Source organism: Parageobacillus sp. NEAU-HV-2, assembly GCF_059115485.1.
Window position 1 is genome coordinate 1 of sequence record NZ_JBXUJJ010000016.1, and the last position, 53,577, is coordinate 53,577.

The 53,577-nt window shown below is 45.4% G+C and carries 50 protein-coding genes; 16 read left to right on the plus strand and 34 right to left on the minus strand.

Features of this window, described 5'->3' with window-relative positions; translation table 11 throughout:
- Positions 1–545: 545 nt before the first annotated feature.
- The 5 genes from AC1WMD_RS17200 to AC1WMD_RS17220 form a co-directional block, all read right to left on the minus strand.
- Positions 546–953: an RDD family protein gene (locus AC1WMD_RS17200; RefSeq protein WP_043903488.1), complete on the minus strand. Its 408-nt coding sequence runs from the start codon at positions 951–953 to the stop codon at positions 546–548.
- A gap of 121 nt (positions 954–1,074) precedes the next feature.
- The gene (locus AC1WMD_RS17205) at positions 1,075–2,598 is read right to left on the minus strand and encodes a SpoIIE family protein phosphatase (RefSeq protein ID WP_494258074.1); all 1,524 of its coding nucleotides are present in this window, start codon (positions 2,596–2,598) and stop codon (positions 1,075–1,077) included.
- A gap of 6 nt (positions 2,599–2,604) precedes the next feature.
- Positions 2,605–2,937 (minus strand): STAS domain-containing protein, encoded by a 333-nt coding sequence (locus AC1WMD_RS17210; protein WP_043903486.1) that lies wholly within the window; start codon positions 2,935–2,937, stop codon positions 2,605–2,607.
- 3 nt (positions 2,938–2,940) lie between these two features.
- The gene (locus AC1WMD_RS17215; protein WP_494258075.1) at positions 2,941–3,360 is read right to left on the minus strand and encodes an ATP-binding protein; all 420 of its coding nucleotides are present in this window, start codon (positions 3,358–3,360) and stop codon (positions 2,941–2,943) included.
- 223 nt (positions 3,361–3,583) lie between these two features.
- Positions 3,584–5,269 carry a response regulator transcription factor gene (locus AC1WMD_RS17220; protein WP_494258076.1) on the minus strand — a complete coding sequence of 562 codons (1,686 nt, stop codon included), beginning with the start codon at positions 5,267–5,269 and terminating at the stop codon, positions 3,584–3,586.
- 201 nt (positions 5,270–5,470) lie between these two features.
- On the opposite strand from AC1WMD_RS17220, the gene AC1WMD_RS17225 reads away from it, so the two are divergent.
- Positions 5,471–5,650, plus strand: coding sequence for a hypothetical protein (locus AC1WMD_RS17225; RefSeq protein WP_494258077.1), 180 nt, complete (start codon positions 5,471–5,473; stop codon positions 5,648–5,650).
- Positions 5,651–5,835: 185 nt separating this feature from the next.
- Here AC1WMD_RS17225 and AC1WMD_RS17230 read toward each other — a convergent pair whose 3' ends face one another.
- The 3 genes from AC1WMD_RS17230 to AC1WMD_RS17240 form a co-directional block, all read right to left on the minus strand.
- Positions 5,836–7,365, minus strand: a complete 1,530-nt coding sequence (locus AC1WMD_RS17230; protein WP_494258078.1) for an NCS1 family nucleobase:cation symporter-1 — start codon at positions 7,363–7,365, stop codon at positions 5,836–5,838.
- Positions 7,366–7,881: 516 nt separating this feature from the next.
- Positions 7,882–8,265 (minus strand): DUF3147 family protein, encoded by a 384-nt coding sequence (locus tag AC1WMD_RS17235; protein ID WP_494258079.1) that lies wholly within the window; start codon positions 8,263–8,265, stop codon positions 7,882–7,884.
- Between the two features lie 15 nt (positions 8,266–8,280).
- Positions 8,281–8,628: a DUF3147 family protein gene (locus AC1WMD_RS17240; RefSeq protein WP_494258080.1), complete on the minus strand. Its 348-nt coding sequence runs from the start codon at positions 8,626–8,628 to the stop codon at positions 8,281–8,283.
- A gap of 319 nt (positions 8,629–8,947) precedes the next feature.
- Here AC1WMD_RS17240 and AC1WMD_RS17245 point away from each other — a divergent pair, with 319 nt between their 5' ends.
- The 3 genes from AC1WMD_RS17245 to AC1WMD_RS17255 all read left to right on the plus strand — a co-directional run bounded on the left by AC1WMD_RS17245 (position 8,948) and on the right by AC1WMD_RS17255 (position 12,144).
- Positions 8,948–9,916, plus strand: coding sequence for a BC_2427 family protein (locus AC1WMD_RS17245; protein WP_494258081.1), 969 nt, complete (start codon positions 8,948–8,950; stop codon positions 9,914–9,916).
- A gap of 157 nt (positions 9,917–10,073) precedes the next feature.
- Entirely contained in the window at positions 10,074–10,844 is a 771-nt protein-coding gene (locus AC1WMD_RS17250; RefSeq protein WP_494258082.1) for a CsxC family protein, read from the plus strand.
- Positions 10,845–11,484: 640 nt separating this feature from the next.
- Positions 11,485–12,144 carry an exosporium glycoprotein BclB-related protein gene (locus tag AC1WMD_RS17255; protein ID WP_494258083.1) on the plus strand — a complete coding sequence of 220 codons (660 nt, stop codon included), beginning with the start codon at positions 11,485–11,487 and terminating at the stop codon, positions 12,142–12,144.
- A gap of 388 nt (positions 12,145–12,532) precedes the next feature.
- Here the strand turns inward: AC1WMD_RS17255 and AC1WMD_RS17260 are convergent, their stop codons facing one another.
- The 4 genes from AC1WMD_RS17260 to AC1WMD_RS17275 are packed head-to-tail and all read right to left on the minus strand — an operon-like array spanning position 12,533 to position 17,282.
- The gene (locus AC1WMD_RS17260) at positions 12,533–13,957 is read right to left on the minus strand and encodes a phosphomannomutase/phosphoglucomutase (RefSeq protein WP_494258084.1); all 1,425 of its coding nucleotides are present in this window, start codon (positions 13,955–13,957) and stop codon (positions 12,533–12,535) included.
- Positions 13,908–15,044 carry a glycoside hydrolase family protein gene (locus AC1WMD_RS17265; RefSeq protein WP_494258085.1) on the minus strand — a complete coding sequence of 379 codons (1,137 nt, stop codon included), beginning with the start codon at positions 15,042–15,044 and terminating at the stop codon, positions 13,908–13,910. Before AC1WMD_RS17265 ends, AC1WMD_RS17260 begins: the two co-directional genes overlap by 50 nt.
- Positions 15,025–16,242 (minus strand): glycosyltransferase family 4 protein, encoded by a 1,218-nt coding sequence (locus AC1WMD_RS17270; RefSeq protein ID WP_494258086.1) that lies wholly within the window; start codon positions 16,240–16,242, stop codon positions 15,025–15,027. The genes AC1WMD_RS17265 and AC1WMD_RS17270 overlap by 20 nt, the downstream gene beginning before the upstream one ends.
- A complete protein-coding gene (locus AC1WMD_RS17275; RefSeq protein WP_494258087.1) occupies positions 16,239–17,282 on the minus strand; it encodes a nucleotidyltransferase family protein in 1,044 nt (347 codons plus the stop codon). The genes AC1WMD_RS17270 and AC1WMD_RS17275 overlap by 4 nt, the downstream gene beginning before the upstream one ends.
- Before the next feature lie 414 nt (positions 17,283–17,696).
- Between AC1WMD_RS17275 and AC1WMD_RS17280 the strand changes: the two genes are divergently transcribed.
- Complete coding sequence (locus AC1WMD_RS17280) at positions 17,697–18,986, plus strand: Gfo/Idh/MocA family protein (RefSeq protein WP_494258088.1); 1,290 nt, start codon at positions 17,697–17,699, stop codon at positions 18,984–18,986.
- Positions 18,987–19,411: 425 nt separating this feature from the next.
- Complete coding sequence (locus tag AC1WMD_RS17285) at positions 19,412–19,495, plus strand: YjcZ family sporulation protein (protein ID WP_196219158.1); 84 nt, start codon at positions 19,412–19,414, stop codon at positions 19,493–19,495.
- Between the two features lie 216 nt (positions 19,496–19,711).
- Here the strand turns inward: AC1WMD_RS17285 and AC1WMD_RS17290 are convergent, their stop codons facing one another.
- The 4 genes from AC1WMD_RS17290 to AC1WMD_RS17305 all read right to left on the minus strand — a co-directional run bounded on the left by AC1WMD_RS17290 (position 19,712) and on the right by AC1WMD_RS17305 (position 25,713).
- The gene (locus AC1WMD_RS17290) at positions 19,712–21,289 is read right to left on the minus strand and encodes a SagB family peptide dehydrogenase (protein WP_494258089.1); all 1,578 of its coding nucleotides are present in this window, start codon (positions 21,287–21,289) and stop codon (positions 19,712–19,714) included.
- Positions 21,290–21,300: 11 nt separating this feature from the next.
- A complete protein-coding gene (locus AC1WMD_RS17295) occupies positions 21,301–23,244 on the minus strand; it encodes a TOMM precursor leader peptide-binding protein (RefSeq protein ID WP_494258090.1) in 1,944 nt (647 codons plus the stop codon).
- Positions 23,244–25,214, minus strand: a complete 1,971-nt coding sequence (locus AC1WMD_RS17300; RefSeq protein ID WP_494258091.1) for a putative thiazole-containing bacteriocin maturation protein — start codon at positions 25,212–25,214, stop codon at positions 23,244–23,246. The genes AC1WMD_RS17295 and AC1WMD_RS17300 overlap by 1 nt, the downstream gene beginning before the upstream one ends.
- A gap of 157 nt (positions 25,215–25,371) precedes the next feature.
- Entirely contained in the window at positions 25,372–25,713 is a 342-nt protein-coding gene (locus AC1WMD_RS17305; protein ID WP_088124097.1) for a heterocycloanthracin/sonorensin family bacteriocin, read from the minus strand.
- Positions 25,714–26,299: 586 nt separating this feature from the next.
- On the opposite strand from AC1WMD_RS17305, the gene AC1WMD_RS17310 reads away from it, so the two are divergent.
- Positions 26,300–27,535 (plus strand): hypothetical protein, encoded by a 1,236-nt coding sequence (locus AC1WMD_RS17310; protein WP_494258092.1) that lies wholly within the window; start codon positions 26,300–26,302, stop codon positions 27,533–27,535.
- 68 nt (positions 27,536–27,603) lie between these two features.
- Here the strand turns inward: AC1WMD_RS17310 and AC1WMD_RS17315 are convergent, their stop codons facing one another.
- On the minus strand, positions 27,604–28,095 hold the full coding sequence (locus tag AC1WMD_RS17315) for a BclA C-terminal domain-containing protein (protein WP_494258106.1): 492 nt from the start codon (positions 28,093–28,095) through the stop codon (positions 27,604–27,606).
- A gap of 305 nt (positions 28,096–28,400) precedes the next feature.
- Here AC1WMD_RS17315 and AC1WMD_RS17320 point away from each other — a divergent pair, with 305 nt between their 5' ends.
- Entirely contained in the window at positions 28,401–28,697 is a 297-nt protein-coding gene (locus tag AC1WMD_RS17320; RefSeq protein WP_494258093.1) for a hypothetical protein, read from the plus strand.
- Between the two features lie 7 nt (positions 28,698–28,704).
- Here AC1WMD_RS17320 and rlmD read toward each other — a convergent pair whose 3' ends face one another.
- The 6 genes from rlmD to AC1WMD_RS17350 form a co-directional block, all read right to left on the minus strand.
- Positions 28,705–30,084 carry a 23S rRNA (uracil(1939)-C(5))-methyltransferase RlmD gene (gene rlmD, locus AC1WMD_RS17325; RefSeq protein ID WP_494258094.1) on the minus strand — a complete coding sequence of 460 codons (1,380 nt, stop codon included), beginning with the start codon at positions 30,082–30,084 and terminating at the stop codon, positions 28,705–28,707.
- A gap of 285 nt (positions 30,085–30,369) precedes the next feature.
- A complete protein-coding gene (locus tag AC1WMD_RS17330; RefSeq protein ID WP_043903467.1) occupies positions 30,370–31,290 on the minus strand; it encodes a diacylglycerol kinase in 921 nt (306 codons plus the stop codon).
- Positions 31,291–31,412: 122 nt separating this feature from the next.
- Entirely contained in the window at positions 31,413–32,936 is a 1,524-nt protein-coding gene (gene floT, locus AC1WMD_RS17335; RefSeq protein ID WP_494258095.1) for a flotillin lipid rafts scaffold protein FloT, read from the minus strand.
- Complete coding sequence (locus AC1WMD_RS17340) at positions 32,933–33,493, minus strand: NfeD family membrane protein (protein ID WP_494258096.1); 561 nt, start codon at positions 33,491–33,493, stop codon at positions 32,933–32,935. The genes floT and AC1WMD_RS17340 overlap by 4 nt, the downstream gene beginning before the upstream one ends.
- A 355-nt stretch (positions 33,494–33,848) precedes the next feature.
- Positions 33,849–35,054 carry a S1C family serine protease gene (locus AC1WMD_RS17345; protein ID WP_494258107.1) on the minus strand — a complete coding sequence of 402 codons (1,206 nt, stop codon included), beginning with the start codon at positions 35,052–35,054 and terminating at the stop codon, positions 33,849–33,851.
- A 54-nt stretch (positions 35,055–35,108) separates the two neighbouring features.
- Positions 35,109–35,510, minus strand: a complete 402-nt coding sequence (locus AC1WMD_RS17350) for a PepSY-associated TM helix domain-containing protein (protein WP_494258108.1) — start codon at positions 35,508–35,510, stop codon at positions 35,109–35,111.
- 178 nt (positions 35,511–35,688) lie between these two features.
- On the opposite strand from AC1WMD_RS17350, the gene AC1WMD_RS17355 reads away from it, so the two are divergent.
- The 4 genes from AC1WMD_RS17355 to AC1WMD_RS17370 all read left to right on the plus strand — a co-directional run bounded on the left by AC1WMD_RS17355 (position 35,689) and on the right by AC1WMD_RS17370 (position 39,086).
- A complete protein-coding gene (locus tag AC1WMD_RS17355; protein WP_043903462.1) occupies positions 35,689–36,351 on the plus strand; it encodes a response regulator transcription factor in 663 nt (220 codons plus the stop codon).
- Positions 36,341–37,714, plus strand: a complete 1,374-nt coding sequence (locus tag AC1WMD_RS17360) for a sensor histidine kinase (protein ID WP_494258097.1) — start codon at positions 36,341–36,343, stop codon at positions 37,712–37,714. Before AC1WMD_RS17355 ends, AC1WMD_RS17360 begins: the two co-directional genes overlap by 11 nt.
- Positions 37,715–37,936: 222 nt before the next feature.
- Positions 37,937–38,428: a hypothetical protein gene (locus AC1WMD_RS17365; protein WP_494258098.1), complete on the plus strand. Its 492-nt coding sequence runs from the start codon at positions 37,937–37,939 to the stop codon at positions 38,426–38,428.
- A gap of 1 nt (position 38,429) precedes the next feature.
- Positions 38,430–39,086 (plus strand): PspA/IM30 family protein, encoded by a 657-nt coding sequence (locus AC1WMD_RS17370; protein ID WP_494258099.1) that lies wholly within the window; start codon positions 38,430–38,432, stop codon positions 39,084–39,086.
- 154 nt (positions 39,087–39,240) lie between these two features.
- Here the strand turns inward: AC1WMD_RS17370 and AC1WMD_RS17375 are convergent, their stop codons facing one another.
- The 7 genes from AC1WMD_RS17375 to AC1WMD_RS17405 all read right to left on the minus strand — a co-directional run bounded on the left by AC1WMD_RS17375 (position 39,241) and on the right by AC1WMD_RS17405 (position 45,930).
- The gene (locus tag AC1WMD_RS17375; protein ID WP_043903458.1) at positions 39,241–40,314 is read right to left on the minus strand and encodes an ABC transporter substrate-binding protein; all 1,074 of its coding nucleotides are present in this window, start codon (positions 40,312–40,314) and stop codon (positions 39,241–39,243) included.
- Positions 40,311–41,114, minus strand: coding sequence for an ABC transporter permease (locus AC1WMD_RS17380; RefSeq protein WP_043903457.1), 804 nt, complete (start codon positions 41,112–41,114; stop codon positions 40,311–40,313). Before AC1WMD_RS17380 ends, AC1WMD_RS17375 begins: the two co-directional genes overlap by 4 nt.
- A 4-nt stretch (positions 41,115–41,118) precedes the next feature.
- On the minus strand, positions 41,119–41,916 hold the full coding sequence (locus tag AC1WMD_RS17385) for an ABC transporter permease (protein ID WP_043903456.1): 798 nt from the start codon (positions 41,914–41,916) through the stop codon (positions 41,119–41,121).
- Positions 41,906–42,979 carry an ABC transporter ATP-binding protein gene (locus tag AC1WMD_RS17390; protein WP_043903455.1) on the minus strand — a complete coding sequence of 358 codons (1,074 nt, stop codon included), beginning with the start codon at positions 42,977–42,979 and terminating at the stop codon, positions 41,906–41,908. The genes AC1WMD_RS17385 and AC1WMD_RS17390 overlap by 11 nt, the downstream gene beginning before the upstream one ends.
- A gap of 325 nt (positions 42,980–43,304) precedes the next feature.
- A complete protein-coding gene (locus tag AC1WMD_RS17395; RefSeq protein WP_043903454.1) occupies positions 43,305–43,511 on the minus strand; it encodes a hypothetical protein in 207 nt (68 codons plus the stop codon).
- Positions 43,512–43,936: 425 nt separating this feature from the next.
- Positions 43,937–44,686, minus strand: coding sequence for a CRISPR-associated endoribonuclease Cas6 (cas6, locus tag AC1WMD_RS17400; protein ID WP_494258100.1), 750 nt, complete (start codon positions 44,684–44,686; stop codon positions 43,937–43,939).
- Positions 44,687–44,880: 194 nt separating this feature from the next.
- A complete protein-coding gene (locus AC1WMD_RS17405) occupies positions 44,881–45,930 on the minus strand; it encodes a DmpA family aminopeptidase (protein ID WP_043903452.1) in 1,050 nt (349 codons plus the stop codon).
- A 449-nt stretch (positions 45,931–46,379) separates the two neighbouring features.
- Here AC1WMD_RS17405 and AC1WMD_RS17410 point away from each other — a divergent pair, with 449 nt between their 5' ends.
- The 4 genes from AC1WMD_RS17410 to AC1WMD_RS17425 all read left to right on the plus strand — a co-directional run bounded on the left by AC1WMD_RS17410 (position 46,380) and on the right by AC1WMD_RS17425 (position 50,104).
- The gene (locus AC1WMD_RS17410) at positions 46,380–46,946 is read left to right on the plus strand and encodes a hypothetical protein (RefSeq protein WP_494258101.1); all 567 of its coding nucleotides are present in this window, start codon (positions 46,380–46,382) and stop codon (positions 46,944–46,946) included.
- A gap of 484 nt (positions 46,947–47,430) precedes the next feature.
- Positions 47,431–48,297, plus strand: coding sequence for a glycine betaine ABC transporter substrate-binding protein (locus AC1WMD_RS17415; RefSeq protein ID WP_494258109.1), 867 nt, complete (start codon positions 47,431–47,433; stop codon positions 48,295–48,297).
- Positions 48,298–48,326: 29 nt separating this feature from the next.
- The gene (locus AC1WMD_RS17420) at positions 48,327–49,454 is read left to right on the plus strand and encodes an ABC transporter ATP-binding protein (RefSeq protein WP_494258102.1); all 1,128 of its coding nucleotides are present in this window, start codon (positions 48,327–48,329) and stop codon (positions 49,452–49,454) included.
- Between the two features lie 14 nt (positions 49,455–49,468).
- Positions 49,469–50,104 carry an ABC transporter permease gene (locus AC1WMD_RS17425; protein WP_494258103.1) on the plus strand — a complete coding sequence of 212 codons (636 nt, stop codon included), beginning with the start codon at positions 49,469–49,471 and terminating at the stop codon, positions 50,102–50,104.
- A gap of 105 nt (positions 50,105–50,209) precedes the next feature.
- On the opposite strand, the gene AC1WMD_RS17430 is transcribed toward AC1WMD_RS17425, so the two are convergent.
- From AC1WMD_RS17430 to AC1WMD_RS17445, 4 genes are all read right to left on the minus strand, one after another.
- Positions 50,210–50,770 (minus strand): imm11 family protein, encoded by a 561-nt coding sequence (locus AC1WMD_RS17430; RefSeq protein ID WP_043903447.1) that lies wholly within the window; start codon positions 50,768–50,770, stop codon positions 50,210–50,212.
- Positions 50,770–51,867, minus strand: a complete 1,098-nt coding sequence (locus AC1WMD_RS17435; protein WP_494258104.1) for an AHH domain-containing protein — start codon at positions 51,865–51,867, stop codon at positions 50,770–50,772. The genes AC1WMD_RS17430 and AC1WMD_RS17435 overlap by 1 nt, the downstream gene beginning before the upstream one ends.
- A gap of 194 nt (positions 51,868–52,061) precedes the next feature.
- Positions 52,062–52,406: a hypothetical protein gene (locus tag AC1WMD_RS17440; RefSeq protein ID WP_043903446.1), complete on the minus strand. Its 345-nt coding sequence runs from the start codon at positions 52,404–52,406 to the stop codon at positions 52,062–52,064.
- Between the two features lie 28 nt (positions 52,407–52,434).
- A partial coding sequence (locus AC1WMD_RS17445; RefSeq protein ID WP_494258105.1) for a pre-toxin TG domain-containing protein occupies positions 52,435–53,577 on the minus strand: 1,143 nt, incomplete at its 5' end.

Here is a 53,577-nt window from a genome sequence, read left to right on the forward strand (position 1 = left end):
AAATTCGGTATACTTTTAGACATAGGTAGGGTTCTCCTTTCTCTAAGATTTTTGGCCAAATCAGAGAATACCCTACCTTTTTCTTTTGGTCTAGCCAAATGCTTGACACAAAATTTTATACATCATCTTCATAAAAGTATATTTACAATATTTATTAACTTATGTATATATAATTTTCAAAACATAAAAATAGACATAAGCAACTTATTTGAAAAACTTGTTGCCTATGTCTGATTCGATCATGCGCATTGACCTTCCTTAATTATTTGCGCAAACAATTGGTGGAATTTTTCCCAGCGCTCTCGGAAAATAGGACGAAATCGCTCATCTCTCGATAAATATAACCACCCTTCAATCTGGAATAAGATTTGCTGTTTGACATCCTCCGTAAGCTGACTGGCCGAGAATCGATCAGATCTGTCAATTTTTTCTCCGCTGTTATAAAAGATAACCAGTCATTTTTTTACAATTATATCCTGTGTAATAAAAAATGAGTGTCTATTGTCTTAGACACCCATTCTTATTACAATATATATCCAGTCCAATTATATCGGCTTCTCTGTCGTCACATACGTTCCGGCAATAAAGTCATGAATCGATCGTTTATCTTCGCGCGCCGCTACCATAATTGCGCTAATAATCAACCCGATGCCAAGCGTGATGACATAAACGAGGCTGCCGACAACGGAACGTAAAAACATCGTCCCGATTCCGACCTTCCCGCCATTGACTTTGGCGATGCGAATGCCTAACAGCTTTTTCCCTACTGTATATCCAGACCAAACCGCTGGCACTACTAAAGCGTAAACAATGTTTGCCAATGAAGTAAACCAGTTTTCCTCCCAGCTGTGCGTAATCAAATACCCGATCAACGTAATAGGAATACCGACAATGATACCATCTAATAAATTAGCCGCTAACCGCTTCCAAAAGCCCGCTGGGTTTCTCACCATAATATGTCATCCCCCTGTCTTTATGTTCATTACTATAATGTATTCATTCCCAACTAATCCGATTCATGGAAGTGGGCTTTTCTCCATCATACTTAATCATCGTCTTATTGGCAACAGTGATTTACCATAATTTTGCCACCACCACCGAAAGATCATCCGGAAACGCCCTTTTTTCTTTAAACTGGTTATGAATGTATTTTATCATTGTTTTGCCGTCTAAATGAATATGTGGCTTTAGTTGTTCGCGAAACTTTTCGATATTTGTACAAACCGAACGATCGGCTCCTTCGATCGCTCCGTCTGAATACAGCACTAGTGTTGCTCCCGGTTCGTAATAGAGCTTGCCGGTTTCGACGTAAAGATGCGGCAATAGTCCAATCGGCGCACACCCCTGATCCAGTTTCTCCACCAAACCGTTTCGTTGAAATAAAAACCCAGGAGGGTGCCCTGCCGAAGCGTACTCAATAAATCTTTCCTTCGTATTTACGAGCACATAAATAGCTGTAAAGTAATACATCATTCGTCCATTTTCATGATACAGCCGCCGCATATGTTTATTTAATTCCTGAAATACTTCTTGCGGATCAATACCTTTGCGAATCACTCCGTTTAGCAAAGAGCGGACCGACATACAAATAAGCGATGCGGCTGTTCCTTGTCCCATGACATCCATTAAAAAAATTCCATATCGCTCTTCATCAATTCGGTACCAGGCGTACATATCGCCACCTAATTCCCGCGAAGGAATATACGTCCCATAAATATTAATACGGTTAGCCGTCAACGGTTTGCTTAGCACACGTTTTTGCACTTCCCGCGCCAGCTTTAAATCTTCCTTTACAGTGACTGCCGCTTTTTTATTCTTCCACATGTTGGTAAGCAAAAAAAGATAAAAAATAATCTTTCCTTCGCGGTTGCGAATGGCTGTAACGGTCGTTTGCTGAACATAGGCCTTTCCGTTTTTCCGCCGCCACCGCATCTTTCCTGCCCACTTTCCTTTTTCGGTTATCGTTTTCTTCATGGTGCTGTAAAACCGCTCATCATAATAGCCGGCACACAACACATGAAACGACTCACCGATGATATCCGTTCCATATCCTGTCATGTTCGTAAAAGCGGGATTAATCAATTGAATCACTAACTGTGCGTCAGTAATCAATAGCGCCTGATACGTATATTCGTATACTTTTTCCGCCAGCAACAGTTGCTCGTCCATTTTTTTTATTTTAGTAATATCGGTAATAATCCCGCTTATCATCGCTACATTCCCGTCTTCATCGAAAACGGGAAACGTTTGCTCGAGAACCCAGCGGACCGTCCGGTCTTGCTGATGGATAATGCGGTATTCCTGCTCAACGCTCCCCCCATTCCAAAGAACGGACTGCGTTTTCTCCTGCTTTTCCTTGTCTTCCGGGTGAACTACTTTTTTCCATAGCTCTTCATCTTGATAGAAAGCTTCAGGCGGAAGCCCGCACATCTTTTCACAGGATGCGGAAATAAAAATAAACCGCCTTTCTGTCAAAGTCGCGAGCCAATACACTTGATCCGCCTTATTGCAAAGCACGTTTCGCTCTTCGAGAAGCTGCAGTAATTCCTTTAATGTAAAATCTTTTTCCTTCATTTTTTCTCGAAACTTGCCAATCATATATCGTCATTCTCCGCGAAAATAATGTATTGCCTCTTTTTCTGTTTTAAACAGTTTAATAAAAGAAGAAAATTTAACAATATGGAAAATTTCCTGAAGGGACCCTTGAACACCAGCAACGACCAGCTCTTTTTGCCGCTTTCTCGCCGTCATCACCCCATCGGCAATAATGCCGAGGCCCGCGCTATTAATATATTTCACTTGCTCCATATTTAATATAAGATAGTCGGCTGGCTCTTCGATCAGCTCTGCCATCGCTTTGCGAAACTGTTCAGTATTGTTTAATGTAATGTCTTCGTTCCAAGTGAAAACATGAATGGTTCCATGTTTCGTTCTCATATTCTATTCCTCCAACCGTCGCTCATTTTTCTTGCATTTGCACATATAAAACAAAACGTGATTCCCTTTTTGCTTGACGTAAACGTGGTCAACAATATGAGTAATCAACTGTAATCCTCTGCCGCGCGAGCTTTTATTGACTTCATCCTCTCTTTTGATAGCAAATTTCTTCCCGCGTTGTTTCACAACAATAATTAAATGTTGCCTTTCCCTTTTCCAAATTACTTTAAAAGGCAATTGATTAGTTTTTTGACAATATTCATACGCATTGGTGCATGCTTCCTCGGTCGCCAATCGGAGAAATAGGCAATCATGCGGGGAAAAACCCATGCCGCTTGCTATCTGTTCCGTAATGTCCATCGCCTTCATAATGTCGGCATCTTTCGTGACCGAAATATTTTTGATCACTACTCCATTTTTCATCTTCATTCCTCTTATTTTTGTATGCTAAATGATACATTTGTCTACAAAAATATAGCATGTTTCATCCTAGAGAAAAACAGCTTGAAATATTATTTCTCCGTATTATTTACGCATTATAACAACGAAAGATGTAGTTCTTATGTACTATAACCATTATAATATAAACTTTATTCCATTCCAATTTCCTGTATAGAAAAACTTTTCCATATAAAAAAAAGGAACATCATTTCATCGAACTTGTACTGAATGATGTTCCTAGTTGATTTTCTTTCCGATGGTTTAGCTGATAAACGAGAGCAATGAGCTGCGAGCGATCGTTCACTCCAATTTTTTGGAAAATATTTGTAATATGGTTTTTCACGGTATGAATGCTAATAAATAGCCGATCGGCGATTTCACGGTTGCTGCACCCTTGAACCAATAAACTTAGTACATCCATCTCCCGAGCGGTTAAATGTTCCGTAAGCACGTCGATATTCAATTCCTGCTTTGGCATATGATCGTAGCTTTGTTTCATCATCATCGTACCCATGCCTATGAGGGCAGTTACATACGCTTCTGCTTCTTTTGTATCTTCTAAATGTTTCATATGTACAGACATTACTCCATGCAGCTGTTCGTGAACAAAAAACGGAATCTCCATTATTATTCCTAGTTTTGTTTCCCGCAATGTCGGTATATAATTGTTCGCCCACTTACCCTCTGTCTCGAAGTAGCGATGACAAACATCTTGGTAATATTCTGTAATTTGCCTTTCAGGAACCGTCCCATTGTGAACTTTAATGTTTCTTTTCTGATCCTTTAGCACCGTAAATACAAAATTACCATAAGCCAGTTCTGCTACAAAATCGGTCATCATCCGCAAAATTTCCTCATTGTTTTTCACTACATTCATCGCACGGCCTATTTCTATGAGCATCGATAGCCTCATGAAATGGCGGTCCATTTTGATATAAGTCGACTCACATGTTGTATATAAGCTCCAATACTTGACCATGATGGAACCAATCGAAACTACGGCTTTTGGCAACGAACTGGTTGTTTCGCTGCCAATCACAATCCATCCTTCTATTGCCTCATCCCGTAAAATCGGGTAAGCCAAAACAACTTTAGGTCTAATTCCGTGTGTGACAAAAAAGGAAAAGCGCGGATCAAGTGCCGCATTTTCAAAACAAGCGACACTAGGCAGATATGGAGAGTCTGACAGCGGTGGGAAAGCAGCTTTAATTGGTTTTCCACACATCTGCTCTGCTTTCTCACCGACGGCGTTGGCAATCATCCACTCGCGGTCCCGTTGCTGTATGTACAACAAAAAGTCGATATGATCGTCTATTCTTTGCAACAGATGTAAAAAATCGCCTACATTTAGAGAAGACTGCTGTGCGCGTTCGGCTGCCGAATCCAGCAAACGAAAATAGCGTTCGTATTGTTGTTTTTGCCTGTCGCTGTGAATTAACTCGCTGCATACTAATGACATTTTTTCAATATCATGAAGCTTTTGTTCCACCGCCGATATTGGTTGCTCTGTCGCACGTTCAATCACCGGAATCCATGCTTCAGAATTAGAAAGCTCTCTGACGACCAGCTTCGTCTTTTCCTCAATAAACGCTCCTGCCCAAATCCAATACTCCACTTTCTGTTGCACAAACACCGGGGCAATGATCGCTTTAACTCCCCAATATCCTGTCTGAACAATCATCGGACGCTGCCATTGCGCACCGTCATCTGGAACGTAGATGAAAGGATACGGTTTTTCCGATTCCCCCGGAGAAAACAACAGAAGCTCTGCCAATTCTGTAACATTAGAAACTTTCGTGACCGGCCGACGCTGCAAATCAAACATAATGATGCTTAGCCCGGTCAGCGCTGCATACGCATCTTGAACGCATTGCAAAATGTTTATGTTCAATTCCCCCTCAACTCGCTTACGTTTTTATCTTTATATCCTTATTTATTATTGACGGACAAGCATAAATAAGTCAAGTTTAGGAAATAGAAGATAAGTTTTACATACGATGAATCCGAAAACGTCAAGATGAGATTACCACGAAAGATTCATCTAGCAATTTTTCTTTTTTAGTCATCCTAGCGAAACATGGGTAACGCAAACATGGCAACAAAAGACGATGTCACTGATCTTCCGGCCATAAAACTGGCGATGCTGGAAGCCTCGGAAAAAATCAATGAAATCGTTAGCGGACAAGAACGGCGAGATAAAATTTTAGAAACCCTTTCCCTTCGCTCGTTGGAGCAAGAAAGCGAACTGCGTGCGCTTAAGCGGATGAAGTAGTACAGGGATAGAACTCTCCAAAAACTACCATAAAATAACAAAGCAGGCGCCTTATGCGGTGCCTGCTTCCTCTTTTTGTACGAGTTTTTCTACACACTCCACATGCGTAGACTGCTAATTATAGAAAAGAACATTTTAAAGCCAACGAAAGCTAACTTTCTATATTTCCTAGCTATCATGCTTTACTATTTTGTAAGTTCTGTTTCTATCGGTTTCGTTTTGACGTCATGAGGAAGGTTTTCCATAATAATAGTAATTTTCTCGTATTCACCTTCTCTTAGAACGCTTTTGTCGCCTTTCATTAAATAGGTGTAGACACCAATAGCAATAAATAATCCGAAAGTCCAAGCATTATCCCAGAGAAAGCGAAGGCCTGGAATTAATAAGCCTAGTACAGGGATGGCTACACCGATCACAAGAGCATAAACTCCGTTTTTATTAAAACCGGTAGTGTAATTGTAACGACCGTTAGGTTCATATAACTCTTTAAGATCCAATTGTTTCCGGCGAACAAGCCAGTAGTCTGCGATAGCAATGCCATCAATCGGACCTAGTAAAGCAGCATATGTTCCGAGCCAACCAAATATATAATTCCCAAAATTAGACATAATATACCATGGCTGCAACAAAATAGCAAACAGCCCGGTAATAAGAACACCAATTCCAAACGTAATTCGTTTCGGGTATAAATTCTCAACAGCACGGGCAGGAGCTACAATGTTAGCCCCAATGTTAATAGTTAGGGAAGAAATAACAATTACAATTGTTCCTAAAAGAATAACAAATGGCGGGAACTTGGCAAGTAGTTGTACAGGATCCCAAATCGCTTGGCCGAAAATTACGACAGTCGCTGATGTAACTGCTATTCCAATGAAAGAAAAGATGGTCATCGTGATTGGGAGAGAGAAGCTTTGAGCAACCATTTGCGATTTCTGACTTTTAGCGTAACGACAAAAGTCAGGAATATTCAAAGCAAGTGTAGCCCAGAAACCGATAACACCTGTTAAGGCTGGAAAAAATACTTTTAAAAATTCCCCAGTGGTTTTGAATTTAGATGGCTGCTCTAAAATAGGTCCCCAACCTCCCGCGTGAGTGAACGCCCAGATGAGGAGAATAATGGAAGAGATGCCCACTACAGGAGCAGCAATGGAGCTTAGTCTTTTAATTGCTTCGGGGCCTTTATAAGCAACCCCTACATTCAGAGCCCAAAAGAAAGCAAATACGATGGCCGTATGTCCGGGCAAGTTTCTCCAAGCAGGGAATGAGGCTGCTAACAATGTATCAATCGCACCTGTTCCAATCCACGTATTAATCCCGAACCATCCAGCGGCTACAATCGCGCGGGCCAAAGCCGGAATATGCGCTCCTTTATCTCCGAACCAAAGCCGTGCAAAAACAGGATACGGAATTCCGAATTTTGTGCCAGCATGTGAATTTAATAAAATCGGGATGAGGACAATAACATTGCCGAGAAAAATAGTTCCAACTGCTTGCCACCAGTTCATGCCTAGAGCAATCATGCCGCTGGCCATGGTGTAGGAAGGGATGCATAAACACATACCAATCCACAAAGTAGCAAAGTTTAGTCCTTTCCACGAATGTTCCTCGAGGGTTGTCGGTCGCAAATCATCATTCCACAACTCACTTCCACTCAACTTTTTAGTCACTTCTTCTGTTAGAATTACAATGCCATTTTGCTCAATCTGCGTTTTCATCAAGAACCCCCCTTTTTTATGGGCTTAACATTTGAAGTTTCATGTATGCTTCAGGACGACAATCTCGATAACTTACCGTGCATTGCACACTTCTCAAATGACTCGCTTATCCATTTCTCCGATGATAACTACGCTTTGGCGTTATGAATACTAACTTTATTGTATAGAATCAAAAAACCTCATTCATTGGACAAAATGTAAAATTATTTATATACTTTTTTATATATTTTGTATATTCAAAAGATTCTTATGTTAAAATCATAATTATTGAACGAGAGAACACTCTCTAAAATATTGTTTTTCTTTGAATTTCTTCGATTTTCACAAGGATACATCCAGAATGGACTCAGAAATCAGTATAGATCTTGAATATATTTAAGCTCCATCGCCCCCTATCACTCCAATTTTTTTAAAAGAAAAGAACGATTTTTTTCCTGGCACACAAAAAACCTGGCACGTTCGTATCGTGCCAGGTTTCTATATTCGCTACTCATGGTTCCATTGGCTTTTTCTTTATCAATGTTGCGATTTGATGCTTGATACTCTGCTTTCCTTTTTATGATCTCGCATGTATACAAGGAATAACGAACTTGCAAACCATATAATTAGACCAAAAATAAAACTCCCCCACCAATTGTGTGTAAATTGTAGGGAAAATAACACCGCTAATACACAAATGAAACAACCGATCATTCCATAAACAGATCCTTGCGCTGTTTTTGCTGCTTCTTTAGATCCGTTCTTCGTGCCAACCATCATCACGGCAACGACCATAACAGCTGGGAATGCCGCGAAAATCCCCCCGATAACTTTCCATGGCAACAGTTTTGCCGTTACATAACTTAGTACAACTGCAGAGCCGCCAAATAAAAAACGGAAAAATAAATCACGTCCGTCCATAAAAATCACCTTAACTTAGAAATATCTTGAAATAAAAGCATAAGCAATGGAAACAAGAAACCATCCAGCTAGCGATTGTGCAAGCCCGCGTTTCCAACCTTGCTTAGTACAAAGATAAACGACCGCTATTGCACACATAATATTCATGAACATCCCGACAACTGCCCCTTGGGATAGAACAAGCGACTTTTCCACTAGCTCACCGCCTTTTACATCTAAGCGAAGTGTCAATAATGCCGCGAAAAATACAGCAGGAAAGGCCGCAAAAATTCCTCCGATTTTTGATCCTAATTTTCTTGAGATAATGGTAGAAGCGACGACCGCGCCTCCGCCTAATAAAAATCGAATAACAATTCCATTCATCGATAATATCTCCAAGATAGATTCATCCTTTCTTTGGCGACCAATCTAGTGGAATAAATATTATTTTTGTATATTTGTTTGTGAATATTTTCACGTATATATTGTAAACGATGATAGTACAAACATTTGTGAACTTTTATTTAATTTTTTGATTGTAACGCTTACACTTCCAAAGCTGTAACAAATATTTGAATAAAACCACTCACTATGTAAAAGAGTGCCGTACTTTCGAAATTTCCGGAATCGTACAGGGACAAAAGCGGAAATAAAACATAAATAAATAATACAGTGACGATAATTTGATCGGGAGTGAAATGTAATGAAAAGGATTGACCATGAGAAAATGAAGAAGATACGTGCTAAATTTAAGCATGATCTTCAAACTTGCCATGTCGATAAAACAAATGATAAGCCGCAAATCGATTCTGCTTTTGAACCTGTGCATACTTCTGAATCTAGTTTTGCGGATGAAATAAGTCATATGCTTGCCAAAGAGGATATTGATGAAACCAATCGTACTGATGATACGGACCAATACGGAAAAATATGTTCTATGACTATAAAAAGCCCATTCTCCACGTTTGTAGAAATTGACGATTTTCTTCATCCTCCTGTCTTTGGCGGTACAGTTCAACATACATCTGAATTTCTTGACCTAAACAATAGACAAATTCCCCAATTAGACACAAAACTGTTTTATACGACAACTTATTATCCTGAACAGCCTTATTGTTGTTTAGTTTCCTCTAAAATTCACGAAATTATATTTTTCACTGACACTGTTCACACTTATGGCACGAAGAACAAAAAAAATCATTATAAATCCATAGTGGTTCCTGTACATGACTCGCTATTTACAAAAACAAAAGAAACAAATAATCGATCTTGTACTTCTCACGATTTCATACAAATTAGAGTTCCAGTCGTAGTCGGGGAGTACGAAATAGAAATATGTTTAGAAGAAGATGTTGTGTTTGAAGAAGAGATTATGAAAGTGAACGAAATCTCTAAGGAGGTCGTACTGACAAATTGCAAATTCGTACCTACTCAATTTTCGCCATCATTCGATAATGGGACATGTACAGCATTAAAGGGAAATTTATTTATAGAAGGATATATACATCAAAATATTAAGTATACTGCAATTTACAATAGAAATGAGGGTTCTACACAAAAAGAACCAGTAGCTCATTTACGCCAATTACGCCAAAAAATTGTATTGGATTTAATCATTCATTTACTACAAGTACAACAAGTTCGAGTCAGTTATGATGGCAAAGGGATCTAGAAGATCATCGAATATATTTAAAAAAAATCCTCTCCTTTTTTAAAAATGGGAAAAATAGCTATTATATACACCCTTACTTTAAAATGAATGTTGAATATTGTATTAGCGTAGAGCTTGAGAAAAGCTCAAAAAAATAATAATAAGGAGAGGATTTTTGATGAGTAATGGGCAATTTTGCAATAAATCGAATAAACAACCGATTTCCCCTGCTTGTCCAGTAGAAGCGGCACAACAATCACGTTTTGCCGATGAAGCTACTCCGCTAGTCACTACACCAGGTCTTACACCAACTCTTAAAGTTCCGGTTGTACTAGCAGAGAGAACCATTCAAGTTGTTTTAGAGGCAGATATTCCGCTTAATCCGCCAGCAACTGAAATTAAGAGAGTGACAAAGAATGTATTTCTAGAACAAGTGAAACTGATACCTGTTAGATTTGTGCGCATTGGCAACACGGACTTCTTTAGAGTCACAAGAGCTAAATTATTTGTATCAGGATTCATTCGCAAAGATATTGAATATGCTTCCACTGCATGTAATGGAGCACTTGTAGATAGAATTGCGGATATTGCGTTTTCTGGTTTTACAGAACTTGAAGAGGGTGATTTCCTCACTTTCCCAATTATAGGTATTTCAGCAGACAGCAAAGCTTTCTTCCTCAACGAGAAAAACGACTTAGTTCCTCGCTTAGATAAATATTTCTTCCAAAATCTTGTCAAATATAATGAACAACCATACGGCGAGTTAATAGGCGCGAATTTCTACGAACTTGATTTTTCGCCAATTCATGTAAGCCCTGAGGGAGAGTTTAGCACGTTGCGCGAAAAAATCGTAATGGACCTTACTGTAAAAGTATTACAAGTCCAACAAATGCAAGTTGCAGCTACACAAGTCACTCCTGCTTTCCCTGAAGGTACTGTTGATTGCTAACAAGCCTTTTACTAGCTAGCCATTTCGATTTTTGCAAAATCTGAACAACTCTTCGAAATAAGGCCAAAAATCGCAAAAACATCCTGTGAAGTAGAGTGTAGCGCAGGAAGACGTTCCATGCAGCTTGCGTTAATATGCTAAGCTATTCGTGAGACAAGGAAGCTTCTTTCTATTGGTACATCTATTCTATCGAAGGAATGCTTCCTTGTCTCTTTTTCTATCGATTCTATTTTTCTTTTAATAATTCGTTTCGAGTGTATGTGGCAATGCATGAGATGCTGGCGAGACATTTTACAAACTAAAAAATTAAAACAAATGACAATGAATACGATCTATCCGTCCAAAATGAAGAAACAAAAAAATATATACTATTCAACGATCGCCCCCCAACCGTTCAAGAATACAAATAGTTAGGTTTCTTATATCTTTTGCACCCGTGCTCGTTAGCATGGCTAGCTGGAACATCAATGAACATGATGAATACTAAAATATCTTTTTTCGGCTATCTCATTCTCCGAATATTCAATCGCCTAATTTTGGAAATTCAAACACTTAATCTACAACTCTTGTCTAATCAAACTTATTATCCTGCTCATATACTTTATACTGAAATCAAAAAAATTAAAAGAGGTGAAATATATTGTCAAAACATTGGGAAGAAAAATGTAATGATAACAATAAGCCAAGAGTAAGATGTAATTGTACTAATGGGCAAGCGGTGACGGTACATGGACCTGCAATACAAGGACCTCCGGGACCTCCAGGACCTCCAGGGGCCGGTGCTATCATTCCATATGCATCTGGAGTAACTCCTGTTGTACTGTCTACAACTGCTGTTGCAGGTGTAATAGTTAGTACTGGAGCTATCGTTGGATTCGGAAGTTCTGCGCCAACTACTGATATTAATACAGGAGCACTAACTCTAGGTGTCGGTGTCGGGAACATTCCTGACTTCGCATTTGTGGTTCCTCGTACCGGAACAGTCACATCCATATCTGCATTCTTTAGCGCTACAGTGGGTATAACTTTAGCTGCAGCTGGAACAGTTAGAGCAGAATTATGGAGGGCATCTGCACTAAGCAACACCTTTACTCCAACAGGCGTTTTTGTAGATTTAGCACCAGCCTTCGGCCCTGTAGTTACCGTTGGCAATACTGCAGCTAATACTGCTTCGGCGTCATTACCGGTAGCTGCCGGTGACAAACTACTACTAGTTTTTTCCTTAAGAACATCTGGACCTACTCCAATTAATATCGGTGCTCTTACAGGTTTTGCAAGTGCGGGTGTTGGAATCAGTTAATTTAAATAGCTCGCGACCTAGTCGACACAAAAGGAAAAGTGTCCCAAAAGCGAACGCTATGCGAACACTTTTGGGACATCCTCGACTAACCCCTCCTAAATGCTTCGCATTCTAGAAGGGGAATGCGTCGTGGTTTTTTGTTCAAACAGCCGTTCTAACTAATCCACATCCACCGCCTATATTTCCTCCGCTAGCTCTTTCGCCGGCAGCTGTTTCATCACCGCATCGTATATTTCTTTCGCCTTTTATGCGCAACGATAAACTATATTGTATAGTGGACACAATATAACTCCCAAAAAAGAAAAACGGCGCTTACAGCCCGAACAGTGTAAACTGTTCGGGTCAGCGCCGATATGAATCGGTGATCCGATTTCAATCGTGACCTGCCTCACCATGGGATTGTCAAGTTAAGCGGCGGCTCGCCGAGTGCGTCAGCCAGCTGCTGTTTGATATCTGCTAATGCCTCCGGTGACGCGGCTTCGGCACGCAGAACAAGGATTGGTTGCGTGTTCGACGGACGCACCAGCCCCCAACCGTCTTTGAACTGAATGCGGGCACCGTCCACGTCCACGACCTCGTGACTGCTCGCAAACCGCTGTTTGACCGCGGCGATGGCTTCCGCCTTCTGCTCCTCCGGGCAAGGCACGCGCGTCTCCGGAGTGGCGTGATACCGCGGGACATCTGCAAATAGCTGCGACAGCTTGCGGTCATCGTTGGAAAGTATGCGCAATAGCCGTCCCGCCGCGTACAAGGCGTCATCATAGCCGTAAAACTCGTCATTGAAGAACAGATGTCCGGACATTTCGCCTGCAAACGGAATCTCTGGCCGGCTGCGCAGCGTTGCCTTAATGTGTGAATGGCCAGTGCGATGGAAGAACGGTTTGCCGCCGAGCCGATCGATTTCCTCGACCAACGCCTGCGAACACTTAACCTCTACCGGCGCTTCGGCCCCCGGATAGCGACGGAGAATCTCGCGCCAGAATAAAATCATCAGTTGGTCGCCCCAGAGGATGTTTCCCTCTTCGTCGACGACACCCAATCGGTCACCGTCACCATCGAATGCCACACCGAGATCCGCCTTTTCCCGTCGCACCACGTCAATCAAATCCTTCAGATTCTCTGGCACCACCGGATCTGGATGGTGATTAGGGAATGTCGGGTCGGATTCGCAATACAAAGGGATGACCTCGCACCCCCATGCCTCCAAGGCTTTCGGCGCAATCGTCGAAGCGGTTCCGTTACCGCAATCGACCACTACCTTGAGCTTGCGCGACCCCAGCTGGATCTTGTTTTGCAGCATTTGCAGATAGGCCGGCTCGATGTCGAGCGTCTCCACACATCCTTCCTTCCACCAGTCACTGCGATTGATCCCTTGTGAGTGGAGAATCCGTTCCATCGTCCGCCGCAGCTCCTGGATGCGCTCGCCATAAATAGTAGTCTTATTCATCGCAATCTTAAAACCGTTTTCGTTGCCCGGGTTGTGGCTGGCGGTGACAATGATGCCGCACGGCACATTGGTGTGCTCGAGGCTGTAGTAGAACATCGGGGTTGTCACCTGACCGATGTCGATCACCCGGCACGACGCCTGGCTGAGCCCTGCAATCAGCGCACGGTGTAATGCCGGCGAAGAGATGCGGTTGTCGTGACCAACCACCACCTTCTGCTCACCGGCTTGCCGGACCATTTCCGCAAACGCCGTTCCTAGCAAGTAAGCAAAATTTTCGTCCAGTTCCTCCCCTGCACGTCCGCGAATGTCGTACTCCTTAAACACGTGCGGCGGTAGGACGGATTGTTGGGACATCGAAAGGCCCATCAAAAACCACCTCCAATTGCAAGGATTGTGCCATGGCTTCCGTCAATAGATAGGAAAGTGTCGACTCAGCACCCCGATTCAGATTCGGCCCGTCCGGGGCAAGACCGTCACAGCAACTCCCGTCGCTCGGATCGGCGAGGGGAATGCCGAGGTCGTTTTCTCCGTAAAACCAATCGCGACAGCGGCGAACGACCTCGCGGTAGGCATCATCGTCCAACACCCGATAGGCCTCACGCGCAGCCAAGGCCAGTTTCATCACGTCGATAGGCTGTTGGTCCCAGTCGGCACGCCGATCACCTTCACACCAACCGCGATTGCCGATAGGACGGATGACGCCGTCGTGTCTGCTCATCTTATCCACCAAAAAGTCGAGGCTCTCTTTGGCCACCCGTAACGTCTCAGCGCGTCCGTGGTACCGATAAGCCACAAACAGTGCCCACGGCAATAGTCCATTAGCGTAGGTAATTTGCGGCTCATACCAACGCCAACCATCTGTCCTATGCGTGTGGTAAGCGTCGAGCAAGCGCCGCTCGAACATGTCCGCCAGATTTGTGAGGTCGGCCTCGGTCACACCGGAAGGCAAAGCCGAGCCGTTATCCCACTCGGACAACAGCAGGCAGCAAGTCGCGAGCCCCCAGGCCTGGCCGCGCAAAAACCGCAACTCGCCGCTGGCCGAAAGCGCCCGGCGCAGGATCTCGGCGGCCGCGCAGCACCGGGCATCGTCTTCAAGATTCACGTACGCCACTGCCGCCGCCCAGAGGGATCGGCCCAGACAGTCATCCGAGCGCAATTCCGATTCCGGCGCCCGGTCAAAATGAAAGTTGTTCTGAAACCAACCGTCCTCCCTCTGTGCCCAGAGCAAGAAAGCCAGGTACCGATCCAGCAGCCGGTATAGCCTCCGGCGCTCCTCGGACTCATCATCTCCCAATAGATCGAACCACTCCATGCACGCCCAGATGGCACGCGCATTGTCATCGGTCGAGTATCCCTCGCGTCGGCGCGGGATGCGCCCCAGACAATGCTCGAGCAACCCCGTGTCGTCAGTCATGCGTTCCAGATGATCAAACTTAACGACTGACGGGGACAACGGGCTTCACCTCGCCTTCACTCCGCTCTATAGCCTTTGCATCACCGCACGTCTCGCCGCAGAGCTTTGCAAACAGCTGCAGGTATTGCTCGCCGACTCGTGGCCAGTGCGTCGCTGCACCGATTTGTCTGATCTTCTCCTCCCATTGCCGCATAGCTGCTTCATCAGCTAGCAGCTGCCGCAGTTGCCGCTCCCAGGCGGCGGTGTCGCCGTACGGCAGCAGCAGTTCCTCGCACCCGCGCAGCAGGTCGCGGGCATGTTCATATGGCGTCGAGAGGACCGGACGGCCCACGCCGACCGCGTAGGCCAAAGTGCCGCTGGTAATTTGCTGCATCCCCGGATACGGGGTGACGTAAAGGTCACATGCCGTCAAGTAGTCAACCAGTTCCTCCTCACTGAAATAGCGATCAATCATCCGTACGTTCGCCTCCAGCCCAAGGCGACGGATCATCTCCTGTAACTCCTCGCGGTACGCTTCCCCTTCACGCTTTTTCACTTCAGGGTGTGTCTGTCCGGCAATGACGTATAGCGTCTCCGGCACTTCGCGGACGACTCCCGGTAAGGCGGCGATCACCGACTCGATGCCCTTGCCGCGATTGAGTAATCCAAAGGTAAACATGACCTTGCGCCCTTCGAATCCTAAGCGGCGGCGGAGGCGATCCCGTTCCTCGCCGCTTGGCTCCGGTGCACCGTGCGGAATGTAGAAGATTTTATGCTCCGGCAAGTTAAACGCTCTAGTTAGGTATGGGATCGCCTGACGGTTCATGACCACGATAGCGTCGCTCACATCGGCGATTTGTTGCTGAATACGGCGATAAGGCGGTTGAGGATCGGCAAAGATGGTGTGAAACGTCGTGACGAGCGGCTTCTTCAGGGCATGGACGAAGTCCAGTATGTATTCACCCGCTTCGCCTCCGAAGATGCCGAACTCGTGCTGCAGGACCACCACCGAGACATCGCTACGGTTGACCTGTTCCGCCATCTGCGTGTAAGCGGTCCGGTCCTGCGCCGGTAAAGGCCAGAACTTCGGATCGTTTCGATAGGCCGAGTCGCCATCGGTTTCGTTATAGAGCACAATCACCGGATCAACATCGCGCCGTTTGCCGGCGACGCACACGCTCTTAAGAAGATGCTCGGTGAACGTGGCGATGCCGCAACGACGCGGTGGATATGTACTGACGTATGCGATCCGCTTCATGCCTGCATCACCTCTTTCGGTTGGTTGATAATGGAATCTTTGAACACCTCGCCGGCAGGCGCCACGGTCCGATACCCGAAAATGCTGTTGCTGAGGCGGCTGCCGTCGCGCACGACTGAACGATCCCAAAGGATGGAGTTCGAACAATGCACACGGGCACCGATGTGGCAGTTATCACCAATCACCGCATATGGACCAATCACCGCCTGGTCGCCTACCTTCACCTTATTACCAATCAAAACCGGCGGCACCAAGAAGACGCCAGGGCCGAACTCGACGTCTTCCCCTGCCCACACACCTGACTGAATCTGACGTCCATGCATAGGCAAAGGAAACCGTCGGTCGAGCACATCCCAATGAACCTGACGATAACGGACTGGAGTCCCCATGTCGCGCCAGTAGCCATGGCTTACCATACCGTAGACGCCAGCGCTTTCCCGAATCAGGCGCGGGAACGTTTCACGTTCAATCGAGACCTCGCGCTGCGCTGGAATATAACGCATGACCTCCGGCTCGAGTATGTACAAACCGGCGTTGATTCGGTTTGACGGCGCCTCTTCAGGGCGAGGCTTCTCAATAAAACGCAAGATCCGTCCTACAGCATCCTGTTCAACGACTCCGTATGAAGAAGGGTCTTCTACTTCTGTCAGTGCAATGGTGGCGATTCCGCCGTGCTGGCGGTGAAACTCAAGGAGAGGAATCAGCTGTGGCAAGTGAACGATGTCGGCGTTGACGACCAGGAACCGCTCATCGAGCAATCGCTCCGCGTTCTTGATGGCTCCTGCCGTCCCCATCGGAAACGGTTCGAGAGCGTACTCAATCTTCACTCCCCAGCGCCGTCCGTCTCCGAAGTAACGGCGAATCACATCCGAACAGTGGTGCGCGGCTATAACAAACTGATCGACGCCTTGTTCACGCAGATGAGTGATGAGGTGTTCCAACCATGGGCGATTCGCAATGGGCGCCATCGGTTTTGGAAGGTTTTCAGTTAATGGACGTAGACGTGTACCCAAACCTCCAGCTAGCAGCAATGCTTTCATTTTGCCATCCCTCCATTAGTTTCGAACTTCGTAGGGTTCACTTCATTATTATGAAGACCGAAACAGATGGATGATGAGAAAATGAAAAAATGAAAGATTAAGAGGTTAGTTGTTAGCACTCAATATCTCTGGTTGCTAATAATAGTATACATAATATTCCATAATGATGGCAAGTAAAACGCTTTTTGGTATAATCGTCGTGGCATCGATGTCGTTTGGGTAGATCACACCGAGTTTGCACTGAGATCCCCGTGCAGCTGCGGAACGATCCTGCTGGCCTGCGACTTCACGTGCACCCAGTGCTGAGGCGGACGCAAAATGAAGAGCGTCAGAGACCAGCTTTGCGGTATAATACAATTGTCAACATAATATGGATAATATGGATTCATTCGTGATAAAGGAGGAGAAGACGCCATGTCTTATCCGCTCCCACCATACCGCGTGGGTATTGCCGGCGCTGGCGCTTTCGCTGCATTCTTGGCCGGCGCGCTTGCGCGGTTGCCCGAATTTCAGTTGACGGCCGTTGCCGGCCGTACTGACGAAAAGCGCCAGCGCGTGCTGAACGCCTATCGCCATCGTCGATCCGATGCCGTTCTCCCGCGCGAATATCGGGAAGCAACCGAACTTATCCGCGATCCGGACATCGACGTGGTGATCTTGACGACACCGCCCCACCTTCACACACCGCTCGGCGAGCTGGCATTGACGCAAGGCAAGCACCTGTTGCTGGAAAAACCAGGGGCACTGACTTCAGCGGCGCTGAAGAGCACTGCCCAGCTCGCAACGAAACAACGGCGCGCATTCGCCGTCAACTTGGTCTTGCGCTACAACCCGTTGGTGGAAGCGGTCGAATGGATGCTCCGCCACCACCTATTGGGTCGTGTGTACCACGCCAGTCTCCACAACGCCGCACACCGTGTCGCATCCGGACATTGGTTCTGGAACCGCGAACGGAGCGGAGGCATTTTCATCGAACATGGCGTTCACTTCTTCGAAGTCGGCCGGCACTGGTTTGGCGAACCTGAAGATGCGCATGGTTTCGCCGTAACCGAAGCGAACGGCGAACAGTCGCGCGTGTGGGCGAGCGTGATTCACCGCGGCTGCACACGTCAGGGCCATGGACAGGAAGCGCGAGTGGCGCCAAAAGAAGCAGGCTCCGAACTCCTGCACGAATACGTACCGGTTCAGTATTACCACGGATTCACAATGGAGGCGGACGCTCCCGAGTCGACGCAGTGGGAAGTCCACTGTGCTCAAGGGCGGATTGTGCTCGAAGGCTGGATTCCCCAACAGCTGTACGTCGAGGGCGTGCTCTCGGCAGAACAGGCGGAACTAATCGACGCCCTGCTCGACACGGTGCCTACGCAACCAGTGGCGGACGCTGGCGAACAGGTACGGGCATGGGCCGCATCGCGGTTGTCTTCCGATATATCGGCGCCCGATCGTACATCCTCGTTTTTCGTTTCCCGCCTACCATATCGGCGGACGTTGTCATTGGTGGATCGACAAGCATGGTATGAGGCGATGGCCCAGGCCCGCTTCCTAGACTTTTGTCGGATGATCCAAGATCCGAACTGGAGCGGACTGGTGACGCCAGACGACGCCGTAGCCGACCTAGCCCTGGCCGAAGCCTGCACAGCTTCCGAAGCCTGGCAGGAGGGCCGGATGCGGGATTCTACATCCAATCAGACGAGATCGCTTTAGCTGGGATTTACATACCTGACCACCTCCTCTCTGGACATCATCCAAGAAATTCCGCCTGTTGGGCGTACGAAAAAAACCGCCAATCAGGGAAACTCCTGGTTGGCGGTTTCAGCTTTTTATGGTTCTGACGTTGGAAATCAAAACCACGCTATCATTTTCCTTTGCACAACGCCATTATACTTGCAGGAACTTTTTTCACTCTCATCTCTTTTGTCTTAAACATCATTTACACAAACTTTTATACATCATCGATAACGATAACATCAAAATCTTTTTGTACAAAGAATGCTGAAACTGATTCATCGTTTTTTCATTAGCTGTATTTAATTTCGCAAAATTAAATGTTTGCCTTATACAGACTCGTTATGTTTTACATAAGATGTACTATCCATGCAAAACAGGAGGTGTACAAAATGTCAGGTGGCTTGCGGTCAAACTTTGCTTTAATTGTTGTGCTGTTTATCCTTTTAATTATTGTTGGATGCAGTTGTTTTTTCGGTCGTTACTAATCTAGAATCCTTTTCAAAGCTTTACCGGATGGATCATATAGATCTGTCCTTTTTTTATTCATTTATTTTTCTTTACTTTGGCAACGCAATTACTCTTTTGTTTCCCTTACTGCTCCAAAAACTCATAAATATTTGTTTGCTATTAATAATGGGAAATAGCTATAAAACAATTATATGTTTACTTGCAACAAAATTAGAGCTTTACTCATGTCTCTCCTAACTGCGCAAACTCCCTTTTAACCAAGCGCGAGGACGACAAGGTCCGATAGGGATTTGGATTAAGCTTGTTTTTCCTCGCGAATCGATCTTGTAAAGTTTATCGCATAAGTTCACATCAAATCCGAGAAGCGGGTGCCCGCCCATCCCCATGGCAGACGCCACCAAGAGCAGTCGTTGCACGAGCATCCCCGCCTCCATTTGTTGAATGCGATACCCTCTGTACCCTAATTCCATTTGAAGGTGATCCCTGTCTCCTACCACGTGTAGACAAAGCGGTACTTGGAACAGATTGACATTGTCCATTGACATTCCGTATTGCAGGTAGTGCCGATAATCTCCGAAACGTATCCGTCCTAACGCATGAGCAGCACTGTCATAGTAGTAAGCACCATTTGGAACATCTTCAACGTTATAAAAACAGCCATACAGGGAGACACGGGACGGCGGCTTCTCATGTTCTCCATCTAAATCATTTCGATACGTGAAAGAAAGCGTCGCCTCTCGCAACAAAGTGGCCAAATGTTCTTGACTTACCTTTCCCAAAACAAAATCCATACCTGGTGAATATCGCTTCTCGCAGACTGACGCCAGATCATACGATAACCGCTTCACGCAAGGCAGAACTACCGCTTGCACCTCACAGGCACCTTTCTCCTCTACCTTAATCTGCCGAAATGATCGTGGTGATTCCAACATCGACGCTTCATTCATTTTTCTCAGCATCGGATAGTCAATGATCCTCTGCGACCGAATATAGTAATGATGCTGAACTGCTGGCAATTCTCTGCACAATTCAGTGGCAGAAACACTTTCTTCTAAATTATCGTTATCAAACCAAGTGATGGAAGACTCCACAGATAATGCAATAACCGCATATACACTCTCTTCCTGTTCGGATAGTCCAAGCAGATGGTTGATCGCCCTATCAAGAAATTGAAAATACACTGCCGATGCGAAGCCGAACTGTTTCGCCACTTCCAACAGCTGCCCGATTAGCACGCCAGCATCCAGCCCTTGCAGACGGTAAGCAAAATTATTGTATTTAAAGAAATTTTTCCAAAACATTGTCGATACAAAAACAATACCGAAACAAGCCGACACGTCACAGCGATTGCCCAAGGCCCTAGCTAGATAGGAATCGAAATTGCCTTCCCGCAACAATACCAAACGATGGTGTGCCACATCGTAATGGTACACTCCTTCTGGAACATCCTCCATTTTCAAATACACGTATAATTCGTTTGGATACAGTGCCCCTCCGGAAGGAACAAAACGCCGGTACAAGTACATTAGGTTTGCCGCTTGTTCCGTCGGACCCATGGAAAAGGATAGCTGGCAAAATTGAGTAAGGCCGAAAACGTACCAAAGAAAATGACCTATTTCTTCTAGGTCGAGCTTTCCAGACGCTTCCCTTCCCTCGAACGTTAACGGTACTTCTGAAGAAAGCGGAATCACTGGCAAATTGCGGTACAGCTTATACGCAAGCGGCGCATCTTCCCAATCCACCTTCCAATCTGGCGGCATAATCTTATCGATGTCAAAATGAAGATGGTGTAAAAATGTCTCTAGCTTCATCCTCCTGCCTCCTATGGGAACGGATGGGGATGTGGATTAAGCTGTTCAAGCGTGAGCGGTTGTTTCGTATACCCGAGTTCCATTGGTACCCGAAGCACCCTCTCCAGACCTGTCACGCGGGTAAGGTGATGCCCAAATGTCATCGGTAACATTCCCGGAATCAGTACTTTCACGCAATATAATCCGTTTCGTTTGATTACCGGTGTTGTCTGGTCCACCACAATTACCTCGAGGTTCAATCGCCGGAACTTCTGAAGAATGTCCCGCAGGTCATCTGTCAAGTCCGCACTCTTCGTTTGCTGCTTGAATTCCTCTTCAAACGTTCGCAACGGACGATGAACATCCAACAAAAATTGCAGGCGCTCCTCTGCTTCCGGCAAACCGTACAGCATGCCATGATCCTCCATCTGCTGTACTAATAACGGATCGTGTAACATTTTCTCATATTTCTTTCGGTTTGCCTCAAATTTCTCGTCAAGCACAAGCATCATGCCTGCTAACTCGTGAATCGCGCTTTTCACCGCCCGTAGGGGGTCCGGATGAGCTCCAGCGGCACAGATGAGATTCAACCCCTTTTGTTTCCTGTTTTTCGCCACTGCCCAGACGCTTGGAATCCCGTGTTCCATCGTTGAGTTGAAAAAATACAGATCATATCCCGCCACCGCACGTACACGGTCAACCATCAACTGTAATTCTTTATCGTTAGCGGAACGAAGGTCAAGACGCGGAAGAGGCAGCTGCGCATACCAAGTCATCAAGAATGAATCGCGCTCCACCACCTCCAAAATGGCATGGAAAATCGCTTCCTCTAAACTCCCGCCTAATGCACATCCGTTGGAAGTTTCATAGACAAAGCCATCCCCACCTCCTAAACTGTAATATGCAAGCAGCTCTGGGACCAAAATCGGACGCTCTTGTAAAAACGAATAGCCCCATACCCAATTCATTGGACGATCGGGATGGAACGGTTTGAACGGAAAATCGGGTCGCGCATACTGTTCCTCCGCATGCACTCCTACCTTTAATGGGTTGAGTGCTTGATCTTTTAGGTTTCGGTAACTGTCATAAACCACCGTTCGTTTGCCACGAGGTTCGATGCCGCAATATCTCTCCAATCCCTCCAAAATGGCGGTTAACTCACTAATCTCATAGGAATGAGTCCGGCCTGCCACTCCCTCGTCGCCTATAAACATTGGCATATTGACAACGACATCCGCAAACGGCAGCACGAAATGATGCATTTTACCATTCAATAATCCAGTTCGGTAATCTAGATAGTCTTTGACCAGTACTTCTTTCAACTCCTCTATCGGACGACAGCGGTAGCTGTCAGCGCTGATCTTCGGACTTGGTTGCAGCGATATTTGGGCTGCTGTCGGTGAATCGTCGGGTAATTGGCCACATACCGTACATAACGGGTCGGGCAGAAAGAAGTGACATGAGTTCTTTAATGTTTTCAGGTTGATTAGGAACACCTTTTCTTCTAAGTGGGCACGACTGCCTTCTAACACCCTCTGCGTTTCCGCGGCGATTAGGTAGGCCATCTGCAAAAGTCCGGTTCGTGATGCCCATGCATCACGTTGTATTCCTCCTTGCACTGCCATCATCTGTTGCAGCTCCCACATTTCCTTACGGTCGTACCCCGCTATAAGGCGTCGCATGTCAGCACACTGGGAACATCCCGGTGTATTAGGGCGAACTAGCGGACCGATCACGCCCTCACCAAATGAAACGAAGCCCCGAAGCCATGGAATGCCTAACGGTCGTAACACCTCTTCCGCCTTGTGATGAACGGAGGGATGCCAAGCATCGTGCAACACTAGAGCCAAACCCGTTTCTTCCGGAACTCCTTTCTCGAAATCAAATTGCCGAACTACCTGATATTGAACGGACAATTTTTCATACACAAAATCTGCCAATACCCCTTCTCCAACCATCAATACGCAAGCACCCATCAGAAATTCTCCTTTCTTAACAGCACGCCAAACACCCCTGCTAGTTCCTCTTTCAAAAAAGGTTCTATCGCTAAATCAAAGACGAAAAGCCGCATCCCGTTCTGTTTCAAGACCTGCATGGCGGACCGCAAGAGCTCCAATTGTGCCGTTTCTTCACAAGCAGGGATCTCAAGTCTTAATGGCTCCTCTTCGTTAAGAAGAATGGAGGAATCCTCCAGCGCTTGTATTCGGAGTGAAGCCGCTTGAGCTTGATTTTGTGCATCCATAAGCGCCTGCTCTAGCGCTTTCCGCAACGCCATTGTTATATTCAAGCCGGCACTGCCATACCAGCGGCCACCCGTGCCAACCCATACCACAGGAAAGCCTAACACCTTCTCTCCCAAACCGATCGTCGGCGGTCCATGCATCGTCGTCAGTGCCTGCAAATAAAAACGGCAACGATCATCCTCCACCGTACCCAACCATGCCCGAAAAATAGGTTCCCTTCGATTAACCTGCCGTTTGCTCAGCTCCTCGTCCAAGCACTTTTGCAATCCCCGGCAAATGCCTTCCGCAATCGTTTCCCCTGCCCCGACACCAATAAATTCCTGTGGTGTGATCACACCAACCTCTTTTTCGCGGTTTAAAGATGACGTAACAAGTAAATCTATCATTGGTGATACATACGATTCAATCCCAGCCAACCCCGCTTCCCGCCGCGCCTCCTCATGTGTTAGACCTGCACAGACAACTTCTGGAAGCAGCTCAGCCGGTCCCTCCGATAGTGGGTTAACAGCTTGAACGCAGCACTGGGCCAACGGAAGCTGCTTCAAGCCGCCTTCCTCCCATATATGGAAAATTCCTGATTCTGCGGATGTCAATTGATTGAAATAATGAAACAATCTACTCGGATCATTGCGGCTCGAATTCTGATTAAGCCTCAAATCAAGATCTTGAATCAATTCAGCCGCCACACATTCATTCGTCACCAGTGGATGTTGTATGAACGAATGCCAGTCACCTTCCAATGTTTCCAGGTCGAGAAGGAAAAACTGATTTCTCTGTTCCGATTTAGTCACTCCTGTAACTTTTTTAAATAATTCAAATACAATTACATTCGCCAACATTGCTCCCGCTGTTGAAGAAAAAGTTTGCAACGGTCGGTCTTCGCGAAGCGCGGATCGGTGTATGCGACGCCATGCGGATTCCCAGCATCCCTCAGAGTCCGGATGCACTAATGGACCCGCTAAACCCACTTGCTGCAAAGATATGGCGGGGAGAAACCCCTTCTTCTCCTCCCTGCAAACGGCATGAAGAGCCCGTAGTTCCCCTACATTGCCTTCCTGCGAGACATATAAAATCCACTCAAATGGCTGCACCACTTCTCGCCAAGAACTCCCACCCGCTCCCTTCTGTAGAGTTATCTCCTCTATTGCTACTTCGGAGTCCGTTTTACGGGCATTCTCCGCCAGTTCCTTCAACCGCATCCGATTAGTAGGCATCGAATCTGTAATCAGAACATGGAACTTAGGCAATCCAGATTCGATCAACGCAGAAACCAATGAGACCAAAAATGGGCCAGAGCCGATTGCCAATACTTTAGATTGACGATATACTTGAAAACGAAACGCACCGGAATCAACGAAACTTTCTATAAATTCAATTTGTGAAGCATACTTTTGGAGGATCTTGCTGTCCAATTGATGCGGACGGTCTTGGCTCACATCCCGAACAAAGCCGTTTTTGTACAGAATTTCTGCAATTTCATATACCCTGTTCCGATATGGGGCCGATAATCCTTCTGTCAATTCTCCCAATGTGTGCTCTCCGTTGAACATGGGCATCAGTTTTTCAATCCACTGGTAGATTGTATTGCCTTTCATACGAAATGAGCTGAAGTTATTCCTAAAATACACACCACCGTTTGGATCAGGGAGAAAAAACGTGTCTCTTTTCACCTTCAGACGCGAGGAAGCGTTCAGATTTTTCATTCTACCCCTCCGTATCCGTAAGTTGTTCTAAATGCGTAGTATCATTTTATGTACTTCTATTTGTCCTTTATGTTTATTTCATAAAGAGGGACCCCTGCAGAGAATTATGCAGGGGCAGTCCATTCCTCTTAGGTAATCACCTTTTTGCGCTAAGGGACTAGAAAGTTCCGCCAAAACCTCCCCCAAAACCGCCCCCCCAGCAATGGAAGCAGCTAAAGCAGTTGAAACAACGGCCAAAACACTGTCCACCGCAACGGCCAAAGCACTGTCCTCCACAACGGCCAAAGCACTGTCCTCCACAACGACCAAAGCACTGTCCTCCACAACGGCCAAAACACTGTCCACCACAGCGTCCTCCGCAACGTCCACCACAACGCCCGCCAAATTGACGAGCATCCTCAATAATATAGGACTGAGTTTGAGGATCCCAAACCATCACCTCATCCGCCACGAAATCATCCAAACCTAACATTTGAAGTTCATTTTGAAAATTATACATTTTACACCATCCTTATCGTTATAAATTTTTTGGTTTCTGGCGACTCAACCAGAGACAGGGGTGAGAGTAGAACGAAAGTAATCAGAAAGATATCTGTAATTCAGATACATCCCCGACTACTTCGAGTACTCTCATCAACAAGCTATGTGCTCTGTTGGGTGGTTGTTACTGATTGAAGTGCCTATTTTACTGATTGAAGTGCCTATTTTCATTGAGGCTTCGTAAAACCGTACGAACCTCTCCCACCCTCATTCTATGAAGAGGCGGTTACCATCTCCATCGAAGAAGCTGCTGCTAAGAAGAAGGCGGCCTTCTTCCACTCGATGCCTGCGTCGGAAGTCTTCTCAATAGATTCCGTTCTTTCCTTTCCTGATTGGATAGTTTGGTCATAAAACATACGTTTGTTTTTATGGATCAAAAAATTTCCGAATCATATCCCTCCTTCCTTCGTGTAGAGGAAGGAGATGATTCGGGAAAAATGGTTAAATCGCTTAATTTTGATAATATAAACCTTAGTCTACAGCATTTTATGATTCTACTCATATACTGAAATAGCTTAATAAAAGTTGAAAGTAGGTGAAACACATTGCTAGAACATAAAAAAAGAAAAAATGTGCAGCAGGTGAGGGTGACATGTGGTTGTACCAATACGCAAATCGTGCAAGTGCATGAACCTACACCAGCAGACATTGCATTAGCTGCTGTCAATGCCGCAACAACTGTTCCGGAGATGAGAGCCGCCATCGAAAATCCTCTGCTTGGATTGGATCTTACAGAATATAACGCGTTATCAGAAGCAGCTAAAAATGATGTTGCCCAGCAATTGCTCGATAATCGGCCTGCTTTAGGTTACCCTTCCGTTGCTAGTGTCCAAGCTGCTCTTGACCAAGCCGTAAATCAAGTTGTCGGTTTAGCTGCTGTCAATGCTGCAACAACTGTTCCGGAGATGAGAACCGCCATCGAAAATCCTTTGCTTGGATTAAACCTTACAGAATATAACGCGTTATCAGAAGCAGCTAAAAATGATGTTGCCCAGCAATTGCTAGATAATCGGCCTGCTTTAGGTTACCCTTCCGTTGCTAGTGTCCAAGCTGCTCTTGACCAAGCCGTAAATCAGGTCGTTGATTTGGATAATATTTATGTTCAAGCTGGTGCTGTTGGTGGAAATGGCAGTAGAGCAAATCCTTTTGGAACGATTCCTCAAGGAATTGCTGCGGTGAATCCAGGTGGAACTGTTCATATTCTAAGCGGAACGTATCCAATTACATCGCAAATTGTAGTCAATAAGCCTGGAATTACTTTAAAAGGAGAACCAGGTACCCTTCTATTCTTGCAAGCAGACATTATTGCAATGTTAATTACTGCTCCGAATACGACAATCGATGGTTTAACGATGACAAGCGATATTCCTTATCAAAAAGAATTTATCCAAATTGCCGGGAATAACACGACGATCATCAATAATACCATTTACGGGCCACCACAAGCATTGCCTATGAGCAGCTGGGTTGTTAACAGAGCGATTGTGCCTCAAGGAGGCATTGCTATTTCGGTGATGAATAATACTTTCCATTCTTTAAGGACAGGAATGTATATTAATCCGAATGTGACAGGTCCTATTAACAATAATGTGGTTTACAATACAAAAGGGGGATTTTTAGTAGACGGTGCATTCACAACCTTCTTAGGAAACTCATGGGGAACCCCACCGAATGAATTTGATATTGTTTTGCTTGCAGGTACAACATTTGGTCCTCCATATGATAATCTTGCTCTATTAAGTGCGCTTAATAATAACGCAACCATTTCGGATCAAAGATAAAAGGTTAAAGGCAAAGGCTTGAGGGATAATATTTTTTTCCCTCAAGCCTTTTTCCTTCCATACCCATACTAATTTAATTTTTTTATAACAATAGAAGCGTTTACGTTTGCTTGTGTGCCTCCTACCACAGACGCAAGGCCAACCGCTGCAGCAGAAGAATGATTATGAAGGGTAAGAACATCGCCGGCTGCTATGGCGATTATAGCCTGACCGTTGTTTTGCTGAGTGCCGGCACCTGAACCGTAGACTGTTTCCGGAACCGGCACGCCATTTAAAAATAGTGCGAATTGGTTGGATTCTGTACCCGACACGGAGAAAGTAACCTCGTAGTCTCCCGGAGTGTTAACTATAATTGGAGCGGTTCCTGGGACATGCGTAATTCCAGGTGTAATTATTCCATTTGAATCAAAAATGACAGGAGCCTCTACAGCTACCGTTTGAGGAGTTAAGTTGTAAATATAGGCGTATTCGGATAATCCACCTGGACCTGGTGGTCCCGGAGGTCCCGGAGGTCCCGGAGGTCCTGGAGGTCCTGCTGATCCAGGTCCATGCACTATCACCGCTTGCCCATTAGTACAATCACATCTTACCCTTGGCTTATTGTTACCATTACAATTTTCTTTCCCATGTTTTGACAATATGTTTCACCTCTTTTCACTAGGATACTTCAGTATATGAGCAGGATAATAAGTTTGATTAGACAAGTTATAGGTTAAGTGTTTATATATCAAAATTAGGCTCAAAATTAGGCGATTTAATATTCGGAGAATAAGATAACCAAAAGGAGGTATTGCCTCTTTCTCTTGTAGATTTTTTCAGTTCATAGAAGTGGAGTCTTTAATCCATATGTTACAAAAAAGGGGCCTTGCAGAAATTCATCGGTGGGGACATTTCAAAGGAAGATTATCACGACTTTGTTTGCATGGTACAAGACAAGTTACAACAACTAGAGAGTGAAAAAGCAGAAATAAAAAAAGCGATGGTTGACAGTCAGTCCACCACCGACTTATCAACCATCAGAAAGCAATTAAATGAATTTCTATCCTTCAAAACGCTTACCACTGAAATGGTTTTACGGTTTATTGAACGGATAGAAGTAGATAACAACCAAAAAGTTAAAATTTACTACAAGTTTGCGCCGGTTGAGTGTGTAAAAGGTTAAAACACGCTCAATCATTTTTTAACACTAGCCGTGAAACACACTCCACATGCGCGGTATGCGGAAACATGTCAACCGGCTGCACTTCGATCGTTTGATAACCGCCGTCTTCGAGGATTCGTAAATCCCTTGCCAATGTCGCCGGGTTGCAGGAAACGTACACAACGCGCGCTGGCTTCATGGCGATGATCGTTTGCAACAAGGCTTCGTCACAGCCTTTGCGTGGCGGGTCGACGACGATGCAATCGGCGTGGATGCCTTGTTCGTACCATTTCGGAATGACCGCTTCCGCCTCGCCGACGGCAAATTCAACGTTGGTGATGCCGTTTAATTGCGCGTTGCGCTTGGCGTCTTCAATCGCTTCCGGCACGACTTCCACCCCGTATACTTTTTTCGCTTTTTTCGCTAAAAACAAGGAAATGGTGCCGATGCCGCAGTAGGCGTCCACGACCGTTTCTTCTCCCGTTAATTGCGCATACTCCAACGCTTTTTCATACAACACTTTCGTCTGCTCGGGATTGACTTGATAGAAAGAACGAGCCGAGATCGCGAATTTAATGTCACCGATGTAATCGTAAATGCATTCGGCTCCCCACAATACTTTCGTCTCGTCACCCATAATCACATTCGTCTTTTTTGGGTTAATGTTTTGGATAATCGATTTTACATTTGGCACGGAGTCAATAATTTCTTGCACAATTTTCTTTTTATGTGGCAACTCTTCCGTGCGCGTAATGAGGACGACCATCACTTCTTTTGTCACTGCCCCGTAACGCGCCATAATATGGCGGAGCACCCCTTTATGCGTCACTTCGTTATAGGCAGGCACCTTGTATTTTTCACAAATCTTTTTCACGGTCTGTACGACAATGTCGTTCATCTCTTGCTGGATGAGACAAGCATCCATATCGATAATTTCGTGGCTGCGCTCTTGGTAAAACCCCGCGACTAGCCCGCCTTCGCGCTCGCCGACAGGCACTTGCGCTTTGTTGCGGTAGCGCCACGGGTCGTTCATGCCGATGACAGGATGAACGATGACATTTTCCAATTTGCCGATGCGCGCCATCACTTCTTTCACATGTTTCTGTTTCGCTTTGAGCTGCCCTTCGTAGCTTAAGTGCTGCAGCTGGCAGCCGCCGCACTGCTTATAAATCGGGCACAGAGGCGCGACGCGGTCCGGGCTTTGCTCATGCAGCTCCATAAGGCGTCCGTAGCCATACCCTTTTTTCACTTTGATGACTTTGATTTTTGCCTTCTCGCCCGGCAGCCCGTTTTTGACAAAAACCGGAAAACCGTCGATTTTCGCAACGCCTAATCCATCATGCGTCAAATCTTCAAATGTCACATCATAATATTCGTTTTTCATTACTGGTGCTTCGATGTTTGCCATTGTTCTTCACCTTTCGAGGAACTAACTCTGCTATAAAAAATATAACTTGATATTTCGTCTTTTGAGCTTTTTATCCAAGGAGCACGATGTTTTTCGACTGTCACGCATTAGCGTGACGAAGGCAAGTCAAAGACTTGCCTCCGACAGTCGAAAAAATCTGCGACAAACTTCTTATCCATCAGAAGTCTTATATAGACATATTAAGTGTAATCAGTATCCGTCGTCCACACAGTGCTGTCACGATTGTAACACACAATTCTGTGCGACACAAAAAGAGAACAGGGGTTAGTACCCTGTCCTCATTTGCTCTGCTTTTTCTTTAGATACAAATACTTCCAAATGCCGGTACAAATTGACGAATTCCCCCGGAAGCATGCCGCCGAACTCTCCGTCTAAATTTAACTGCATCGGCGACATCACTTTAATGCGGTTTGCTTTCGTGTAAATGAGATTTGGGTCATTAATATGTTCGCCGCGCGCCGCGAGCGTTACAAGCCGAATAAACTCGGCCAAATTCGTTTTCTTTAAAATAATTAAATCAAACATGCCGTCATTCAAAGACGAATCCGGCGCCAGCTTTTCAAAACCGCCGACCGAGTTCGTCAGCGACACTAAAAAAAGCATAATTTCGCCTTCAAACACTTTGCCGTCATATTCAATGCGCGCTTCTGTCGCCTTGATCGACGGAAGCATTTCAATTCCTTTTAAATAGTAAGCAAGCTGACCGAGCATTGTTTTTAATTTGCTTGGCACTTCATAGGTTAGTTCGGTTAAACGGCCGCCGCCGGCAATATTAATAAAATAGCGGGTTTTTCCTTCATTCATGACGCAGCCGATATCGATCGGAACAGCTTCTCCGTTGGCGATAATGTCGCATGCCCCTTCAATCGAACGCGGCACGCCGATCGCGCGGGCGAAATCGTTCGTCGTGCCGACCGGAATAATGCCAAGTTTTGGACGATAATCTTGATCGGCAATCCCGTTGACGACTTCGTTGATCGTTCCGTCCCCGCCAGCAGCCACCACTAAGTCAAATTCGCGCTCGACCGCTTTGCGGGCCGCTTCCGTCGCGTCTCCCGCCCCTGTCGTCGCATGGCATGATGTTTCATATCCCGCTTTTTCCAATTGTACTAATACTTCCGGCAAATGCCGTTTAAATAATTCCCGACCTGACGTTGGATTGTAAATGATCCTTGCACGCTTCATCGTTTCATCATCCTACTTTATTAATGTCAATTCCACTATTTAACATAATAGCCGAATTGCCCAGTAGTTGCAACGATGACGTCTTTCCATCAAGAAAGGGCTGATCTCTCAGCCCTTTTCAATTATTGCCCTGCTGTTTTCCGTTGCTCCGCCGCGTCTTCACTCGCTTGGGCACTTGGCGGTTCCACATTTCCTTTCGCCGCAAAGTTTTCTAGCAATTGTTTCACATCGATCCCCGTGGAAGCTTTCAATGTTTCCTGCAGGCTGGCCATTAAATTGGTCGCATAGCCGGTAATGCGGTTCGCGCCACCGTTTGTGCTATTAGAACCCGTATCAACAATCGTAATTTTATCGATGTTGGCAAGCGGGCTCGCCACTTGTTTCGCGTATTCTGGAAGCATTTTGATAATCATGTCGAGAATCGCCGCTTGACCATAACGTTCGAACGCTTCGGCGATTTTTTGTTTTGCCTCGGCTTCCGCCAAACCTTTCAGGCGGATAATTTCTGCTTCGGCTTCCCCTTTGGCTTTTTCCGCTTCCGCTTTTGCCAACCCATCGAGGCGGATGCGCTCCGCTTCCGCTTTCGCCATCGCTTCGATCCGGTATTTTTGCGCGTCCGCTTCGGCCATTAACTTCGCTTTTTCTGCCGCTGCGGCCTGTTCGATCGCATAGCGTTCGGCGTCCGCCTTTTTCTTCACTTCCGAGTCATATTGCCGTTCGCGGCGCAGAATTTCTTTTTCTTCGAGCTCGATTTGTTTTTGCCGCTCGATAATTTTAATTTGCATTTGCTGCTCAGTGACTTCTTGTTTCGCTTTTGCTTCTTCCAAATGGTACGCCTGATCGGCGCGCGCTTTGGCAATATCTTGTTCGCGGCGGAATTCGGCAAGCTTCAATTGATTGATTTTTTCCGCCTCGGCGATTTCCGTCAGGCGCTCAAGCTCCGCTTTGCGCGCTTCTTTATCCGCTTCCGCACGTTTAATGCGCGTTTCTTTCTCCGCTTCCGCCGTCGCGATATCGGCATCGCGCTTTACTTGGGCAATGCGCGGTTTTCCAAGCGCGTCTAAATAGCCGTTTTTATCGCGCACATCTTTAATCGTAAACGAAACGATGACAAGCCCCATTTTCGCCAAGTCTTGCGAGGCGACGCGCTGCACTTCTTGCGAAAATTTATCGCGGTTTTTGTAAATTTCCTCAACCGTCATCGAACCGAGAATGGAACGAAGATGCCCTTCTAACACTTCCTTCGCTTCATTTTCCATATCCTGGCGTGTTTTTCCTAAAAATTGTTCCGCCGCTGTGGCAATCTCGCCGATCGAACTGCCGACTTTAATGATGGCCACACCGTCCGCCATGACAGGCACACCTTGTTCCGTATACACTTCCGGCGTTTGCACGTCTAGTTTAATAGAAAGCAAGCTAAGCGGTTCCGCCTGCTGGAAAATCGGCAGGACAAACGTGCCGCCGCCGCGGACAATTTTAATTTTATTGCCGGATTCATCGACATGCACATTTTTGCTTCCTAAATAACTGCCTGTTACAATGAGCGCCTCATCCGGCCCAACCGTACGGTAACGGGTGACAAAAATAGCGATTAATCCGAGAAGGAGCAGCACAACCACTCCAATGACCACTAACAAAGGCGTCATTCCATATATCCCCCTTTATGTAATGATGAAATATCATATGGATCGTGCTTCGCCACCACGGCGACGCCGTTTTCCATTTTCACAATGATCACTTCCGTTCCGGAGGCAATTTCCTCGTTGTTCATGCTTTTGGCTGCTTTCGAAATCGCGCCGCTTTTACGCGGCAATAAAATTTCGCCAAATCCATCGCGCGGAACGGTGACGATTACTTTAGCAAGCGCACCTTCTAAGTCCGTATCGGAATAGTTTAGCGATGTCTCTGCCGACCGAAGCGGAATAAAAACGAAAAAATGCAAAAGCAATACAATAATGAGTGCAATTCCCCCGCTCATCGCCGCAATCAACCAAGCAGATAGCTCCGTATATCTTTCTAACAAAAAACCGGATGCGCTGCCAACTGTGAAAAATGATAAAACGAGCTGCGGACTAAATAACGGATGGTCGGGTAGCTCGAAAACGCCATCGACCACATCGCTGAAGAAAATATACAAAAGCGTCAAGCTCCCGCTCACAATCAAGACAGCGAGATACACCGTTTCCAACGGATAGCCGAACACCCCCGTTTCCTCCTTCCCTCATCATTTACCTTATCATACGAAAGGCATCTTACTTTAGTTTCATTGTTTTTTTATACATAATTTCGACAATTTCCCTCATATTTCCTCTTTTCTCATAAAAAGAAAAGCACCGTTTGCTGCAAGTAAACGGTACCTGCTCTTTTCATTTTCGCCAATCCCTTTAACTATAAAGGAACGGCAACAATCAGTCCAAAGGAATAGGACCGTTTGATGGTTTCTTTTACAAAGGTCATCACCCCGACATAATAAATCACCCATATTGAAAGGTGCTAATGTCGGTCTTGTTGCTTCTAAAAAGAGCCTGTTCGTCCAATGCGAACAGGCATAAGCATCATTATGATTCGCTGTCCCCTCTCGCGCGCAATGTAATAGAAGCTGTTTTCTTTTCGCCATTGCGATAAAAGACAACCGTCACTTTCTCACCAATTTTCGTCTTCGTATATAAATATTTTCGCAACGCGCTGACGCTGTCTACCTTTTGCCCATCAATTTCGACGATGACATCTTTCGATCGAAGTCCCGCATCCGCAGCTGGAGAGAACGGTTCTACCGCTGCCACCGCCGCTCCTGCCGTTACACTTTCTGGCAATTGCAACTGTTCTTTTCGCACCTCATCAGAAAGATCGGCGACATCCACAAGCTGCACGCCAAGATACGGACGCTTTATCTTCCCGTATTGCATCAGCTGTTCCACAATCGGCTTGACATCTTCGCTTGGAATGGCAAATCCTAATCCTTCCACTCCTGTTTCAGAAATTTTTAAACTGTTAATCCCAATCACTTGCCCAGCACTATTAATCAACGCGCCGCCGCTGTTACCCGGGTTAATCGCAGCGTCGGTTTGAATCACGTTTAGCTCCCATTCGCCAGCAGAAGTAGACACGGAAATCGTTCGTTTGCCGCTCACAATTCCTTCCGTCACGGTCCGCGACAAATCGAGACCAAGCGGATTGCCGATCGCCGCGACTGGCTCCCCGATCCGTAACTTGGACGAGTCGCCGAAGCTTGCTACTTTGGTGACGCGGCTGCCGTCAATTTTTAATACTGCTAAATCGGTTAACGGATCGGCGCCTACAATCTCCGCTTTCACCTTTTTTCCATCGGCCATCGATACTTCTACTTTGTTCGCCCCTTCAATCACATGGTTGTTCGTAACAATATACGCGGTATTTCCATCCTTTTTGAAAATGACTCCCGAGCCAGTTCCCGCTTCCTGGTCTTCTGTACGATTCGAAAAGAAATCTTCCTGCTTTTGAATGTTCACGACACCAACGACGGCATCCGTAACGTTCTCAATTGCAGTTACCATATCATTGGACACACTTTTCGTCGGCTGCAGCGGGAGCGCCTCTGTAGAAGTGCTGGTTTGTTTCGTTTCTCCTGCAGATGACGAAGGAGACGAAATGCCGATCATCGGCGCAGCGTATAACGTGATCGCGCTGCCAAGCACCGCCCCAGCAAACGAAGCGGCGAGCCAAGAAAAGAAACGGCCTCTTTTCGGTGATCGAACGGTTTGTGGTTCGTATGGCATCATATTCATATCCATCGTTCCTTTCTCCTTTCTATATCTGTTTTATTCCGTGCTATATCTCTTTTATTCCGTAGCGACAGGCAATGACCGTTTTCTTTTGCGATGGCGCTGTGCCACAAGCAATCGAAGCGACAAATAAATTCCTGACAGCGTTAATAAAATAATTGCCACAGCGGCGATATCAATCGCCCATTTAACGTTGAAGGAGCCCAGTCTTCCCTCATGCAGCCCGCGGATGATACCAGCAAGCGACAATGCTTGCCCGACCGCTTCCCGCATCTGCCTGCCCTCTTGAAAATTGTTGAAATGCTCTGGTGCCGATGAATTCGGGGAAAGGAATTCGCGATGTTCTCCCCTTTCTTGCTGGCCAATCAGCCACGGCTCTGCCAGCAAAAGCCCTGTCACCGCCTCCATTAACAAGAAAATAGACGTAATTAATCCTATCCATAAATGCGCTTGCCTCATTCGTTTCACGATTCAATTCCTCCTTGTAACCTTGTCGACAAACAGTGTAAGCAGGAAAAGTGAAAATATGGTGAAAAATCAATTTTTGTTACAACGTTTTTCCTTTTCATCTATTTTTCATTCACATCTGCTATGATGTTGATAAAGAGAAACGGAAAGAAGAAAGGAAGGAAAGGCGATGAAAATTCTTCTTGCCGAAGATGACTTATACCTAGGAGAATTAATCGTTCACCTGCTAAAGAAAAAAGGGGTTGACCACATCGACTGGGTGCAGGAAGGAGAAGAGGCATACGATTACGCGCTCGCTACGTTTTATGACGTATTGGTGCTGGACTGGATGCTGCCAAACGGGGATGGGGTGGAAATTTGCAAGCGGCTGCGGAAAAATGGCTACACCGGCGCCATTCTGATGCTGACGGCAAAAGATGCGGTGCAAGACCGCGTCGAAGGCTTAGAAGCTGGCGCCGATGATTATCTCGTCAAACCGTTTGAAATCGACGAACTGATGGCCCGCCTCAAAGCGCTGGCGCGGCGCACGTTCGTGCCGCTTCAGGAAGACATCGTGCACTTCCATGGCTTCGTGTTGAATCGAACGAGCCATACCCTTTACCACGGCAAAGAAGAAATATTATTAACCCCGCGTGAATTTCAAGTATTGGATCTCCTTTTGCAAAACAGAGGCCATGTCGTGCCGCGTGAAACGATCCTCGACCGCGTATGGGGATGGGATGCAGACGTCTCGATGAAAACGATTGACGCCACCATTAAACTATTACGAAAAAAACTAAAAGGCGAGGTCATTCAAACGGTGCGCGGGGTGGGATATAAAATTGATAAATAAATTGCGGAAAACCGAAAACATCGACCTGTTTCGCCGCACACAATGGCGTTTGACGGCATTATACAGCGGTATTTTTATGATGTTTCTCGCCTTATTCATCGCAATTGCCGCTTTTCTTTTTTATCTGGTTGCCACCAATGATCAAGAACGGCGGATCACCAGCCTGGCCGATCAAGAAAAAAAAGCAGTGGAACAATTCCTGCGGAAACAAAGTGATTTCGACGTTTTTGACGTTTTTGATAAAGAAAGCATCATTTTCTTAAGTGAAGATCAATTCTTTTTTTATCTCGTCGATATGAATGGACAGCTTATTGCCGGAGATGAGGTCAACAAATATATGAGGCCGTTTTTGTTAAAAGCCTTGCAAGAATCAAGGGTGAATGAACATGCCCCAACCTATGTAACGGTGGATATGCCTGAACAGATGCCCGCGTTTGCCCGCCTTCATTCCCATGAATTGCGGCTGTTGACCGCCGCCCGTCCCGTTGTTCTGCATGGAGAGATTTTTGGCATCTTGTATGTCGGCATGGACGTCACCTCCTTTTTTAGCGTCTTTCGCTGGCTGTTGGCCGTATTGATCGGTCTGGCTGTTTTATTTATTGGCGTCGCCGTTGCATTAAGTTATTTTATGTCGAAGCGGGCGCTCATCCCTGTCCAAGAGGCGTATGACCGCCAGCGGCAGTTTGTCGCCGACGCCTCCCACGAACTTCGGACGCCGCTTAGCGTCATTTTCTCCTCTGTCGAAGCGCTTGCGATGGAAGAAGAAGTGACGAAACACGAACTTGCACACAAGCTGTTGACACGTCTTCACGAAGAACTCAAACGGATGACAAAACTCATCAATGACTTATTGACGTTGGCGCGCGCCGATGCGAAACACGCCTCCTTGCAGTTGGTCAAAGAAACGTTTGATTTCCGCCCGCACGCCGAACGCACGCTTCAGCTATTATCCGAGTTAGCGGCGAAAAAGCAAATCAAGATGCACCTTCACGCTCCGGAAGCGGTCGTCATTACCGCCGATGCCGACAAACTGACACAGCTTTTATATATATTGCTAGACAACGCGATCAAATACACTCCTAAACACGGCGAGGTCGCTTTATCTCTTCGCCTGGAACCTTGGAAGCAGCAGAAACGGCTGACGATCTCCGTAAAAGATACGGGAATCGGCATTCCTCCTGAAGCCATCGGCCGCATTTTTGACCGTTTCTACCGCGTCGACAAAGCACGCTCGCGCCAACAAGGCGGCCATGGGCTCGGCCTGGCGATCGCCAAATGGATCGTCGATGCGCACGGCGGCACGATTGACGTGCAAAGCGAAGTCGGCAAAGGAAGCGAGTTCATCGTCAAAATCCCGTGTTAAACGTCTTCCAATCATGGAAGGCGCTTTTTTTATAAAAAATTTTTTGCTTTTGTTTTTTCACCTAATTTTCTCTTTTGTTTCTTACAATGCAAACTGTACAAAGGAGAAATTCCCTCGGCGTCCGTGTCCGCGATCTTTTCTAAGTGCTGTGACGTTATTCGCGGACAAGCCAAACGCCGCAACACCGCCCACACAATATGGAAAAAGGAGGTGAGAATGTGCATGAAAAAAAGAACAGCCGTCCTGCTTGTCGTATCGATTATTGCAATCTACGGGATGATGCATATGATGCCATTGTTGTTTGGAAGGCCCCTATTCGTCTTCGATATGGACATGCCTCGTCATTACGGACCGTTTGCCGGGCATCATCATTTTGCCTTTCAAGGTCCACGAGACCATATGATGATGTTCAATGGATGGATGATGTTTCGGATCTTTCCATTCCTTTTCCACCTGGCTTTGCTTCTTAGCGGCTGGATATGGTGGAAAGGAAAAGGGCCTCTTCAATGGCTAGGATTGGCGTTAATGGTATGGGGCCTGATTGGCTTGCTGCCGAAATGGCTGCTCGTTCCGCTGGCGTTTGGCGCCGCTTATCTCCTGGCAAAACGTCAAAAGATGCAGACAGGCCCGATCGGAACATGGCCAGCGCCGCCCATCCAAACCGCACATATTTTAGACGAATGGGAAAAGAACATAAAAAAGGAGGATCAGTAACATGGGGCTTTTTCACCGCGTAAAAACCGTCATACTTGCCGAGATGCACGAACTGGTTGACCAATGGGAGGATCCGGTCACCATGACGAAACAATACTTGCGCGAGCTCGAGGAACATATTCATCAAGGCCAGCAAGCGCTCGCTCAGCAACTGCTCGCCCAGCAGCGCTATGAAACGTTGATCGCGCAGACAAAAGCGATCGTTGAAAAAAGATCCCGCCAAGCAACGCTCGCGCTCGAACGGAACGAAGAAGCAATGGCGAAGCTCGCGCTGCGGGAAAAACTATTGTATGAGAAAAAATTATCCACCTATGAGCAACAATACGAAACGGTGAAAGAAAAAACCGCATACATGGTGGAACAATTAAAACAGCTGCAAGAAAAACACGAAGAGCTTTCGGCAAAACAATTGGAATTGATCGCACGCGCCAACGCCGCTAACGCGCTGAAACAAATCGATGCCACCCTCGCATCATTTCGTCCCGATCATGCGCTGCGTGGGTTCGCGCGCATGGAAGAGGGCGTCCTCGCGTTAGAAGCGGAAGCAGCCGCCGCCCGCCGCTTCTTGGCTTCTAAACACTCCTTTCCTTTCTCTTTGGAAGAAGAGGTAGAAAACGAACTGGCCAAATGGAAAGAAGCGCAAACGAAAAACGTGTAACCCCCCTTTTTATATAGATTACCCCCTTGCCGCTTTTGGCAAGGGGGATGGATATATTTAGGAGAGCAGCGGACGGTATGACCCCATCATCGCTTGCCCATACGCCGTCAATAAACCACGTCTTTTTAAACTGCTTCAATTCTCCAAATCTCCTTTATTTCCGATGCATTTTAAACTGCAAAAACAGCTCATTGTAATACGCCAGCATCCGTTTCCCTAAATTCTCGTACACTTCCAAATTTCCGATCGAGTCAAAATCCGGATAAAACCGTTTATCTTCGGTGATCTCCTTCGGCATATAATCCAGCGCTTTTTCATTCGGTGTCGAATAGCCGACATACTCGGCATTTTGCGCCGCGTTTTTCGGATCGAGCATAAAGTTAATGAACGCGTGCGCTCCTTCAATATTTTTTGCCGTTTTTGGAATGACCATATTGTCAAACCATAAATTCGAGCCTTCCTTCGGCACGACGTAATCAAGCTTATCATTTTCCGCGATGATTTCCGCCGCGTCCCCCGACCAGACGACGCCAATGGCGGCCTCTTCATTGGCCAAAAGCATTTTAATTTCATCACCGACAATCGCTTTGACATTCGGCACAAGGCGGTCCAATTTTTCTTTTGCTTCTTGGAGATGCTCTTTGTTTGTATCATTCAGCGAATAATGCAGGCTGTTAAGCCCCATGCCGATGACTTCACGCGCTCCATCTACTAATAAAATTTGATTGCGCAAATCTGGATCCCACAAATCATTCCAACTCGTGATTTTTTTGCCGCCAAGCATGCTCGGATTATAGACGATGCCGACCGTTCCCCAAAAATACGGAACGGAATAGCGGTTTCCAGGATCGAAAGACAAGTTCAAAAAACGCGGGTTGATATATTTCAAGTTTGGCAACTTGGAATGATCGAGCGGAATAAGCAGACCGTCCTCTTTCATTTTGCTGACCGCATATTCCGACGGCACGGCGACATCAAACGTCGCGCCGCCTTGAGCGATTTTCGCCATCATTGCTTCATTGGAATCAAACGTTTGGTAAATTACTTTGAGACCGGTTTGTTTTTCAAATTTTTTAATCAGTGCCGGATCAATATAGTCGCCCCAGTTATAAACGGTCAGCGTATTCCCGCCCGCATAGCCTTCCGACCGATTCAATGCAAGCGAAGCATAATAAAGCAAAAGCGCGGCGCCAAATACAGCGACAAAAAAGATGGTCAGTTTTTTCATCTACGCCGTCCCCCCATTCCGGATACAGCGCTTTTTTGGCTGATGAAGTAATAGCCAATAACAAGCGCAATCGTCAGTAAAAACAACAGCGCCGACAGCGCGTTAATCGACAGCGAAATACCTTGGCGCGCCCGCGAGTAAATTTCTACTGACAGCGTAGAAAAACCGTTTCCCGTCACAAAAAAAGTGACGGCAAAATCATCGAGCGAATACGTCAACGCCATAAAAAAGCCGGCAAAAATCCCGGGAGTAATATACGGCAGGACGACTTTCGTCAGTACATCCCATTGATTCGCCCCTAAATCGCGCGCCGCATCGATCAACGTCGGACTCATTTCTTGCAGTTTCGGCAGCACCATGAGTACAACAATCGGCACGCTAAACGCGATGTGGGATAATAAGACAGAGGTAAACCCAAGCTGAATGCCGACAATCGTAAACAAAATTAAAAACGAGGCACCGATGATGACATCGGGACTGACAATCAGCACGTTGTTTAACGTCAATAATACTTGCTTCATTTGCTGGCTTTTTACGTAATAAATTGCCAATGCCCCCATTACGCCAAGAATCGTGGAAATCGCCGATGACAAAAGGGCGATGGTGATCGTATTCAGCACAATAATCCATAGCCGTGTATCATGGAGAACTTCTTTATACCAATCTAGCGTCACGCCTTCAAAATCATGCATCGTACCGCCGCTGTTAAAGGAATAGTAAATTAAATACACAATCGGCATGTACAAAATGACAAATACCACTGCTAAATATACTTTTCCCCATTTGTGATTGCTTCGCATCGCTTCATCCTCGCTTCCGGTTTCCTGTCACAGCGACAACGACTGCCATGGCGATAATCAAAAACACGGCAATCGTCGAGCCCATACCCCAATTTTGCGTGACAAGAAAATGTTCTTCAATCGCCGTGCCAAGCGTAATCACGCGGTTTCCGGCAATAAGCCTTGTGATCATAAACAAGGACAACGACGGGATAAACACCGCCTGACACCCTGCTTTAACTCCATCGAGCGTCAGCGGAAACACAACGCGGCGAAACGTCGTCCATGCCGAAGCGCCTAAGTCGCGCGCCGCATCGAGCAAAGATGGGTTCAATTCCTCAAGCGCATTAAAAATCGGCAAGAGCATAAACGGAATAAAAATATACACCGATACGAACACAAAGCTAAAATCGGTAAACAAAATTTGCTTAGCGCCAATGCCGAGCGCCGCCAATATGGCATTTGCCAATCCGTACGTGCCGAAAATACCGAGAAACGCATAGACTTTTAATAATAAGTTCACCCATGTCGGCAAAATCAGAAGAAGCAGCCAAAGCTGTTTATGCTTCGTTTTTGTCAGCGCGTACGCGGCCGGATAAGCAATCAACAAGGAAAAGAACGTCACCAACAACGCGTACCAAACGGAACTCGCCGCCATTTTTAAATAAATCGGCGTAAAAAACGTTTTATAATTGGAAAACGTCCACTTTCCTTCAATATCAAAAAAGGAGTAATACACGATCAACAGAATCGGCGCGATGACAAACAGCACAATCCAAACAACATACGGCAATAAATAAACGTTGCGCACATTAGTTTTCATCGGATCGCCCACCATCATCTTCACTGATGCGCATGACGTGAATCGCCTCCGGGTCAAAGTAGAGACCGATTTCTTCCCCTACTTCCGCTTTTTTCGTCGAATGGACAAGCCACTCATTGCCATCCTCGTCATAACAGCACAGCTCGTAGTGTACGCCGCGGAACAACTGCGAATCGACGCGCACTTGCAGCTTTCCTTGGCCGCGCGTCGTAATTTCCAAATCTTCCGGACGGATGACGACATCGACCGGTTCATTCGGCCGAAATCCTTTATCCACGCACGTAAACCGCTTGCCGGCAAATTCGACAAGAAAGTCTTCGATCATGACTCCGCGCAAAATGTTGGACTCCCCGATAAAATCAGCGACAAAGCGGTTGACCGGTTCATCATAAATTTCTTTCGGCGTGCCGCTTTGCTGAATCTTCCCTTTGTTCAGGACAAAAATTTGATCGGACATCGCCAATGCCTCTTCTTGATCGTGCGTGACAAAAATGAACGTAATTCCTAAGCGGCGCTGCAGCTCACGCAGTTCATACTGCATTTCTGTGCGCAGTTTCAAATCGAGCGCCGACAACGGCTCATCGAGCAGAAGCACCTCCGGCTCGTTGACGATCGCGCGCGCAATCGCCACCCGCTGCCGCTGTCCGCCAGACATTTCTTGCACACTTCGATTCTCGTATCCTTCCAAATTGACAAACCGAAGCGCTTCCATCACCTTTTCTCGAATCTCCGTTTGTTTTTTCTTTTTGATCCGCAACCCGAACGCCACGTTTTCAAATACGTTCAAGTGCGGAAACAAGGCGTAATCTTGAAATACCGTATTGACCTGCCGCTTATTGGCCGGAACGTGATTGACCGGTTTCCCATGAAAATAAATCGTCCCCTCCGTCGGTTCGATAAACCCCGCAATTAAACGCAGGATCGTCGTTTTTCCGCATCCCGACGGCCCAAGCAGCGTATAGAACTTTCCGCGTTCGATATCAAAGCTGATATCATCTAACACGACTTGCCCGTCATATAATTTCGTCACCCGCTCAAAGCGGATGATCGCATCTTTTCCCATCTGTGTCACTCCTCATCGCAAAATAAAAATTTCCTCTCCTGCTCTTTCCAAAAGACAAACTCTTCTTAATTTTCTATTCACCATTATTAGAACACGCGTGCGGGAAAAGTGCAACGAAATTTTTCCAAATAAAAAACTCGTTTCTTTACTAGCGATGCACTAGAAGAAACAGGGATGCAAGTCCACAGAAGGGCATAATGAGCAGTGATAGAGAGAAGGAACAAAGAGGGGTATTCCTTAAACATATCTGTAATATTTCATGATCTGTGGTCAAACAGATTTCAATTCCTCATAGATACGATAAAAACTTAATCTGTCCATATGTTCACGATTTCACACCATAGATGTCTAAAATGTACGAATAAAGTTTTGTTTCGCCTATCTGCATCATTTCGACGGCCGCTTTCTTGACCTCTGCTTTCACATCCGGCGTGATCACTGACGTTTGAAAGTACCATCGGCAAAAAATTTCGTCCAGCTTGTCTATGTTGTCCCTGTTTTGAATCAGATGAATCACTTCGTAAATGTTCATGTTTTTTCACCCCCAGTTCATTCATCGCTAACGGTAAACTCAAGCGGATTTCCCGGTTCATCCGGCCAAGTTTGATCCCTTCTTCCAGGCCTTCCTAGATCATTTGCCGAATGATCGCTTCGTTCACGAATTTGTTCGACTGTGACAAGGATTCGAATATCATATTCGCATATCGATCCACACGACTGGCCAGGAATCGCCAGTCCATCGTGGCAGTTTCAATTCCTTATAGGTACGATAAAAACCCAAAAACGTTGATATACCAACATGTTGGAAAATGACCTACATCCAGTATAATTCATTTCGAAAATTCCGTTAATACACGAGATACTGATGGCTGTAAGGAGAGAGTCAAACAAGAAAGCGTCGTCGATCCCCCTGAGATTTTTGCACGATTTAGAGACGACGACAAACAAACGAAGTAATTAGCGTTCAGAAAGAAGGCGAAACATGCCAAAACCTTGGGAGTTTCGTCCGCCAATACCGACGCGATACAAAAAGGTTAAGTTGCCTGTAGACGAATGGAGTCGGTAACGTCCAAGCCAAGCCGTAATGTAAAATCCCTTAAAAACAGCGACAACTTTATGCTTTTTTGTCACATGAATCGGCTCAATAAACAACCGCTCTTGTGGCGGTACCCCATAATATGCTTCGAATTTATGGCGAAAATTCAATTCGATTAAATGAGCAAATACCTCATCACCAGGGCCAAAAAACTGTGTTCTTTTTCTTCTATCCACTGTTTCATACGTGCTGTAAACGGTTAAAGGCGACAACATCTCTATTTCAATCTCTCTCCCTTTGATTTCACGGTTGTCCACATCAATTCGTTTCACCTCTACCGCCTGCCCACCAAGTTGCACATCCGAACAGAGTAATAAATATTCCCTAAGCTCTTGCGTCAATTCCGGCAATACGGTGCCGATATGCCAATGAAACTCATCGTAAAACGTGATCGTTTTACGCTTTTGATCTAATTGATGGGAACCGAAAAGGCGGCTAAACGTAAAGAGCTTAAACGACCGCTTCTCCTTATGGAATCCGATTTCATGCAAAAAATGAGCGAATGTTGGATTTTGCAAAGAACGATACAATAACCCTTGCAGTTGTTGTTGATAATGTAGTGGAAGTGTAATCGTATGATCACGTCCACTCATTGTAATCGTCAATCGCATTGTTTCCCTGCTTTCCCTAAAAATTAGAATGGCATCTGTTTCTTTCTAAAGCAGCACCCAAAACCTTTTCATAAAATATCATTTATGATAAAAGGAAAAAGGACGTATTCATATCTTAATTTCTTTTCACTCTTCAACAAGTTTATGCTCTGCCCACGTATGTTTCCAATAACCTGACGGCAAATTCTACTTCATTATTTATATCCTTTTTTGAAAATATCATAAGGAATGCCTTCGCCAATTCGCCCGTTCCGCCCGGTTGTCGTTTCTGCCATTGTCAATGAATTTAAGATAGCTTCTTCCGTTGACTCGATGGCTGCTTGAAACAGCTCATTCATCAATGGATCATCATCGCGGATGAGCGGCGGAAGCTGATAATAAGATGACTCGGAAAAGTGATGGATAGTGTATCCGTTCGAAAACGCGATGATGATATCTCCGCTTCCATGGTGAATATGGCTTCCCGTCCGAGCAAGCCCGAAGGCTGCCCGTTTTGCCAGCCGCTTCAACTGACGAGCACTCAAAGGTGCATTTGTCGCAACAATAATCATAATAGAACCAGCCGGAATTTCTGTTTCATCAAATGAGGGTTTTCGATATTGTGCAATGCGCAACTCTTCCCTTTTGCCAAAATTGCTGAGAACCAATGCTCCAACGCTGTAATTCCCTCCACAGATGATTCGCGAAGAACTGCCAATTCCCCCTTTATAGCCGAAACACATCGTACCAGTGCCTGCGCCTACCGCACCTTCTTCGACATGAAAAACAGCCCGCTCTATCGCTAGTTTTGCATGTTCTTTTTCGATGGCAGGAAAATGAACCGTGTTTAGATAGCTGTCATTGCATTCACCTACTACGATATTCACTGAACTAGTCGTATCTCCTATTTCTGGATTTTGTTCCATTAAATATTCCAATGTCCCTTGCCAGACTGTGCCCACACTGAACGTATTCGTAAGCATAATCGGTGATTCTATAACCCCTAGCTCTTCCACTTGAACTAATCCCGCTGTTTTCCCAAATCCATTTAAAACAAAACACGAAGCAGGCACCTTTTTTAAAAAAATATTATCCCCATGAGGAAGAATAGCTGTAACTCCTGTTCGAATGACCGTCTTTTCATCCAATTCTTTCTTTAATGTTACATGTCCTACCTTAACTCCGGGAACATCAGTAATTTGATTGTGTTTTCCCGTTTCCATCGATCCAATTTCGATACCTAATTCCCGAATCTTTTTTCTCATCCCTTTATTCCTCCTGTTAGTTTTAAGGGACAACCACCTATCCGTTTCGTTTTTTTAGATAATTCTGACATCCTCTTTCGTCGAGGCAAGATGAAACTCTTTAGTTTAACAATTCATTTAACTTTTATTGTATCCAATTATTTACAATAAATATACTAAAAACCTATTCCATTCGACATAGAGTTTGTCGGAATGTTTGATGTATAATGAGGGATAAAGGAGGTGTAGACTCGGTTGCTAAAATCGTTGTCGTGTACTGACCGATGGAAGGAATGGTGCACGACAGATGCCGTCGCTGACAGCGAGCCACGGGGTGTCTTTCACAACAGGTGAATGACAAGGGGATTCCCTTCCTGATGGAACTCGGTGAGAATCCGGGCGGCAAGCGATGTTTCCTGGTTCCATCGCGATGAGTCGATTTTTATAGATTTTAGTAACCAGGTGAAAACATGGTAGAGACGCTGCTGCAAGAAATTCTCCAAGAGGTAAAACTCACGCGCAACGACATCCAAACGTTAAGCAGTCGTGTCGACAAATTGGAAAAGCGGATGAGTCGTGTCGAAGAGCGGTTGACTGTCGTTGAGGAGCGGGTGTCTGCTGTTGAAGAACGGTTGACCGCCGTTGAAGGGCGAGTGTCTGCCGTTGAAGAACGATTGTCTAATCTCGAAGGTCGAGTATCCAACATGGAAGAACGATTGTCCGCCTTGGAAAAAGACATGACCGTCGTGAAAGAACGCTTAACAAACGTAGAAAACTCCATCGTTGTTCTCGACGAAAAAATCAGCGAAACAAAAGCGATCACCGAAGCTGTCCGCCATGGTCAGGAAGTCCTCACCGCAAAGTATGACGCACTCTCTCTTGATATCCACGAGCTGAAAGGAAAAGCCACCCATCTTACCACCATGCTTGACGATCAAGTCCTCCCGATTCTCCGTGACCATGAATCCGGCATACAAGTTCTCAACAACCGCGTTTTTAAAGTCGAAAGCGTGTTGCAACGGTTAGTTAGCCCGTAAAATGTTGTAAGCGGTATGACGCTTCTAGGCGCCATGCCGCTTTATTTTTACATACACGTATGGCAAAGAATGGCCGACGATTGATGGATCAAGAATGATAAAAGTTGCCAACAAACTCGGGATGGCATTTTCACATTTTGTGCTGCCATCCCTTATTTTATGTTTGTTTTCTTCCCCATAATTCCTATCGAATTTTAAGGATACGGGAGTATATCGGAGCATTTCTAAGAATACGGAATCTGCTCCTGAGTCAGTATGGCAAATCCGTAAATATGCAAAGATATAGCTCTATACCAAACTTGTAAACAACATCCAATTGACGATACGATATTATTACAACTGTTTTCACCCGTTATTCCCATTTTATGGCCTCTCCTTGCCACTGCACATCACTTCAGCACAATCTATATCAATAACGTATGCACAATAACATAAAGGAGGAATTTCATTGCGAAAATGCCTGTTTCTATTTTTATCCGCTGCCATGCTATTCACTTTAACCGCCTGCGGAGCTGGCGAAAAAGCGGAGAAAGGGAAAATTGTTGTTGCGGGCAAAAAGTTTACCGAACAGGTGATTTTAACCCACTTGCTTGCTGAATATTTGAAGGCGAACACTGATTTAGACGTGGAAGTGGAAGATAGTTTGGGCGGCGCGTTTATGCTGCAGCAAGCCATTGAAAAGGGAGATGTCGATTTATACGTGGAATATACGGGTACTGGTTACTTAAACATCTTAAAAAACAAATACGACCCATCGAAAACACCGGAAGAAATTTATGAAGAAACGAAAAAGCAGTATAAAGAAAAGTTTAACATCACATGGCTGAAGCCGCTCGGCTTTAACAACACTTACGCCCTCGCAATGCGCAAAGAACTTGCCGACAAACTGGGCGTAAAAACGTACTCCGACCTCGCCAAGAAATCTGATCAGCTTGTATTCGGCTCCGATGCGGAATTTTTTGAGCGGAGCGACGGGTATGACGGGTTAGTTGAGACATACGGCTTTAAGTTTAAGAAAACTACCAACATCGATCCTGACTTGCAGTATGAAGCGGCAAAAAACGGCGATATCGATATCATTACCGCCTATACGACCGATGCACGCATTAAAAAATACAACCTCGTTGTGCTGAAAGATGACAAACACTACTTCCCGCCTTATCACGCTGTGCCGATTATCCGTCAAGAAGCGCTTGATGCCAACCCTAGATTGGAGAAAGCTTTGAATAAACTCGAAGGTGTTTTAACTGATGAAAAAATGATGGAACTCAACGCGCAAGTAAATATGGAAGGAAAAAGTCCAAAACAAGTGGCCATTGACTTTTTGAAAGCAGAAGGATTGATAGATTAATGTTTTCTCATAGCAAAGGTGGGATGAAGATGATTCGCTTTGAAAACGTATGGAAACAATATGACGACGGTTTTGTCGCATTAAAAAATATTAATCTCGAAATTCAAAAAGGAGAATTGGTCACTTTAATCGGGCCAAGCGGATGCGGAAAAACGACGACGATGCGGATGATTAACCGCCTGATTGAACCGACGTCTGGAACGATATACATTGACGGGCAGGACATTGCAAAAATGAATCCAGTGGAATTGCGACGCAACATTGGCTATGTCATCCAGCAAATCGGGCTGTTCCCTCATATGACGATTGCGGAAAATATCGCTTTAGTGCCGAAACTGAAAAAATGGGAGCCGTCCGCCTATCAAAAACGGGTTGACGAACTGCTCGATCTTGTCGGATTAGATCCAGCGACGTTTAAACATCGCTACCCATCGGAACTTAGCGGTGGCCAGCAGCAGCGGGTCGGCGTTATTCGTGCCCTTGCCGCAGAGCCTGACATCATTTTGATGGATGAGCCGTTTAGCGCGCTCGATCCGATCAGCCGTGAACAGCTGCAAGAGGATATTTTAAAATTGCAGGAAGAAATTCAAAAGACAATTGTGTTTGTCACCCATGATATGGATGAAGCAATTAAAATTGCCAACCGCATTGCGATTATGAAAGACGGGGAAATCGTGCAATTTGCTACGCCGGATCAAATTTTGCGCCGGCCTGTCAACTCATTCGTGCGCGACTTTATTGGAGAGAACCGTCTGGCACAAAGAAAGACAGCCGTGCCGACGGCGGAAGACTTAATGTCCCATTCCATTGCCACGGTATCGCCGAAGCGCGGATTGGCCGAGGCCTTCCGGTTTATGAAAGAGAAAAAAGTAGACAGCTTAATCGTTACGGATAAAAAGCAATCCTTTCTTGGTGTCGTGACATTAAAAGAACTAGAAAAACATTATCATCAGGAACATCTCCTTGTGGTCGACATCACTGATTTCGATGTGACGACACTAACAAAGGATGCTGATGTGACGGACGTCGCGGAAATTTTCCAGCAACGGAACGTCAGCGCCATCCCTGTATTGGACGGGGATCGTCTTGTCGGCGTCATCACGAGATCGAGCATGATGCGCGGGCTGGCGGAATGGGAGTTTCAAAAGCAACCGTGAAGGTGGGATGAGAAATGGATTTGCTAAACACATTGATAGAACGAAAACAAGAGATTTGGATCGCTTTCCAAGAACATATTTTGCTTTCCGGAATCGCAATGATCATTGCGATTTTAGTCGCTGTTCCGCTTGGCATTGTCCTGACAAGATATAAAAAACTGGCTGAACCGATCATTGGCATCGCTGCTATTATTCAAACGATTCCAAGCCTCGCTTTGTTAGGATTTATGCTTCCGATCTTTGGAATCGGGAAACTGCCGGCTATTATTGCGTTAACGTTATATGCACTGCTTCCGATTTTGCGCAATACGTACACAGGCATCCTTGGCGTCGATCCCGCGCTTGTCGATGCCGGCCGAGGAATGGGAATGACATCGCGGCAAATTTTATGGATGGTCGAGCTCCCCCTTTCCTTGCCAGTGATTATGGCAGGCGTACGAACGGCTACTGTCTTGACGATCGGCGTGGCGGCGCTCGCAACCTTTATCGGCGCCGGCGGCTTAGGCGATCTCATTGACCGCGGACTGCGGATCGCCGATAAAAATTTGATTTTGGCCGGTGCCATCCCAGCAGCGATTTTAGCGATTTTATTTGATCTTTTATTGCGGAAGCTAGAAAATAAAGTAACACCAAAAGGCTTAAAATCATAGCAAAAAACGAGGAAGGCCGTATTCCTTCCTCTTTTTCATAGCAAACAGTGCCTGTCACTGTTCGTCCATGAGTCAGAGCCTTATTTCCGTATAAAATACCTATATTTAGATTACTTTAACTTCTAAAAAGTCACATCCTGTTATATTATTTTCCTCTATTAATTCTCTAAGTTCTTCTGATATGAATATTGGAATTTCATCACCCTTGAGTTTAATAATATGCTTTGATTGTATCGCCTCCTTACATAAAGCATATTTTTTTATACTATATATACTTTCACCATCAAGTTCAAATACACTATAATCTGAATTTTCTAAGTTTAATGCATCAACAACATTCAAAATGTTAGCTACTGAAAAACCTTTTAAAATTTTGTTTTCACCTTTATTCACTACATTTATAGGCAGATATTGTATACCATCATCTACTTCCTCTAAAATCGTTTTAAATCTTTCAGAAACTATAAACCACCCTAAATTGTTTGCTAAATAATCTGTTAATCTTTCTCCTTCTTTAGGGTCAAAGTAAAAGGTGATGTCGCTATTCCAATTATGAATATACTTCCCTTCCGATAATTCATATTGTTCAAATCCCTTTGTATCTATACAGTATGCTACTACATCTCTATCATCACTATCATCCATTAGCAACTTATAAAATCTCATTATTTCTTCCTCCAATAATCTTTATAAAGCATCTCCGGGTTCTTTCTAATTTCCTGTTTTAATTGTTCGAATAATCTCAAAAATTTCCTTTTATCCCCCTTAGCTATTTTATCAAAAGTTCTAATATTGCTTAACACATACTCGTGATAAGCATTTGGATGTCTTCCCTGATGTGGTAGTAATTCTATATTCCAAACGTCATCCAAATCTAGTCCGTATTTTTTCGTTATAGCCTCTATTTGTGGAGTATATTTTTTACTTTTATTAGTAGCATAATGATGTTTTTGTAAAGGTTTACCCGTACCCTTGGCAACACCACCCGTTCCATTCTCAATCACTCCATCCCCGACTTGACTCATCGAAAAGCGCACGGAACTGGTGGTTTCTTCCACAGTCTCCTGTATTCCTGTCCTTGACACTGGCCCTATCCCGGCAAATGCCGGCTGCCATTGAACAGATGGAACGCTATCAAGAAGGTCGTCCCATTGCTTTTTGAACGAGCGGATCGTATTGCTAATCGGCGCTTTTACGGCTTGGCGGTACACCGCTTGAAGGGCAGGCATAATTTTATCATAGCGGAGAACATGTCTCGTTTGCGAGACTAATTTGGAAACATCCGCTGCTGCTTTCGCTCCTTTGATCCCCGCTTTGCCGGCGATGCCTGCTCCTTTGACCGGAGGAAGAAAAGAAGCCAATAACATTCCTCCCGCAAGCAGTCGGCCCCATCCTGAAATCCGTTCTCCAGTCACTGGATCGTATTCTCCAAACAATCGCTGCACATCATACCAGCCAAGAAGCTCCAGACCGAATTCTCTCATATTATCGGCAAGCGTTTGGTCCGCCTGGCGCATTGCCGCGGCTGTTCGATACAGCAGTTCCTCCGCTTCATTCAGCTTTTCCTCATAGCGGCGAAGCCAATGAAGCAGTTCGTCTGTAAGCTCCTGGATAGCGGCAGAACCGATGCCGGTAATCTCCATCACTAAAGAGGGGAGTTCCCAGGAAAGCGAGGTCCGTGCGCGACAGCAGGCGTCTTCCGCATCGGGGATATGTTTTGCTACTACTTCCAGCTCTTCTGGCTTGACTCGAATCGCAATCATTACAACTTCTCTTATCTTGTGCCAATTTGGAGGATTTTCCTGCTTCGCTAATAAGAAGGATCATCCGCGATAGTGTAAATATGCAGATGGACGCACACGTTACTTCAATGTGTACTATTATTACATTGTAAAGCGGTTAAGCAAATAAAAACCCCAGACGAGTAATTACTCGTTTGGGGTGATCTATAGGAGTATCAATCATCGCCGTACATAAGGTCATCTAACAACTCATTTTGAGCTTGAATTTCTTTAAATCTGTTTAACCTGTTCATTAAATACTTAATAGAAACTTCCTTATCACTCGATATTTCTTCTTCGTAAATTTTTATCTTCACTCCATTATTTTTTAAATCAGTAATGAGTTTCTCAAGTTTAGCGTCATCATCCTCATCTTTGAATAAGTCACATTCAAAAATGGGACTACTATTCTCTATTCTATTTTTTATATCACCAAGACCTAAATTAGTATATTTTTTTACCATTGCTAAATGCTTTGTTTGAACAGTATTTTTGTCTAGTAATACTAGTATTTTTGACAATTCATTAACCTCCTTCCAATATCAACGATTAAAAATCATTTGGAATTGAATCGTTTATTGGTCTCCCAGGAAGACTATCTCGATAATTACCACCATGCCAACGATACAAGTGTTCTCTAAAAGTAACTGGGTAAATAATTTCCCCTTTGTCAGCTATTTGTGGATACTTAGAAGCACTATATGTATGATGACCAATGATAGGCTTACCATTGTGTTTTGGTATATTTCCATTCAAAATGTCTTTGATTTGTTCTGGTGTCCAATTTCTAGTTGAATTACCGTTCATTACCCGAACTTTTTCTTGTTCCCAAAAATTATCTACACCCCTATCCCTTCTTCGTTTAAACCTCTTATTCCATTCTAATTGTTTCCATTCCTCTCGTGTTATTGTTCTATTTTTGACCTTTTCATTTAATATCTTCATTTTCTTACTACCCATAATCTTATACGGTGTTTCCCTTGGGGTTAAATCAAGATTTTTTGCTCTTTCTGCTATGATATCTGCCTTATTTTTTACTAATCTATCACCTATAGCATTCCCGTTATCTACCATCCCATCCACTGCTTTACTCATCGAAAAGCGCACGGAGCTGGTGGCTTCTTCCGCGGTCTCCTGTATCCCTGTCCTTGACACTGGCCCTATCCCGGCAAATGCCGGCTGCCATTGAACAGATGGAACGCTATCAAGAAGGTCGTCCCATTGCTTTTTGAACGAGCGGATCGTATTGCTAATCGGCGCTTTTACGGCTTGGCGGTACACCGCTTGAAGGGCAGGCATAATTTTATCATAGCGGAGAACATGTCTCGTTTGCGAGACTAATTTGGAAACATCCGCTGCTGCTTTCGCTCCTTTGATCCCCGCTTTGCCGGCGATGCCTGCTCCTTTGACCGGAGGAAGAAAAGAAGCCAATAACATTCCTCCCGCAAGCAGTCGGCCCCATCCTGAAATCCGTTCTCCAGTCACTGGATCGTATTCTCCAAACAATCGCTGCACATCATACCAGCCAAGAAGCTCCAGACCGAATTCTCTCATATTATCGGCAAGCGTTTGGTCCGCCTGGCGCATTGCCGCGGCTGTTCGATACAGCAGTTCCTCCGCTTCATTCAGCTTTTCCTCATAGCGGCGAAGCCAATGAAGCAGTTCGTCTGTAAGCTCCTGGATAGCGGCAGA

Coding starts and splice junctions, on each gene's coding strand:
- AC1WMD_RS17260 (WP_494258084.1), bottom strand. CDS start 13,957: ATGGGCCTTTCGATGTCCCAACAATCCGTCCTACCGCCGCACGTGTTT.
- AC1WMD_RS17345 (WP_494258107.1), bottom strand. CDS start 35,054: ATGAATATGATGCCATACGAACCACAAACCGTTCGATCACCGAAAAGA.
- AC1WMD_RS17305 (WP_088124097.1), bottom strand. CDS start 25,713: ATGTATAATTTTCAAAATGAACTTCAAATGTTAGGTTTGGATGATTTC.
- AC1WMD_RS17385 (WP_043903456.1), bottom strand. CDS start 41,916: ATGAAAACTAATGTGCGCAACGTTTATTTATTGCCGTATGTTGTTTGG.
- AC1WMD_RS17410 (WP_494258101.1), top strand. CDS start 46,380: ATGGTAGAGACGCTGCTGCAAGAAATTCTCCAAGAGGTAAAACTCACG.
- AC1WMD_RS17430 (WP_043903447.1), bottom strand. CDS start 50,770: ATGAGATTTTATAAGTTGCTAATGGATGATAGTGATGATAGAGATGTA.
- AC1WMD_RS17435 (WP_494258104.1), bottom strand. CDS start 51,867: ATGATTGCGATTCGAGTCAAGCCAGAAGAGCTGGAAGTAGTAGCAAAA.
- AC1WMD_RS17350 (WP_494258108.1), bottom strand. CDS start 35,510: ATGAGGCAAGCGCATTTATGGATAGGATTAATTACGTCTATTTTCTTG.
- AC1WMD_RS17380 (WP_043903457.1), bottom strand. CDS start 41,114: ATGCGAAGCAATCACAAATGGGGAAAAGTATATTTAGCAGTGGTATTT.
- AC1WMD_RS17270 (WP_494258086.1), bottom strand. CDS start 16,242: ATGAAGCGGATCGCATACGTCAGTACATATCCACCGCGTCGTTGCGGC.
- AC1WMD_RS17425 (WP_494258103.1), top strand. CDS start 49,469: ATGGATTTGCTAAACACATTGATAGAACGAAAACAAGAGATTTGGATC.
- AC1WMD_RS17200 (WP_043903488.1), bottom strand. CDS start 953: ATGGTGAGAAACCCAGCGGGCTTTTGGAAGCGGTTAGCGGCTAATTTA.
- AC1WMD_RS17390 (WP_043903455.1), bottom strand. CDS start 42,979: ATGGGAAAAGATGCGATCATCCGCTTTGAGCGGGTGACGAAATTATAT.
- AC1WMD_RS17420 (WP_494258102.1), top strand. CDS start 48,327: ATGATTCGCTTTGAAAACGTATGGAAACAATATGACGACGGTTTTGTC.
- AC1WMD_RS17300 (WP_494258091.1), bottom strand. CDS start 25,214: ATGAAAAATCTGAACGCTTCCTCGCGTCTGAAGGTGAAAAGAGACACG.
- AC1WMD_RS17355 (WP_043903462.1), top strand. CDS start 35,689: ATGAAAATTCTTCTTGCCGAAGATGACTTATACCTAGGAGAATTAATC.
- AC1WMD_RS17395 (WP_043903454.1), bottom strand. CDS start 43,511: ATGAACATTTACGAAGTGATTCATCTGATTCAAAACAGGGACAACATA.
- AC1WMD_RS17375 (WP_043903458.1), bottom strand. CDS start 40,314: ATGAAAAAACTGACCATCTTTTTTGTCGCTGTATTTGGCGCCGCGCTT.
- AC1WMD_RS17235 (WP_494258079.1), bottom strand. CDS start 8,265: ATGGACGGACGTGATTTATTTTTCCGTTTTTTATTTGGCGGCTCTGCA.
- AC1WMD_RS17210 (WP_043903486.1), bottom strand. CDS start 2,937: ATGAGAACGAAACATGGAACCATTCATGTTTTCACTTGGAACGAAGAC.
- AC1WMD_RS17370 (WP_494258099.1), top strand. CDS start 38,430: ATGGGGCTTTTTCACCGCGTAAAAACCGTCATACTTGCCGAGATGCAC.
- AC1WMD_RS17365 (WP_494258098.1), top strand. CDS start 37,937: ATGAAAAAAAGAACAGCCGTCCTGCTTGTCGTATCGATTATTGCAATC.
- AC1WMD_RS17230 (WP_494258078.1), bottom strand. CDS start 7,365: ATGAAAACGCAGATTGAGCAAAATGGCATTGTAATTCTAACAGAAGAA.
- AC1WMD_RS17290 (WP_494258089.1), bottom strand. CDS start 21,289: ATGAAGCTAGAGACATTTTTACACCATCTTCATTTTGACATCGATAAG.
- AC1WMD_RS17415 (WP_494258109.1), top strand. CDS start 47,431: ATGCTATTCACTTTAACCGCCTGCGGAGCTGGCGAAAAAGCGGAGAAA.
- AC1WMD_RS17240 (WP_494258080.1), bottom strand. CDS start 8,628: ATGAATGGAATTGTTATTCGATTTTTATTAGGCGGAGGCGCGGTCGTC.
- floT (WP_494258095.1), bottom strand. CDS start 32,936: ATGACGCCTTTGTTAGTGGTCATTGGAGTGGTTGTGCTGCTCCTTCTC.
- AC1WMD_RS17280 (WP_494258088.1), top strand. CDS start 17,697: ATGTCTTATCCGCTCCCACCATACCGCGTGGGTATTGCCGGCGCTGGC.
- AC1WMD_RS17250 (WP_494258082.1), top strand. CDS start 10,074: ATGAGTAATGGGCAATTTTGCAATAAATCGAATAAACAACCGATTTCC.
- AC1WMD_RS17205 (WP_494258074.1), bottom strand. CDS start 2,598: ATGATTGGCAAGTTTCGAGAAAAAATGAAGGAAAAAGATTTTACATTA.
- cas6 (WP_494258100.1), bottom strand. CDS start 44,686: ATGCGATTGACGATTACAATGAGTGGACGTGATCATACGATTACACTT.
- AC1WMD_RS17275 (WP_494258087.1), bottom strand. CDS start 17,282: ATGAAAGCATTGCTGCTAGCTGGAGGTTTGGGTACACGTCTACGTCCA.
- AC1WMD_RS17215 (WP_494258075.1), bottom strand. CDS start 3,360: ATGAAAAATGGAGTAGTGATCAAAAATATTTCGGTCACGAAAGATGCC.
- AC1WMD_RS17295 (WP_494258090.1), bottom strand. CDS start 23,244: ATGGGTGCTTGCGTATTGATGGTTGGAGAAGGGGTATTGGCAGATTTT.
- AC1WMD_RS17225 (WP_494258077.1), top strand. CDS start 5,471: ATGGCAACAAAAGACGATGTCACTGATCTTCCGGCCATAAAACTGGCG.
- AC1WMD_RS17405 (WP_043903452.1), bottom strand. CDS start 45,930: ATGAGAAAAAAGATTCGGGAATTAGGTATCGAAATTGGATCGATGGAA.
- rlmD (WP_494258094.1), bottom strand. CDS start 30,084: ATGGCAAACATCGAAGCACCAGTAATGAAAAACGAATATTATGATGTG.
- AC1WMD_RS17245 (WP_494258081.1), top strand. CDS start 8,948: ATGAAAAGGATTGACCATGAGAAAATGAAGAAGATACGTGCTAAATTT.
- AC1WMD_RS17330 (WP_043903467.1), bottom strand. CDS start 31,290: ATGAAGCGTGCAAGGATCATTTACAATCCAACGTCAGGTCGGGAATTA.